The 55,857-nt window shown below is 62.6% G+C and carries 58 protein-coding genes and 1 tRNA gene (1 of these 59 running past the window's edge); 35 read left to right on the top strand and 24 right to left on the bottom strand.

What is annotated here, in order from left to right:
* The first annotated feature begins 93 nt into the window (after positions 1-93).
* From rnk to FN060_RS04150, 8 genes are all read left to right on the top strand, one after another.
* Positions 94-546 (top strand): nucleoside diphosphate kinase regulator, encoded by a 453-nt coding sequence (gene rnk, locus FN060_RS04115; RefSeq protein ID WP_142586978.1) that lies wholly within the window; start codon positions 94-96, stop codon positions 544-546.
* A gap of 148 nt (positions 547-694) precedes the next feature.
* A complete protein-coding gene (locus FN060_RS04120) occupies positions 695-1,234 on the top strand; it encodes a GreA/GreB family elongation factor (RefSeq protein WP_142586979.1) in 540 nt (179 codons plus the stop codon).
* A gap of 66 nt (positions 1,235-1,300) precedes the next feature.
* The gene (locus tag FN060_RS04125; RefSeq protein WP_210310724.1) at positions 1,301-2,197 is read left to right on the top strand and encodes a DMT family transporter; all 897 of its coding nucleotides are present in this window, start codon (positions 1,301-1,303) and stop codon (positions 2,195-2,197) included.
* A 192-nt stretch (positions 2,198-2,389) separates the two neighbouring features.
* A complete protein-coding gene (locus tag FN060_RS04130; RefSeq protein ID WP_142586980.1) occupies positions 2,390-2,740 on the top strand; it encodes a DUF2200 domain-containing protein in 351 nt (116 codons plus the stop codon).
* Between the two features lie 170 nt (positions 2,741-2,910).
* Entirely contained in the window at positions 2,911-3,366 is a 456-nt protein-coding gene (gene ribH, locus FN060_RS04135; protein WP_142586981.1) for a 6,7-dimethyl-8-ribityllumazine synthase, read from the top strand.
* 4 nt (positions 3,367-3,370) lie between these two features.
* Entirely contained in the window at positions 3,371-3,850 is a 480-nt protein-coding gene (nusB, locus tag FN060_RS04140) for a transcription antitermination factor NusB (RefSeq protein WP_142586982.1), read from the top strand.
* Between the two features lie 22 nt (positions 3,851-3,872).
* Positions 3,873-5,096, top strand: a complete 1,224-nt coding sequence (locus FN060_RS04145; protein WP_142586983.1) for an MFS transporter — start codon at positions 3,873-3,875, stop codon at positions 5,094-5,096.
* 147 nt (positions 5,097-5,243) lie between these two features.
* The gene (locus tag FN060_RS04150) at positions 5,244-7,382 is read left to right on the top strand and encodes a sodium-translocating pyrophosphatase (protein ID WP_142586984.1); all 2,139 of its coding nucleotides are present in this window, start codon (positions 5,244-5,246) and stop codon (positions 7,380-7,382) included.
* An 80-nt stretch (positions 7,383-7,462) separates the two neighbouring features.
* On the opposite strand, the gene FN060_RS04155 is transcribed toward FN060_RS04150, so the two are convergent.
* Positions 7,463-7,924 carry an outer membrane protein assembly factor BamE gene (locus tag FN060_RS04155; RefSeq protein WP_244665686.1) on the bottom strand — a complete coding sequence of 154 codons (462 nt, stop codon included), beginning with the start codon at positions 7,922-7,924 and terminating at the stop codon, positions 7,463-7,465.
* A gap of 262 nt (positions 7,925-8,186) precedes the next feature.
* On the opposite strand from FN060_RS04155, the gene FN060_RS04160 reads away from it, so the two are divergent.
* The 11 genes from FN060_RS04160 (at position 8,187) to nadE (ending at position 15,903) form a co-directional block, all read left to right on the top strand.
* Positions 8,187-8,723 carry a ubiquinol-cytochrome C chaperone family protein gene (locus FN060_RS04160; protein WP_142586986.1) on the top strand — a complete coding sequence of 179 codons (537 nt, stop codon included), beginning with the start codon at positions 8,187-8,189 and terminating at the stop codon, positions 8,721-8,723.
* 7 nt (positions 8,724-8,730) lie between these two features.
* Positions 8,731-9,300, top strand: coding sequence for a YceD family protein (locus tag FN060_RS04165; protein WP_142586987.1), 570 nt, complete (start codon positions 8,731-8,733; stop codon positions 9,298-9,300).
* 94 nt (positions 9,301-9,394) lie between these two features.
* Positions 9,395-10,441: a phosphate acyltransferase PlsX gene (gene plsX, locus FN060_RS04170; RefSeq protein WP_142586988.1), complete on the top strand. Its 1,047-nt coding sequence runs from the start codon at positions 9,395-9,397 to the stop codon at positions 10,439-10,441.
* A gap of 18 nt (positions 10,442-10,459) precedes the next feature.
* Positions 10,460-11,431, top strand: coding sequence for a beta-ketoacyl-ACP synthase III (locus FN060_RS04175; RefSeq protein ID WP_142586989.1), 972 nt, complete (start codon positions 10,460-10,462; stop codon positions 11,429-11,431).
* Between the two features lie 128 nt (positions 11,432-11,559).
* Positions 11,560-11,898 carry an integration host factor subunit alpha gene (locus FN060_RS04180; RefSeq protein ID WP_077547891.1) on the top strand — a complete coding sequence of 113 codons (339 nt, stop codon included), beginning with the start codon at positions 11,560-11,562 and terminating at the stop codon, positions 11,896-11,898.
* Between the two features lie 141 nt (positions 11,899-12,039).
* Positions 12,040-12,576 carry a MerR family transcriptional regulator gene (locus tag FN060_RS04185; RefSeq protein ID WP_142586990.1) on the top strand — a complete coding sequence of 179 codons (537 nt, stop codon included), beginning with the start codon at positions 12,040-12,042 and terminating at the stop codon, positions 12,574-12,576.
* A 121-nt stretch (positions 12,577-12,697) separates the two neighbouring features.
* On the top strand, positions 12,698-13,111 hold the full coding sequence (locus FN060_RS04190; RefSeq protein ID WP_142586991.1) for a BA14K family protein: 414 nt from the start codon (positions 12,698-12,700) through the stop codon (positions 13,109-13,111).
* A 150-nt stretch (positions 13,112-13,261) separates the two neighbouring features.
* Complete coding sequence (locus tag FN060_RS04195) at positions 13,262-13,456, top strand: hypothetical protein (RefSeq protein ID WP_142586992.1); 195 nt, start codon at positions 13,262-13,264, stop codon at positions 13,454-13,456.
* A 93-nt stretch (positions 13,457-13,549) separates the two neighbouring features.
* Positions 13,550-13,623, top strand: a tRNA-Pro gene (locus FN060_RS04200).
* Positions 13,624-13,852: 229 nt separating this feature from the next.
* Positions 13,853-14,947: a YeeE/YedE family protein gene (locus FN060_RS04205; protein WP_142586993.1), complete on the top strand. Its 1,095-nt coding sequence runs from the start codon at positions 13,853-13,855 to the stop codon at positions 14,945-14,947.
* Positions 14,948-15,054: 107 nt separating this feature from the next.
* The gene (gene nadE / locus FN060_RS04210; protein WP_425312137.1) at positions 15,055-15,903 is read left to right on the top strand and encodes an ammonia-dependent NAD(+) synthetase; all 849 of its coding nucleotides are present in this window, start codon (positions 15,055-15,057) and stop codon (positions 15,901-15,903) included.
* 23 nt (positions 15,904-15,926) lie between these two features.
* On the opposite strand, the gene FN060_RS04215 is transcribed toward nadE, so the two are convergent.
* Positions 15,927-16,421, bottom strand: a complete 495-nt coding sequence (locus FN060_RS04215) for a glycine zipper domain-containing protein (protein WP_142586994.1) — start codon at positions 16,419-16,421, stop codon at positions 15,927-15,929.
* Between the two features lie 258 nt (positions 16,422-16,679).
* On the opposite strand from FN060_RS04215, the gene FN060_RS04220 reads away from it, so the two are divergent.
* The 6 genes from FN060_RS04220 to phoB all read left to right on the top strand — a co-directional run bounded on the left by FN060_RS04220 (position 16,680) and on the right by phoB (position 22,863).
* Entirely contained in the window at positions 16,680-17,711 is a 1,032-nt protein-coding gene (locus FN060_RS04220) for a substrate-binding domain-containing protein (RefSeq protein ID WP_142586995.1), read from the top strand.
* Positions 17,712-17,776: 65 nt separating this feature from the next.
* On the top strand, positions 17,777-19,237 hold the full coding sequence (pstC, locus tag FN060_RS04225) for a phosphate ABC transporter permease subunit PstC (RefSeq protein ID WP_142586996.1): 1,461 nt from the start codon (positions 17,777-17,779) through the stop codon (positions 19,235-19,237).
* The gene (gene pstA / locus FN060_RS04230; protein ID WP_142586997.1) at positions 19,234-20,568 is read left to right on the top strand and encodes a phosphate ABC transporter permease PstA; all 1,335 of its coding nucleotides are present in this window, start codon (positions 19,234-19,236) and stop codon (positions 20,566-20,568) included. The genes pstC and pstA overlap by 4 nt, the downstream gene beginning before the upstream one ends.
* Before the next feature lie 14 nt (positions 20,569-20,582).
* Positions 20,583-21,398, top strand: coding sequence for a phosphate ABC transporter ATP-binding protein PstB (gene pstB, locus FN060_RS04235; protein WP_052637867.1), 816 nt, complete (start codon positions 20,583-20,585; stop codon positions 21,396-21,398).
* Between the two features lie 44 nt (positions 21,399-21,442).
* Positions 21,443-22,162: a phosphate signaling complex protein PhoU gene (gene phoU / locus FN060_RS04240; RefSeq protein WP_052637868.1), complete on the top strand. Its 720-nt coding sequence runs from the start codon at positions 21,443-21,445 to the stop codon at positions 22,160-22,162.
* Between the two features lie 17 nt (positions 22,163-22,179).
* Entirely contained in the window at positions 22,180-22,863 is a 684-nt protein-coding gene (gene phoB, locus FN060_RS04245) for a phosphate regulon transcriptional regulator PhoB (RefSeq protein WP_142586998.1), read from the top strand.
* 219 nt (positions 22,864-23,082) lie between these two features.
* On the opposite strand, the gene phnE (FN060_RS04250) is transcribed toward phoB, so the two are convergent.
* The 11 genes from phnE (FN060_RS04250) to FN060_RS04300 form a co-directional block, all read right to left on the bottom strand.
* Positions 23,083-24,582 carry a phosphonate ABC transporter, permease protein PhnE gene (phnE, locus tag FN060_RS04250; RefSeq protein WP_142586999.1) on the bottom strand — a complete coding sequence of 500 codons (1,500 nt, stop codon included), beginning with the start codon at positions 24,580-24,582 and terminating at the stop codon, positions 23,083-23,085.
* 11 nt (positions 24,583-24,593) lie between these two features.
* The gene (phnE, locus tag FN060_RS04255; protein ID WP_142587000.1) at positions 24,594-25,553 is read right to left on the bottom strand and encodes a phosphonate ABC transporter, permease protein PhnE; all 960 of its coding nucleotides are present in this window, start codon (positions 25,551-25,553) and stop codon (positions 24,594-24,596) included.
* Between the two features lie 77 nt (positions 25,554-25,630).
* Positions 25,631-26,539: a phosphonate ABC transporter substrate-binding protein gene (phnD, locus tag FN060_RS04260; protein ID WP_142587001.1), complete on the bottom strand. Its 909-nt coding sequence runs from the start codon at positions 26,537-26,539 to the stop codon at positions 25,631-25,633.
* An 80-nt stretch (positions 26,540-26,619) separates the two neighbouring features.
* Entirely contained in the window at positions 26,620-27,477 is an 858-nt protein-coding gene (gene phnC / locus FN060_RS04265) for a phosphonate ABC transporter ATP-binding protein (RefSeq protein ID WP_142587002.1), read from the bottom strand.
* 164 nt (positions 27,478-27,641) lie between these two features.
* Positions 27,642-27,977: a hypothetical protein gene (locus FN060_RS04270; RefSeq protein WP_077547142.1), complete on the bottom strand. Its 336-nt coding sequence runs from the start codon at positions 27,975-27,977 to the stop codon at positions 27,642-27,644.
* A gap of 134 nt (positions 27,978-28,111) precedes the next feature.
* Entirely contained in the window at positions 28,112-28,300 is a 189-nt protein-coding gene (locus tag FN060_RS04275) for a hypothetical protein (protein WP_052637875.1), read from the bottom strand.
* Positions 28,301-28,396: 96 nt separating this feature from the next.
* Positions 28,397-28,687 carry a helix-turn-helix domain-containing protein gene (locus FN060_RS04280; protein WP_077547143.1) on the bottom strand — a complete coding sequence of 97 codons (291 nt, stop codon included), beginning with the start codon at positions 28,685-28,687 and terminating at the stop codon, positions 28,397-28,399.
* Positions 28,688-28,718: 31 nt separating this feature from the next.
* Positions 28,719-29,969, bottom strand: coding sequence for an O-antigen ligase family protein (locus FN060_RS04285; protein WP_142587003.1), 1,251 nt, complete (start codon positions 29,967-29,969; stop codon positions 28,719-28,721).
* Positions 29,966-31,519 carry an undecaprenyl-phosphate glucose phosphotransferase gene (locus FN060_RS04290; RefSeq protein WP_142587004.1) on the bottom strand — a complete coding sequence of 518 codons (1,554 nt, stop codon included), beginning with the start codon at positions 31,517-31,519 and terminating at the stop codon, positions 29,966-29,968. The genes FN060_RS04285 and FN060_RS04290 overlap by 4 nt, the downstream gene beginning before the upstream one ends.
* Before the next feature lie 90 nt (positions 31,520-31,609).
* Entirely contained in the window at positions 31,610-32,770 is a 1,161-nt protein-coding gene (locus FN060_RS04295) for a glycosyltransferase family 4 protein (RefSeq protein WP_142587005.1), read from the bottom strand.
* Between the two features lie 6 nt (positions 32,771-32,776).
* Positions 32,777-33,352 (bottom strand): polysaccharide biosynthesis/export family protein, encoded by a 576-nt coding sequence (locus FN060_RS04300; protein WP_142587006.1) that lies wholly within the window; start codon positions 33,350-33,352, stop codon positions 32,777-32,779.
* Positions 33,353-33,514: 162 nt separating this feature from the next.
* Here FN060_RS04300 and FN060_RS04305 point away from each other — a divergent pair, with 162 nt between their 5' ends.
* Positions 33,515-35,686 carry a GumC family protein gene (locus tag FN060_RS04305; RefSeq protein ID WP_142587007.1) on the top strand — a complete coding sequence of 724 codons (2,172 nt, stop codon included), beginning with the start codon at positions 33,515-33,517 and terminating at the stop codon, positions 35,684-35,686.
* Between the two features lie 12 nt (positions 35,687-35,698).
* Here the strand turns inward: FN060_RS04305 and FN060_RS04310 are convergent, their stop codons facing one another.
* Complete coding sequence (locus FN060_RS04310; RefSeq protein ID WP_183949835.1) at positions 35,699-36,823, bottom strand: GNAT family N-acetyltransferase; 1,125 nt, start codon at positions 36,821-36,823, stop codon at positions 35,699-35,701.
* A gap of 194 nt (positions 36,824-37,017) precedes the next feature.
* Positions 37,018-37,233, bottom strand: coding sequence for a DUF2842 domain-containing protein (locus FN060_RS04315; protein ID WP_142587009.1), 216 nt, complete (start codon positions 37,231-37,233; stop codon positions 37,018-37,020).
* A gap of 141 nt (positions 37,234-37,374) precedes the next feature.
* Here FN060_RS04315 and FN060_RS04320 point away from each other — a divergent pair, with 141 nt between their 5' ends.
* The gene (locus FN060_RS04320; RefSeq protein ID WP_183949837.1) at positions 37,375-38,475 is read left to right on the top strand and encodes a COX15/CtaA family protein; all 1,101 of its coding nucleotides are present in this window, start codon (positions 37,375-37,377) and stop codon (positions 38,473-38,475) included.
* Between the two features lie 50 nt (positions 38,476-38,525).
* Here the strand turns inward: FN060_RS04320 and argC are convergent, their stop codons facing one another.
* The 5 genes from argC to FN060_RS04345 form a co-directional block, all read right to left on the bottom strand.
* Positions 38,526-39,455 carry an N-acetyl-gamma-glutamyl-phosphate reductase gene (gene argC / locus FN060_RS04325; protein WP_142587011.1) on the bottom strand — a complete coding sequence of 310 codons (930 nt, stop codon included), beginning with the start codon at positions 39,453-39,455 and terminating at the stop codon, positions 38,526-38,528.
* 64 nt (positions 39,456-39,519) lie between these two features.
* Positions 39,520-40,473 (bottom strand): agmatinase, encoded by a 954-nt coding sequence (speB, locus tag FN060_RS04330; RefSeq protein ID WP_142587012.1) that lies wholly within the window; start codon positions 40,471-40,473, stop codon positions 39,520-39,522.
* 110 nt (positions 40,474-40,583) lie between these two features.
* Positions 40,584-41,051 carry a 30S ribosomal protein S9 gene (gene rpsI / locus FN060_RS04335; protein ID WP_052637887.1) on the bottom strand — a complete coding sequence of 156 codons (468 nt, stop codon included), beginning with the start codon at positions 41,049-41,051 and terminating at the stop codon, positions 40,584-40,586.
* A 2-nt stretch (positions 41,052-41,053) separates the two neighbouring features.
* The gene (gene rplM / locus FN060_RS04340) at positions 41,054-41,518 is read right to left on the bottom strand and encodes a 50S ribosomal protein L13 (RefSeq protein WP_142587013.1); all 465 of its coding nucleotides are present in this window, start codon (positions 41,516-41,518) and stop codon (positions 41,054-41,056) included.
* Positions 41,519-41,740: 222 nt separating this feature from the next.
* On the bottom strand, positions 41,741-42,166 hold the full coding sequence (locus FN060_RS04345) for a PaaI family thioesterase (protein WP_142587014.1): 426 nt from the start codon (positions 42,164-42,166) through the stop codon (positions 41,741-41,743).
* A gap of 157 nt (positions 42,167-42,323) precedes the next feature.
* Here FN060_RS04345 and FN060_RS04350 point away from each other — a divergent pair, with 157 nt between their 5' ends.
* A complete protein-coding gene (locus FN060_RS04350) occupies positions 42,324-42,752 on the top strand; it encodes a CoA-binding protein (RefSeq protein ID WP_142587015.1) in 429 nt (142 codons plus the stop codon).
* A 4-nt stretch (positions 42,753-42,756) separates the two neighbouring features.
* Here the strand turns inward: FN060_RS04350 and FN060_RS04355 are convergent, their stop codons facing one another.
* On the bottom strand, positions 42,757-43,182 hold the full coding sequence (locus FN060_RS04355; RefSeq protein ID WP_142587016.1) for a DUF6455 family protein: 426 nt from the start codon (positions 43,180-43,182) through the stop codon (positions 42,757-42,759).
* Between the two features lie 114 nt (positions 43,183-43,296).
* Here FN060_RS04355 and FN060_RS04360 point away from each other — a divergent pair, with 114 nt between their 5' ends.
* Both FN060_RS04360 and FN060_RS04365 read left to right on the top strand, forming a co-directional pair.
* Complete coding sequence (locus tag FN060_RS04360; protein ID WP_142587017.1) at positions 43,297-44,580, top strand: O-acetylhomoserine aminocarboxypropyltransferase; 1,284 nt, start codon at positions 43,297-43,299, stop codon at positions 44,578-44,580.
* A gap of 3 nt (positions 44,581-44,583) precedes the next feature.
* Entirely contained in the window at positions 44,584-44,928 is a 345-nt protein-coding gene (locus FN060_RS04365; protein ID WP_077547157.1) for a cupin domain-containing protein, read from the top strand.
* Here FN060_RS04365 and FN060_RS04370 read toward each other — a convergent pair whose 3' ends face one another.
* The 3 genes from FN060_RS04370 to FN060_RS04380 form a co-directional block, all read right to left on the bottom strand.
* The gene (locus FN060_RS04370) at positions 44,929-46,176 is read right to left on the bottom strand and encodes a cytochrome P450 (protein ID WP_142587018.1); all 1,248 of its coding nucleotides are present in this window, start codon (positions 46,174-46,176) and stop codon (positions 44,929-44,931) included.
* A gap of 46 nt (positions 46,177-46,222) precedes the next feature.
* Positions 46,223-47,980: a gamma-glutamyltransferase gene (gene ggt, locus FN060_RS04375; protein ID WP_142587019.1), complete on the bottom strand. Its 1,758-nt coding sequence runs from the start codon at positions 47,978-47,980 to the stop codon at positions 46,223-46,225.
* Positions 47,981-48,081: 101 nt separating this feature from the next.
* Complete coding sequence (locus tag FN060_RS04380) at positions 48,082-49,335, bottom strand: GGDEF domain-containing protein (RefSeq protein WP_142587020.1); 1,254 nt, start codon at positions 49,333-49,335, stop codon at positions 48,082-48,084.
* 320 nt (positions 49,336-49,655) lie between these two features.
* Between FN060_RS04380 and clpP the strand changes: the two genes are divergently transcribed.
* From clpP to FN060_RS04405, 5 genes are all read left to right on the top strand, one after another.
* A complete protein-coding gene (gene clpP, locus FN060_RS04385) occupies positions 49,656-50,288 on the top strand; it encodes an ATP-dependent Clp endopeptidase proteolytic subunit ClpP (protein ID WP_077547161.1) in 633 nt (210 codons plus the stop codon).
* 273 nt (positions 50,289-50,561) lie between these two features.
* Positions 50,562-51,839 carry an ATP-dependent Clp protease ATP-binding subunit ClpX gene (gene clpX, locus FN060_RS04390; protein ID WP_142587021.1) on the top strand — a complete coding sequence of 426 codons (1,278 nt, stop codon included), beginning with the start codon at positions 50,562-50,564 and terminating at the stop codon, positions 51,837-51,839.
* Positions 51,840-52,194: 355 nt separating this feature from the next.
* Positions 52,195-54,615, top strand: a complete 2,421-nt coding sequence (gene lon, locus FN060_RS04395; RefSeq protein WP_142587022.1) for an endopeptidase La — start codon at positions 52,195-52,197, stop codon at positions 54,613-54,615.
* Positions 54,616-54,802: 187 nt separating this feature from the next.
* Positions 54,803-55,081 (top strand): DNA-binding protein HupB, encoded by a 279-nt coding sequence (hupB, locus tag FN060_RS04400; protein ID WP_052637900.1) that lies wholly within the window; start codon positions 54,803-54,805, stop codon positions 55,079-55,081.
* 158 nt (positions 55,082-55,239) lie between these two features.
* A protein-coding gene (locus FN060_RS04405; RefSeq protein ID WP_142587023.1) for an esterase-like activity of phytase family protein crosses the window boundary here: on the top strand, positions 55,240-55,857 show its start. It continues 1,572 nt past the right edge of the window; the window shows 618 of its 2,190 coding nt (coding positions 1-618); its start codon is at positions 55,240-55,242; its stop codon lies off the right edge, out of view.

Raw genomic sequence — 55,857 nt, forward strand, 5'->3', positions numbered from 1 at the left:
CGAAGCCTGCCCTCGGGGGCGACAGTCAATTTTCCACATCAACAGTCACCGCAGCGCAATTTTGCCTGCGTACAAGTCAGCGAGGATCCAGCGATGGCTCCCAACAAGAACACACACCGCAAGCCGGCCATCATCGTCACCCAGTCGGATCACGAGCGGCTGTCGCGTCTCGCCGAGGCGCATGCCGATCGCAATCCCGACGTCTCCGAAGAGCTTCTGGCCGAACTGGACCGCGCGCGCGTCGTGCAGGACGGCAAGATCGGCACAGATGTCGTTCGCATGGGCTCGACCTTGCGCTTCACCAGCGACCTCGGCGAGGACCGCACCGTCACGCTCGTCTTTCCGGGCGAAGCCGATATCGCGGCCGGCAAGATTTCCATACTCACCCCTATCGGTGCGGCCCTGATCGGGCTGTCGGCGGGCCAGTCGATCGACTGGACGGCGCGAGACGGCCGCGTCCACCGCCTCGCCGTCGAGACGGTTCAGGCCCCCGCCGACCATCTGGCGGCGCCTGCCGCCCCAGCGGAGCTGCGGACGGCATCATGACCCGCGTTCTGCCGCCTTGCCGCCTCTCGCTCTACGGAGGCTGCCTCATCGCAGGATAGTTGCCCCTGCACCGCGGCTCGCGCGGGCAGGGGATCTCCCGTCCATGATCAAATGTGCGCGCTCCCCCGGAGCAAAGGAGAACTGCGATATGTCCAAGGACAACATCATCCTCACCACGAAGGATTTCACCATACTGGAAGCCATGTGCGACAACCCGCGCGTCAGGCCGGACCTGCTCGTCCCGCATATCCGCCGCAAGCTCGATGCTGCGATCGTCGTCTTCCGCCAGGACCTGCCGGAAGGGGTGGCGAGCGTCAACAGCCGCGTCACCTTCCGCGTCGATGGCGGTGCGATCGATACGCGGGTTCTCTCGACCGGCCAGGTCGAGGCGCCGGTCGGCATGTTCCTGCCGATCACTACGCCGCGAGGCCTGGCATTGCTGGGTCTTTCCGAAGGCCAGGAGGCGGTTGTGGACAATACCGACGGACGCGCGGAACGGATCGTACTCGAGAAGGTGGAATATCAGCCCGAGGCGGCACGGCGAGAGCGCATGGCTGCAAAGAGCGAGCCCGCTTCTACGCAGCACAAGCCGTTGCTTCGCGTGGTGTCCGGCGGCATGAAGGACGTGCGCCGCCCCGTCCCAGTTATGTCGGACGGTTTTGACGATCCGGGCCCGTCGGCCGCTTGAGCCGCGCCAGCCTGGGATGACGCGGGCCGGGAAGGCCCGCGTTTCCATGAGAGAAGAAGGAACAGCATGTCTACCAACCTCACCCCGGCGCAAGGCACGCGCTCCACCGACTTCGCGCAGGGGCTCGTCTGGATGGGACTCAGCATGGCCTCCTTCATCGGCATGTCGGTTGGCTCCCGCGAACTGGCGGCGACCCTCTCCATCCAGCAGGTGCTCTTCTTCCGCGCACTCGTTGGCCTCTTCGTCATCCTCGCCCTCGGCCGGGCGCTGCTGCCGGAATTGCGGGGGCTGAAGATGGTCCGGCTGCATGTCCTGCGCAATGTCGTGCACTTCTTCGCCCAGTATCTCTGGACGATCGGCATCGTGCTGCTGCCGCTCGCCTCGGTCTTCGCGCTCGAATTCACCATGCCGATCTGGGTCGCCTTCTTCGCCTTCCTGTTCCTGAAGGAAAGGCTGACGACGCCGCGTATCCTCGCCACCATCGGCGGCTTCATCGGCGTTCTCGTGATTGTCCGCCCCGGCCTCGGAATGGTCGATCCCGCCGCCGGACTGGTGCTGATCGCCGCCGCCGGCTACGGACTGTCGCTGATCCTCGTGAAGCAGCTGACGCGCGAGGTATCGCCCGGCGCCATCGTCGTCTGGATGATCCTCATCCAGCTGCCGCTCGGCTTCCTCGTCTCGCTCACCGACTGGCGCCCCGTCAGCTTCGCCGACATCCCCTGGATGCTGGTCGCCGGCATAGGTGCGCTCGCCGCCCATTACTGCCAGGCTCAGGCCCTGAAGCGTCTCGACGCCTCCGTCGTCATGCCGATCGATTTCCTGCGCGTGCCCATGGCCGCCGTCGTCGGCTACTACGCCTATGCCGAAGCCATCGACCTCTGGGTCTTCCTCGGCGGCGGCATCATCTTGTTCTCGAACTACCGCGCCGTCATGGCCGAGCGCCGGGCTGCGATGGCCGGATAACGGGCTGCTTTCAGGCTGCATTCCTGGAGGGCCGGCTTTACCGGTGGTCTCAGAGTGAGGCGCGAGGAACGTCCTTTACGCCCCGCCCGTCGTCATCCTCGGCTTGATCCGAGGACATGGACGTCCGTTTCGGCTAATCTCGCGATTTCAGTCGCCTATGCGTTGAAAGACCACTCTTTCCTGGAGGGCAGCATGAGCGGACACAAGGTTTACGGCGTCAGCGTCGCGAGCGTCTATCCGCTTTACGTGGCCAAGGCAGAACGAAAGGGGCGAACCGCCGCGCAGGTCGACGAGATCATCTGCTGGCTGACCGGCCATGACCGCGACAGCCTGAAAGCCGAACTGGAGGCAGGTACCTCTTTCGAGAACTTCTTCGCCAGGGCGCCAGCCATGAACCCGTCGCGCAGCTTGATCAGGGGCGTCGTCTGCGGTGTCCGCGTCGAGGATATCGAGGAGCCGACCATGCGCGAGATACGCTATCTCGACAAGCTGGTCGATGAGCTCGCCAAGGGGAAGGCGATGGAGAAGATCCTGCGGCGCTAGCGCTCAGAGCTTCGCGGATGCCGGCGCTAAGAAGTCCCGGTCTTCATCCTCGCCCAGGCGCAGCGCGATCCGGGGAGCAGCCATGCGGGAAAAGTGCTTGCCTTCCTGCCACCGCCGTGGTTTGACCCGCGCCATCCCGATTTGCACGCCCTTTCCGCCAAGGTAGCCTGATGTCCGACACGTCCAAGCCCCATCTCCTGATCGTCGAGGCCCGTTTCTATGACGACATGTCCGACGCGCTGCTCGACGGGGCGGCCTCGGCGCTGAAGGATGCCGGCGCCACCTGGGATGTGGTCACCGTGCCCGGCGCGCTCGAGATCCCGCCGGCCGTCGCCATGGCGCTCGACGCGGCCGAAAACGATGGCACCCATTACGACGGCTTCGTCGCGCTCGGCATGGTCATTCGCGGCGAGACATACCATTTCGATATCGTGGCCAACGAATCCTCCCGCGCCCTGATGGATCTTGCCGTCTCGGAATCGCTGGCGATCGGCAACGGCATAATGACGGTCGAGAACGAGGAGCAGGCCTGGGCGCGCGTGCGCCGCTCCGACAAGGACAAGGGCGGCTTTGCCGCACGTGCGGCGCTGACGATGATCGCGCTGCGCGAAAAGCTGAATGGTTGATCCGATGACGAACGACGAAAAACCGGCGGTGAAGCCCGCCAACCAGCGGGGCGCCGCGCGCCTCGCCGCCGTGCAGGCGCTCTACCAAATGGACGTCGGCGGCGCCGGCGTGCTGGAAGTGGTCGCAGAATACGAGGCCCATCGCCTCGGCCAGGAACTCGACGGCGATACCTACCTGAAGGCAGATGCCTCCTGGTTCCGCTCGATCGTCTCCGGCGTCGTGCGCGATCAGGTGAAGATCGACCCGGTTGTGCGCTCGGCCCTGCAGAACGACTGGCCGCTGTCGCGGCTGGATTCCACGCTCCGAGCCATCCTGCGCGCCGGTACTTTTGAAATCCTCGAGCGCAAGGATGTGCCGATCCCGGTGATCGTCACCGAATACGTCGAGATCGCCCAGGCCTTCTTCGAGGGCGAGGAGCCGAAGATCGTCAATGCGGTGCTTGACCGGATCGCCAAGCAGGTTCGCGGCCCGGCGGCAAAATAGCACGACAGGAAAGGCGGCGGAGATGGAAGGCAGCGTGGAGGGACTTCAGGGACAGCTCAAGGCCGCCAAGCGCAACGTCTTCCTGCTGTCGACGGTTCAGGCGCTGCTCGGCGCCGCACCGCCGCTCACCTTCGCCCTTGGTGGCCTTGCCACCTATCAGATGCTGGGCGAGGACAAGTCGCTCGCCACAGCTCCATTGACCGGGTTCAATGTCGGCGTGGCCTTGGGCGCCGTCGCTGTCGCGATTGCCTCCCGCTTCCTCGGCCGCCAGGCGGGCTTCATGCTCGGCGCGTTGATGGGGGCCGTCGGGGCAGGGGTCGCCGCCGTCGCACTCTTCCGCAGCGATTTCTGGCTCTTTGCCATCGGCCTGATGATGATCGGCGTCTCAGGCGGCTTCACCCAGAAGATCCGTTTCGCCGCCGCCGATGTCTCGCCGAGCTTCTATAAGCCGAAGGCGATCTCCTGGATCCTCGCCGCCGGCATCGTCTCCGCCATTCTCGGGCCACAGCTGGCGATCTGGTTCAAGGACCTCTTCGAGCCCGTCGGCTTTGCCGGCGCCTTCGTGGCGCTCATCCCGCTCAGCCTCGTCGCGATCCTGATCCTTGCGGCGCTGAGGCTGCCGGAGGCGGGGGTGAGGACCGCGGAGGATGCGCCGGTACGCCCGCTCCGGGAGATCGTACTGACGCAGCGCTTCATCACCGGCATGGTCTGCGGGATCGGCTCCTATGCGCTGATGACCTTCATGATGACCGGCGCGCCGCTCGCCATGGTGATCGGCTGCGGCTTCTCCACCGAACTCGCGACGCTCGGCATCCAGTGGCACGTGCTCGCCATGTTCGCGCCGAGCTTCTTCACCGGCATGCTGATCACCCGCTTGGGCACGGAGAAGGTGGTCGCAGCCGGCCTCGTCATCCTCATGGCCTGCGCCGTCGTCGCCCATATGGGCATCGAGCTCTGGAACTTCTGGGGGGCTCTGGTGCTGCTCGGCGTCGGTTGGAACTTCGGCTTCATCGGCTCCACCGCCATCGTCGCCTCCAGCTACCGTCCGCATGAGGCCGACAAGGTCCAGGGCTTCCACGATATCATCCTCTTCGGAACCGTGGCGCTCTCCTCCTTCTCGTCGGGCAAGGTCTTCACCGCCTGGGGCTGGGAGGCGATGAACCTCGTCATCTGGCCCGTCACCATCCTCTGCCTCGCGCTCATCTTCCTTCTGATGCGCCGGACTGCCGCGACGAAAGCGGCATAAGCCTCTTGCTTTTCTAGGGCTTGACGCAACCTCATCTCCGCCGCAATCTCCCTCCCGCATGGCAACCCTTGGTTTCCTTGGGAGGGGAGGTGGTTGCCGGTTCATGCTGCGAGGGGACTCGTCGGCAAAAGGGAGAGGAAGAAGCGAATGACCGTAATTTTCGGTGTGATCCTGTGCGGCCTGCTGTCCGTCGCGTATGCCGTCTGGGCAACGCAGAGCGTGCTGGCCGCTGATCAGGGCAATGCCCGCATGCAGGAAATAGCAGGCTATATCCGGGAAGGGGCGCAGGCCTATCTCACTCGGCAATACATGACCATCGCCATCGTCGGCGCGGTCGTCACCGTGCTTACATGGCTGCTCCTCTCCGGAACGGCCGCCATCGGCTTCGTCATCGGCGCAGTGCTCTCCGGGGCGGCCGGCTTCATCGGCATGCATGTCTCCGTCCGCGCCAATGTCCGCACCGCCCAGGCTGCCTCGCAGAGCCTGTCGGCGGGCCTCGACATCGCCTTCAAGTCCGGCGCCATCACCGGAATGCTGGTCGCCGGTCTCGCGCTTCTCGGCGTATCCATCTACTACTGGATACTGGTCTCGGCGCTCGGCCATGAAAGCGGCTCGCGCGAAGTCATCGACGCGCTGGTGGCGCTCGGCTTCGGCGCCTCGCTCATCTCGATCTTCGCCCGCCTCGGCGGCGGCATCTTCACCAAGGGTGCGGATGTCGGCGGCGACTTGGTTGGCAAGGTGGAAGCCGGCATTCCCGAGGACGATCCGCGCAACCCGGCAACGATCGCCGACAACGTCGGCGACAATGTCGGCGACTGCGCCGGCATGGCCGCCGACCTCTTCGAGACCTATGCCGTCTCCGTCGTCGCCACCATGGTGCTCGCCGCGATCTTCTTCGCCGGTGCGCCGGTGCTCGGAAGCGCGATGGTCTATCCGCTCGCCATCTGCGCCGCCTGCATCGTCACGTCGATCATCGGCACATTCTTCGTCAAGCTCGGCACGAACGGGTCGATCATGGGCGCCCTCTACAAGGGCTTGATCGTCACCGGCCTGCTGTCGATCATCGGACTAGGAGCAGCGACTTCGTTCACCATCGGCTGGGGTTCGATCGGCACCGTCGCTGGCCAAGAGATTACCGGGATGAACCTCTTCATCTGCGGCATCCTCGGCTTGGTCGTCACGGCGCTGATCGTGGTGATCACAGAATACTACACCGGCACCAACAAGCGGCCGGTCAATTCCATCGCACAGGCCTCGGTCACCGGCCACGGCACCAATGTTATCCAGGGCTTGGCTGTGTCGCTGGAATCGACGGCGCTGCCGGCGATCGTCATCGTCGCCGGCATCATCTCGACCTACCAGCTTGGCGGGCTGTTCGGCACCGGCATCGCGGTCACCGCCATGCTCGGTCTTGCCGGCATGATCGTCGCGCTCGACGCCTTCGGCCCGGTCACCGACAATGCCGGTGGTATCGCGGAAATGTCCGGCCTGCCGTCAGACGTGCGCAAGTCGACGGATGCGCTTGATGCGGTAGGCAACACCACCAAGGCCGTCACCAAGGGTTACGCAATCGGCTCGGCCGGCCTCGGTGCGCTGGTGCTCTTTGCCGCCTATTCTAACGACCTTGCCTACTTCGCCGCCAATGGCGACCGTTACCCGTATTTCGCAGATATGGGCGACATCTCGTTCAGCCTGTCCAACCCCTATGTGGTGGCTGGTCTGATCTTCGGCGGTCTCATCCCCTACCTGTTCGGCGGTATCGCCATGACCGCGGTTGGCCGGGCTGCCGGCTCCATCGTCGAGGAAGTGCGCAAGCAGTTCCGCGACAATGCAGGCATCATGCAGGGAACGGTGAAGCCGGATTATGGCCGTGCCGTGGACATCCTCACGAAGGCAGCGATTCGCGAGATGATCATACCGTCGCTGCTGCCGGTGCTGGCGCCGATTGTCGTCTATTTTGGCGTGCTGCTGATTTCCGGCTCCAAGGCCTCGGCGTTTGCCGCACTCGGTGCCTCGCTCCTCGGCGTCATCGTCAACGGCCTGTTCGTGGCGATATCCATGACGTCCGGTGGCGGCGCCTGGGACAATGCCAAGAAGAGCTTCGAGGACGGCTACGTCGACAAGGATGGCACGCGCCACATGAAGGGCTCGGAGGCGCACAAGGCCTCTGTGACCGGCGACACCGTCGGCGATCCCTACAAGGATACCGCGGGTCCTGCCGTGAACCCGGCTATCAAGATTACCAACATCGTGGCGCTGCTGCTTCTGGCGGTCCTCGCCGGCTGATGTGCCGACCTTGAACAAACAAAGGGCCCGCGGATCGCTCCGCGGGCCCTTTGTTTGTGGATCCTGTGACCCCCGGGTGGTTAGCGGCCGAGATCCTGGAAAATGCTCCGCGCCGCATTCGCGTTCCCGGCCCCGCCGGCGCCGGAAAGCAGCTGCTGCAGGAATGTCAGGTCGCGGCCGCCTGTCGGCGTCGTGCGCGAGATCGTGTCGAAGACCTTGCCGTCCTGCAGCGTGTAGTTCGCCTTGTTGGCGACGACGCCGTCCTTGTCGAAGTAGATGGCGAGCACGGTCTGCTCCACGAGGCGCGGCTTCATGAATGCCACCGGCCGCTCCCGCTTCTGCGAGATGTAGTAGAAGACTTCGCTGTCGAAGGTGGCGGTCGTGGAAGGCGTGCCCATTGTCAGCAGAACCTGCTCGCGGCTCGATCCGACCGGAATGAGTGCCAGCGACTCCTGGTCGATGACATAGCCATTGTACATCGTCTGGCCGATATCCATGGACGTGCAGCCGGTGACTGCGGTCGATGCGATGATGGCCGCCATTGCGGTTCTGCTCAACAACTTCATTTCAGACCTTAACACCCGCCTTGAGAGGCTTCCCCAAACTTCGCCTTGCGGCCTTCGCCGTCGTCTGCTGGCCATATCATTGTGGCTATTCCGGGGACATGGGTCGGAACCAGGTTCCGGCCTGATGCGGAAGTGACCGCTGCGGACGACATGCGTAACGGCGTTGCAATTCGTGCATGCTTCGGTAAACCAGCTTTCGTTTCCATGCAACAGATGGAGACCAAACACGAGAGTTCTCATGATCTTCGGCCTGTTCCGCAAGAAAAAACAAAACCAGCCGATCGTCGATCGCCAGTACGCCTCCTTGACATCGACTGCACGCGATCCCTTCTTCTATACGGACCTCGGCGTGCCGGACACGGTCATGGGCCGGTTCGAGATGCTGTCGATCGCGATGATCCTGTTTTTCCGACGCACGGCAAGTTCTGCAGTGAGCGGGCAGGAACTGGCGCAGGAGATCATCGATGCCTTCTTTCAGGACCTCGATCATTCGATCCGGGAGTTGGGCATTGGCGATCCGGGGGTTCCGAAGAGGATGAAGAAGCTCGCCGGCATGTTCTACGGACGGCTGGAAAGCTACGCTGCAGCCCTGGACGCCACCGATCGAGACGCACTGGCCGCGGCACTGGCGAGAAACATCCATCCGCAGTCTGCAGAGCATCCGCCGATGGAGGACCTGGCGGGCTGGATGATCGCTGCAGAGAAGGCGCTTGTCGCCGTTTCGGAAGAAGAGATCGCCCGGGGTGGGGCAGTGCTATTGCCGCCGGGCAAGTGAGGACGTCATGACGCAAGAACACGGTCGAGGCGAAAGGCCTCCATTCTCCTATCCCGTGCGGGTCGGCCACATATCCGGCAATGCGGTGTCCGTTCACATCGAGGCTGCGCCTCGCGAACTCGCGGCATTGGCAAAGCTCTGGAACGTGCTGGACGTGAAGTCGCTGAAGGCGGATCTGCAGATCGCGCGCTGGAAGAAGGATGGCGTCCGTATCAAGGGGCGCGTCGAGGCGGCGATCGAGCAGGCCTGCGTCGTTACGCTTGAGCCGGTGGTTTCGCAGATCGACGAGACCTTCGAGCAGGTTTTCGTGCCGGAAGGGTCGAAGCTTGCCCGCCTCGTGCTCAGCGACACGACCGAGATGGTGCTTGACCCGGAGGGTCCCGACCTGCCCGAGACCTTCACCGGCGACACGATCGATGCCGGCGAAGTTGTTGCCGAAGTGGTGGCATTGGCCATCGATCCCTATCCCCGCAAGGCCAGTGTCGAGTTCAGCGCGCATATCGAAAGCGACGCATCGACGGATGAACGCAAGCCATCCCCCTTCGCCGTCCTCAAGGACTGGAAAAAGCAGGACTAGGATGGAAATCGCCTTGATTGGGTTGTAAGCACCGCCAGAACAATTATTTTGGCCTCGATTTTCGCCGGGTGGCGAGCAAAGGGATCAGCGAAGAGTGATCAGAATATCTCTTGATGTCATGGGAGGCGATTTCGGCCCCGAAGTCGTCATCGCCGGTGCAGCCAAGGCATTGGAGCGGCATCCCGACGTCACGTTCGTCCTCTTCGGGCTCAAGGAGGATTGCGAGCCCCATCTCCAGAAATACCCCAAGCTGCGCGAACGCTCGGTCTTCCACGAGTGCGAACTCGCGGTCGGCATGGACGAGAAGCCGAGCCAGGCCCTGCGCCGCGGCCGCTATGTCTCGACCATGTGGCGGGCGATCGAGGCGGTGAAGCGTGACGAGGCGGACGTTGCTGTCTCCGCCGGCAATACCGGTGCGCTGATGGCGATGGCGAAATTCTGTCTCCGGACCATGGCACATGTCGAGCGCCCGGCAATCGCCGGCATCTGGCCGACGCTTAAGGGCGAGAGCATCGTTCTGGATATCGGCGCGACGATCGGCGCGGATGCCCAGCAGTTGATGGATTTCGCGCTGATGGGCGGCGCCATGGCGCGCGCGCTTTTTGAAACGGATCGGCCGACCGTCGGTCTCCTCAATGTCGGCGTCGAGGAAGTCAAAGGTCTCGAGGAAGTCAAGGAAGCGGGCCGGCTGATCCGCGAGGCGAACCTTCCCACCATCGCCTATCACGGTTTCGTCGAGGGAGACGACATCGGCAAGGGAACGGTGGATGTCGTCGTGACCGAGGGCTTTACCGGAAATATCGCCCTGAAGACAGCCGAAGGAACGGCCCGTCAGATATCGCAGCTGCTTCGCGACGCGATGTCCCGGACGTTCCTCGCCAAGATGGGATACCTGCTGGCAAAGAGCGCATTCGACCTGCTGCGCGAGAAGATGGATCCTCGCAAGGTCAACGGCGGCGTGTTTCTGGGCCTCAACGGCATCGTCATCAAGAGCCATGGCAGCACCGACGCCGAAGGTTTCGCAGCAGCGATCGATGTCGGCTACGACATGGCCCGCAACCGGCTGACCGAGAAGATCGCCGAGGATTTGAGAATTTATCACGCCCGCCACCAGCCGCCGGCTGGTCCCGAGGCTGCCTGACGACAGGATGACAACAGCATGATCCGTTCAGTGGTTCGCGGCTATGGTGCCGCACTGCCCAAGCGCGCGGTAGCAAATCGTGAACTGGAAGGTGTCGTCGAGACATCCGATGAATGGATCGTCCAGCGGACGGGTATTCGCCAGCGCTACATCGCGGGAGAAGGGGAGACGACGGCGTCGCTGGGTGAGGCGGCTGCGCGTGCTGCTCTCGATAAGGCCGCCCTGACACCGGCCGATATCGACCTGATCATCGTCGCCACGTCGACGCCCGACAACACGTTTCCGGCAACGGCAGTCAATATCCAGAACCGTCTGGGCATGACGCACGGCTTCGCCTTCGACATGCAGGCCGTCTGCTCGGGCTTCGTCTACGCCATGGCGACGGCGGACATGTACATCCGGGGAGGCATGGCGAAGCGTGTCCTCGTGATCGGCGCCGAAACCTTCTCGCGAATTCTCGACTGGAAGGACCGCACCACCTGCGTCCTCTTCGGTGACGGCGCCGGCGCGCTGGTCCTCGAGGCGGCGGAAGGCGAGGGCACAATAGCCGACCGGGGGGTGCTGACGTCCCACCTGCGATCCGACGGCACCCACAAGGAGAAGCTCTACGTGGATGGCGGCCCTTCGACGACGGGCACGGTCGGGCATCTCCGAATGGAAGGCCGCGAGGTCTTCAAGCACGCGGTCGGCATGATCACCGACGTCATCGAGGCCGCCTTCGAGGCGACGGGGACCACTGCCGAAGACCTGGACTGGCTTGTGCCGCATCAGGCGAACCGGCGCATCATCGACGGCTCCGCGAAGAAGCTCGGAATTCCCTCCGAGAAGGTCGTGGTAACTGTCGATCTGCATGGCAACACGTCGGCCGCGTCCATACCGCTGGCGCTCTCTGTCGCGCTCGATGACGGCCGCATCAAGCAGGGCGATCTGGTCATGCTGGAAGCCATGGGCGGCGGCTTCACCTGGGGCGCCGTGCTCGTTCGTTGGTAGCCTCCGGCGGCCCTGTCTCCTTTCAGGACATTTGCCGAAGCTGCTGATTTTACAGTAGTGCTTGACCCTGCGGCCTAAGCAAAATACTCTCGCACGGCTTTCAGACGACAGTGGACTGGGCGGGGATCATGGCCGGAAAAACAGTGACACGGGCGGATCTGGCGGAATCGGTTTTCCGCAAGGTGGGTCTTTCACGAACTGAGTCCGCCGAACTGGTGGAAACCATCATCGACGAGATCTGCAACGCCATCGTCCGCGGCGAGACGGTGAAGCTCTCCTCCTTCGCTACCTTCCAGGTCCGGTCGAAGAACGAGCGGATCGGCCGCAATCCGAAGACGGGCGAGGAAGTTCCGATCTCTCCGCGCCGGGTGATGACCTTCAAGGCCTCCAATGTCCTCAAGCAGCGTATCCTGCGCGCCCATAACATGCGAAAGCTGAAGCAGAAGCCGCCGGTGCCGGCCGCCTGAGCGATTCAGCTGTTCAAATCCTCCACGCCTGCTTGAATTCCGCCCCATAGAGGGCTGAAATGTCGACGATTCGTGACTTGGTCATTCGACGACACGTCGCGGGTTCTGCGCGGGCATCATGCTCGCTTGTGGGAGATTGACGTGGACAAAAGCCCGGACGCTTTCCGCACCATCAGCGAGGTTGCCGAGGATCTCGACCTGCCACAGCATGTGCTGAGGTTCTGGGAGACGCGCTTCCCGCAGATCAAGCCGATGAAGAGAGGAGGCGGGCGTCGCTATTACCGGCCGGAAGATGTTGACCTGCTGAAGGGTATCCGCCATCTGCTCTATGATCACGGCTATACCATCAAGGGCGTCCAGAAGCTCCTGAAGACCAATGGCAACAAGTTCGTTTCCGCCATCGCCTCCGGTGATCTTGCGGCGATGGATGCGATCGTGGCCGCCAGCAACGACAAGCATGTCGAGCCCAAGGTTGGCAATGCCGAAGAGGATCAGCTTGTCGGCCGTCCGAAGGCCAAGCCGAGCGGCCGTTTCTTCGGCTTCGGAGCGGCCGGTGAGGGCGACATGCCCGAGGTTGCGATCGGCAAGGCAAGCATTGGCAAGGAAGACCGGGCGCTGTTGCAGGAGGCGCTTTTCGACCTCCTGGAATGCAAGCGCCTGCTCGACCAGGTCCGCTGAAGGTCCCAGTCCTCCGGTGCGTCTTCGCTTCCGACGCACGAAAATATGTTCGTTCACCTCTGGTTCAGGCACTTTGCCGGACCATTTCCTCTGGAAGGGACAAGAAAAGAGGTGAGGAAACATGAAAAAGCTCGCAGTCATTCTCGTTTCGCTGGTAACGGCAGTGTCCGGCATCACGCCTGCGCAGGCATTTCCCTCGGCCCCCACCGTCAAGGTTGAGGTAGCCAAGGACGTTCAGCAGGTCAGGCATCGCGGTCACCGTTACAGACACTGGCGGGGAGATCGGTACTATGGTCCCCGCTACTACGGCCACAGGCACTACCGTCACCGTCACGGCAATGCCGGTGCGATCATAGGTGGCCTTGCGGCAGGCGCCATCATCGGCGGCGCACTGGCGGCCCAGCAGCCGCGCTACTACCGCGGCGGCAATGCGCATGTGCAGTGGTGCCACGCGCGCTATCGCTCCTACAGGGCCTATGACAACACCTTCCAGCCCTACAACGGCCCGCGCCGGCAGTGCCGCTCGCCCTATTGACGACGCGGTAAAATGGCCAAGAAAGGCCTGAAAATCGGCGGCCGGGCATCCTGCCCCGCCGCCGATGTAAATCTTCGTAAACAAAGTCTTCCTAGACTGGGAACTGGTGGGGTCGATGCGCCGTTGTGGCGACTGAGACGGAGGGAAGACATGATCTGGAAGATTTTCACGGAAGTGCTGTCGGGCGATAATCAGCCGGCCACGGGGACCTATGCGGACGGCTTCTATCACGTGCTGGCCAAGAGAGATCTCGTCCACGAACGCGACCGCAATTTCCGCGAGTCCTACGGCCGCGATTATTCGATCGGCCGCAAGCTCGACACGGCTCCACAGCTCCTTGCTTGACATCGGCGTCTACTGAGCGATGAGCAGGCTGCGATTTTTCGCTTGCGCCCGTCCTGCCGAATGACTAGGGAAATCCTGCTCGAAAGAGCGTGACGGAATGTAGCGCAGCCAGGTAGCGCACTTGACTGGGGGTCAAGGGGTCGTGGGTTCGAATCCCGCCATTCCGAGATTTTCGACAGGTAGTCCGCAAGGCAATCCCTATCTCTGAACGCCAGCTCCGACTGCGAGCTGGCGTTTTTGATTCTGAGGTTCACAGCCGCGGGAGACTGTCCCATCACCCCAGAGCGCCAGAAAAAGCCGGCGGGGTTTGATCCAGATTAAGCAAATACATTCAAATAACCCTATCCTTCCCTGATCGGTCGATGCCCTTTGGCCGCGAAATTGGAGAACTGGATAGTGATAGAGACGCTGATAGACCGGATAGGCACGTCGGATCTTTTGCTCCTGGGAGGAATCTCGGTGGGCTTCCTGTTCGGCGCTTTCGCGCAGCAGAGCCGTTTCTGCCTGCGCTCGGCCGTCACCGAGTTTCGTCGCCGCGAGCCGGGTAACAAGCTTGCCGTCTGGCTATTCGCCTTCTCGGTGGCTCTTGCCGGCGTCCAGGTGGCGATCATGGCCGGATGGCTGGATGTCTCCCAATCGCGGATGATCGCCGCGACGGGCAGCATGTCGGGAGCGGCGATCGGCGGCATCCTGTTCGGGATCGGCATGATCTGCGCGCGTGGTTGCGCCACGCGGCTTCTGGTGCTGTCGGCGACCGGCAACCTGCGCGCGCTGCTGGCGGGGCTGGTCTTCGCTGTGGCGGCACAATCGGCCTATAATGGGCTGCTGGCGCCGCTGCGGGCGGAAATCTCGGGGTGGTGGTTGGTCGAGGGCGGCTCCAATCGCGAAATCCTGTCCCTGCTCGGTGGCGGCAATCGCCTCGGCCTCGTGATTGGGCTCGCCTGGCTCGGTGCGGGCCTGGCCGTGGCTCTCTACAGCAAGGTGAGCCGGAGCGTCCTGTTCGCGGCGGTCGGCGCCGGGCTCGCCATCCCGGCTGGCTGGATCTTCACCTATGCAGTCTCCCAGGCATCGTTCGACCTTGTCTCGGTGGAATCGCTTACTTTCTCCGGACCCTCGGCCGAGCTCCTGATGTTGACCGTCGCGCCTTACGACAAGGCCCTCGACTTCGGGATCGGCATCATGCCCGGCGTGTTCCTCGGCTCATTCACGGCCGCCTTCCTGACGGGCGAACTGAAGATCCAGGGTTTCGACAGCGGCCACACGATGCCGCGCTACATCATCGGTGCGGTTCTCATGGGGTTCGGCGCGATGCTCGCCGGGGGATGCGCGGTTGGTGCCGGCGTCACCGGCGGGTCGATCCTGGCCGTCACCGCATGGACGACGCTGATCGGGATGTGGATCGGCGCCATGGTCACCGACTGGGCCTTCGTCCGTTTCTGGGAAGAGCCCGAAGGATCGGTCTCCAGCATGGAACTGCGGCCGTCCTCCTGACGCCTCTCTGGCCTACGGGAACATATCTCTCCTGCCGCCTGTTGTTTCCTGTCATGGAGTGCCCATGGCGGCACGCGTCACGAGACGGATGATGAAAGGAGACCAGCGTGGAGAGGCGACAGGAGATCGGGCATCAGGACCTTCTTGAGCGGCAGGCTCAGATTGCAGAGACACTGGGGGTCTCCAGGGATTTCGACGCTGCGGCCGAAGCTGAACGCCGCATTGCCTTTCTCGCGGATTATCTAAAGCAATATGCGCTCCGCACGCTCGTATTGGGGATCAGCGGAGGCGTGGACTCCCTTGCTGCGGGCTTGCTTGCTCAACGGGCGGTCGAGCGGCTGCGAAAGGGTGGATCGGAAGCCGAGTTTATTGCTGTCCGACTCCCTTACGGGACCCAGGCGGATGAAGCGGATGCCCGGAAGTGTCTGGAGGTCATTGGCCCCGACCGCGTGGTATCGATCGACATCCGGCCGGCGACCGACGCGATGATGGAGGAGGTCATGCGCGACGCGGCTGATCTGCTGGAGGGGGAGCGGTTTCACTTCCATCTCGGCAATATCAAGGCTCGCCAGCGAATGATCGCGCAATACGCGCTCGCCGGCGCCTCGCGCGGCATCGTCATCGGCACGGATCATGCTGCCGAGGCGCTCATGGGGTTCTACACGAAGTTCGGTGATGGCGCCGCCGACATCCTGCCGCTCGCAGGCCTCAACAAGCGGCGCGTTCGCGCTGTCGCGAGGCATCTCGGCGCTCCCGACGATCTCGTTGAGAAGGTACCGACCGCCGATCTCGAATCAGATGCGCCCTTGAAGCCGGACGAGGCGGTCTATGGCGTAACCTATGAGGAGATCGATGACTTTCTTGTGGGCAAGCCGATCCCGGACGAATCGCTGCGGAAGATCCTCACCAGCCACCAGGTCTCTGCCCACAAGCGGGAACTGCCGGTGGTCCCGTGACCGCCGGCAGCAGGTAGCGGGTTCTATTTCCGCAGGCCGAAGAAGAATCCAAGGACGGCAGCAATGCCGACTGCCTTCCAGGGGCGCTCCCGGATGCGAAGCTCGACGTCATCCAGAGCATCCTGGGCGCGCGCCTTGGCGACGCGCGTCGTGCCGGATGCCAGTGTCGTCACCGTTTCCCGCAGTCGTGCAACTTCCGCCTTCAACGCATGGAGCTCGCCGGGATAAACCTGCGTGTCCGCCTCGTCCGCCTGCTCACGCGTGGCCTGCAAGGCTTCGTCCACGAGCGGGAACTCGTCGTTCAAAGCAGCGGAACGCGCCGACTGCCTGTTGCCGGATGCCTTCCTTGCAGTTCCGCCACTACCGGCAATGGCCGTGTCGGTGGCTGCGACGGGATCCGAGGCTGGGAAGGTATCCTCCAGTCCCTCGTCAAGCTCGCTCTTTCCTTCGCTCGTACGCTGCTGGGCCCGCTCCTTCTTGATCGAGCGCACTGCGGGAGATTCGTCGTCCTGTGCCATGTCTGTTCCTTCCGTTTTCCGTGAAGCAAATTCCCAAGCCCTCCCGAAGTTCCACGGTCCGCGACGGAGGAGCCTTCCGCTGCGGCGGTGGGCCCTAGGCCCATGCAGGTTGCCTTTGGCGCTTCGCCCGGGGGCGCGGAGGAGCAGGTGCAGAGTCCCGGGCCGAACTGCTATATAACTGTCACAAAACTGTAATGGGGCACCTATAGAGGGGAGCCGACGCCGAAGCGTCAATCCGAATTCTTAGGGAGAATTTCCATGAAGAAGTACCTTGGAAGCTGCGCGGTCGTCGCACTCATGCTGGCTACCACGGGCGCTGCTGCTGCACGCGATCAGATCCAGATCGCCGGCTCCTCGACCGTCCTGCCCTATGCCTCGATCGTTGCCGAAGCCTTCGGCGAAAACTTCGACCATCCGACCCCCGTCGTCGAATCCGGTGGCTCCGGCGCCGGCCGCAAGAAGCTCTGCGAAGGCGTGGGCGAGAACACCATCGACATCGCGAACTCCTCTTCGCGCATCAAGCAGTCGGACATCGACCTGTGCGCCCAGAACGGCGTGACCGAAATCCAGGAAGTCCGCATCGGCTACGACGGTATCGTCTTCGCTTCCGACATCAACGGTGCGGAATATGCCTTCACCCCGGCCGACTGGCACAATGCCCTGGCTGCCAAGGTCCTGAAGGACGGCCAGCTGGTCGATAACCCCTACAAGAACTGGAACGAGATCCGCGCCGACCTGCCGGCACAGCCGATCCTCGCCTTCATCCCGGGCACCAAGCACGGCACCCGTGAAGTCTTCGACGAAAAGGTCCTCGTCGACGGCTGCAAGGAGAACGGTGCCGAGGAAGCCCACAAGGCTGCCGGTGCTGAAGATGCGGCCAAGGCTTGTATGCAGCTCCGCACCGACGGTGTCTCCGTCGATATCGACGGCGACTACACCGAGACCCTGTCGCGCATCGATGCCAACAAGAACGGCATCGGCGTGTTCGGCCTGTCCTTCTACCAGAACAACACCGACAAGCTTCGCGTCGCGACCATGAGCGGTATCGAGCCGTCGGTCGAGACCATCGCTTCCGGCGAGTATCCGGTATCGCGTCCGCTGTTCTTCTACGTGAAGAATGCCCACCTCGATGTCATTCCCGGCCTTCAGGAATATGTCGAGTTCTTCGTATCGGACGACATGGCCGGCCCGAATGGTCCGCTGGCACAGTACGGTCTCGTCTCTGATCCGGAGCTTGCCAAGACCCAGGAAGCGGTTAAGAACCGCACCCCGATGGCTGCGCTGAACTAATCAGCGCCTTCTGGCGGCGCAATGAATGCGCCGCCAGTGCTCCTTCGATCGAGGATCTCGGCTAGATGAACGTTGGTAGCATTATCCTTGTCGTCCTCGTGCTGGCGGCAATCGGCTATGTCCTCGGCAGGCGCCGTGCGCTGGCCACATCAACGACAAGTGGTGTCCGGCTACACTCGCTTCCCGGCTACTACGGCCAGACGGTTGCTCTCTTCGTTGCCGTGCCCGCCCTTGTTGTTCTGGCTGCCTGGCTGTTCGTCCAGCCGATCGTGATCGAAAGCCGCGTCGACGGCATGATCCCCGACAGCGTGATCCCACAGGGTGGCGCGCGCAGCCTGGTCATGGCGGATGTGCGGCAGATCGCCGGTGGCCTCGACGCGGTTCTCCAGCGCAATGCGCTGAACGAGGAAGCGCTCGTCAACGGCGAGGTCGACTTTTCCAATATCCGCGCACGGCTCGCAGAGGTCGGTGTCGCAATCGGCAGCGATGCTCCACGGGAGGTGTTCGAGGCGGCCGTGAGCTATCGGCAGAGCGCCGGGTACGGCAATATCGCCATGACCCTTGTGGTGCTTGGGCTGGCTCTTGGGCTGGGAGCCTGGTCGATGTTGCGCATCCGGCCGAAGATGCGGGCGCGCAATGTCAGCGAGAACTTCGTTCTCACCCTACTGATCGGCTCTTCGATGATCGCCATCCTGACGACGGCGGGCATCGTCTTTTCGCTGGTGTTCGAGACCATCAACTTCTTCAAGATGTACCCGGCATCGGAGTTCTTCTTCTCCACCGTCTGGAACCCGCAATTCCGGGGAGGGTCAGAACTCGGCATCCTGCCGCTGCTCTGGGGAACGCTCTATATCTCGCTGGTGGCGCTCCTCGTCGCCGTGCCGATCGGGCTGATGATAGCGATCTACCTTGCCGATTACGCCGGATCGAAGCTGCGAAGCTTCGCCAAGCCGGCGATCGAGATCCTTGCCGGCATCCCGACCATCGTCTACGGCCTCTTTGCGCTTATTACGGTTGGACCGTTCCTTCGCGACTGGATTGCCCAGCCCCTGGGACTCGGAAACTCCTCGTCGTCCGTCCTGACTGCCGGCCTGGTCATGGGCGTCATGATCATCCCGTTCGTGAGCTCGCTTTCTGACGACATCATCAATGCCGTACCCCAGGCGATGCGCGACGGTTCCTACGCCCTGGGTGCGACCCAGTCGGAGACCATCAAGCAGGTGATTCTTCCCGCCGCACTTCCGGGCATCGTCGGCGCCATTCTCCTGGCCGCCAGCCGGGCGATCGGCGAGACGATGATCGTGGTGCTCGGCGCCGGTGCCGCGGCGAGGCTCGATCTCAATCCCTTCGAGGCGATGACGACCGTCACCGTCAAGATCGTCAGCCAGCTGACCGGCGACACCGAGTTTGCGAGCCCGGAAACCCTGGTCGCCTTCGCGCTCGGCCTTACCCTTTTCGTGATCACACTCGGGCTCAACGTGCTGGCCCTCTATGTCGTGCGCAAATATCGGGAGCAGTACGAATGACCGACGCTATCGCCGCGACGACCGGCCAGGTCAAACCCGCAGTCAGCGCCAGGACGCGCCGCCGCAAGGCAGCGGAGAACCGGTTTCGGCGCCTTGGCCTGCTTGCCGTCATCCTCGGGGTTCTGGCGCTCGTCGGTCTGCTGGCCTCCATCCTGACAAACGGATTGTCGTCCTTCCGGCAGACCTACATCACGATGGAGATTTACCTGGACCCGGGCATTCTCGACAAGCAGGGAAATCGCGACCCTGCCGAGATCGCCAAGGTCACCACCTTCGGCTATGCTCCGCTGATCAAGGCCTCGCTCGCAAAGGCGATGGTTGACAAGGGCTTTGACAGCACGATGGAGGCGGATGCGGCCGCCGAGCTGATCTCGAAGGAGGCGCCTGCGATCCTGCGGCGTTATGTGCTCGCGGATCCTTCCCGGATCGGCGAGACGGTCGAGTTCGACATGCTCGCATCCGGACGCATCGACGGCTACTACAAGGGCCGGGTAACGATGGCGAGCGCTGAGCTCGACCGCAACACATCCCCGGAGCAATTGCGCCTGGCCGACGAGTTGAAGCAGGCCGGGATCCTAACGACCCGCTTCAACTGGGACTTCTTCACGGCACCAGACGCGTCGGACACCCGGCCCGAGGCCGCCGGCCTTGGAGTCGCGATACTCGGCTCGGCTTACATGATGCTGATCGTCCTCGTCCTTTCACTGCCGATCGGCGTGGCGGCTTCGATCTATCTTGAAGAATTTGCGCCGAAAAACCGCTTCACCGATCTGATCGAGGTAAACATTGCCAATCTTGCGGCCGTACCCTCGATCGTCTTTGGTATTCTGGGGCTTGCCGCCTTCATCAACTTCGTCGGGCTGCCGCAGTCGGCGCCGATCGTCGGCGGGCTGGTGCTGACGCTGATGACGCTGCCGACCATCATCATCGCCACCCGGGCTGCCCTGAAGGCAGTCCCTCCGTCGATACGCGATGCAGCGCTGGGCGTCGGTGCATCCAAGATGCAGTCTGTATTCCACCACGTCCTGCCGCTGGCCATGCCCGGTATCCTCACCGGCACGATCATTGGACTTGCCCAGGCGCTCGGTGAGACGGCACCGCTGCTTTTGATCGGCATGGTCGCCTTCGTGCGCGAATATCCCGCGGCACCTCCGGAAGGATTTTTCGATCCCGCTTCGGCTCTGCCTGTCCAAGTCTACAACTGGACGCAGCGCGGCGACCCTGCTTTTGTGGAGCGCGCATCCGGTGCGATCATCGTCCTGCTGGTATTCCTGCTCGTCATGAACCTTGTCGCAGTCATACTGCGTCGCCGCTTCGAGCGCCGGTGGTAATGGAGAACAGAGCGATGAACATCCTGTCGGAAGCCGCCACTGAAGAAGCCTTGGTAAAGAAGATGAACGAGATCGACTACAAGATGATTGGCCAGGACGTCTCCGTCTACTACGGTGACAAGCGGGCGCTGTTCGACGTCAACCTCGGCGTGCGCAAGAACACCGTCACCGCCCTGATCGGACCCTCCGGCTGCGGCAAGTCGACCTTCCTGCGCTGCCTAAACCGCATGAACGACACGATCGCGAATGCCCGTGTGACCGGCAAGATCACGCTGGACGGCCAGGACATTCAGGACCCGGACATTGATGTCGTGGAACTGCGTGCGCGCGTCGGCATGGTCTTCCAAAAGCCCAACCCGTTTCCGAAGTCCATTTTCGAGAACGTTGCCTACGGTCCCCGCATCCATGGCCTCGCTCGCTCCAAGGCCGATCTCGATCAGATCGTCGAAAGCAGCCTGCAGAAGGCAGGCCTCTGGAACGAGGTGAAGGATCGCCTTCACGAGGCCGGGACGGGTCTTTCGGGCGGGCAGCAGCAGCGCCTGTGCATCGCCCGCGCAGTTGCTGTGTCGCCGGAAGTCATCCTCATGGACGAGCCCTGTTCGGCACTTGACCCGATCGCCACCGCAAGGGTGGAGGAACTGATCCACGAATTGCGGGCGAACTACTCGATCGTCATCGTTACCCATTCCATGCAGCAGGCTGCCCGCGTGTCGCAGCGCACCGCAATGTTCCATCTTGGCCACCTCGTCGAAGAGGATGACACGGACAAGATGTTCACCAACCCGAACGACCAGCGCACACAGGACTACATCATGGGTCGCTTCGGCTGATCCGCGGTGGACCGCGCGCTACCAAGACACTGAGGAACTGGATCATGCCATCATCCCACATCACGTCGGCTTTCGACGAGGAGTTGAAATACCTGGCCCGCCGGATTTCCGAGATGGGCGGCCTTGCCGAGCAGATGTGCGGCGACGCGGTTCGCGCCTTGGTCAATTCCGATACCGCACTTGCCCAGAAGGTGATTTCCGACGATGTGATCCTGGATCACGCGGAACGCGAGATCGGCGAGAAGGCCATCGTGACGATCGCCAAGCGCCAGCCCATGGCGGCCGACCTCCGCGAGGTAATCGGCTCGCTTCGCATCGCGGCTGACCTGGAGCGGGTAGGGGACCTCGGCAAGAATACTGCCAAGCGGGTGATCGCGGTCCAGGAAACGGGCATCCCGCGCAACCTTGCACGTGGCATCGAGCATCTGTCGGAACTGGCGCTGGTCCAGCTCAAGGAAGTGCTCGACGTCTATGTCACGCGCTCGGCTGAGAAGGCGGAAGCCATCCGCGAGCGCGACGAGGAAATCGACGCCATGTACACCTCGCTGTTCCGCGAGCTCCTCACCTACATGATGGAGGATCCGCGCAACATCACGAGCTGCACCCATCTGCTCTTCTGCGCCAAGAACATCGAGCGCATCGGCGACCATGCCACGAACATCGCAGAGACGATCTACTACATGGCGACCGGCTCGCAGCCGGAGGGTGAGCGGCCAAAGGATGACCGGTCCAACACGCTGAGCGCCGTCCTGAGCGACGACTAGGATCGCGGAGCCTTTTCATGCAGCCAAAGATCACCGTCGTAGAGGACGAGGAGGCCCTCAGCGTCCTTCTCCGCTACAACCTCGAGGCCGAAGGCTACGAGGTTGAAACCATCGTCAAGGGGGACGAGGCCGAACTGCGCCTCCAGGAGCGCGTTCCGGACCTCCTCATTCTTGACTGGATGCTGCCCGGCGTATCCGGGATCGAGCTTTGCCGTCGCCTGCGCCAGCGCCGCGAGACCGAGCGCCTGCCGATCATCATGCTGACGGCGCGCGGTGAGGAGAGCGAGCGGGTTCGCGGCCTGGCGACCGGCGCCGACGACTATGTGGTCAAACCGTTCTCGACGCCCGAACTGATGGCTCGCGTCAGGGCGATGCTCCGGCGTGCCAAGCCCGAGGTATTATCAACCGTGCTCCGTTGCGGCGATATCGAGCTCGACCGTGAAACCCATCGCGTTCACCGCAAGAGCCGGGAGGTGCGGTTGGGTCCGACCGAATTCCGCTTGCTGGAATTCCTGATGTCGGCACCGGGACGCGTCTACTCTCGGGCGCAGCTGCTCGATGGCGTCTGGGGCCATGACATCTATGTCGACGAGCGTACGGTGGACGTCCATGTCGGCCGGCTGCGCAAGGCCCTCAACTTCTCCAACATGCCCGACGTAATCCGCACGGTCCGCGGCGCCGGCTACTCCCTAGAGGGCTAGGCGCCCGGCATCCCGGAACGCGATCCGAAGACCTCAGAGCAGCGGCCCGCAGTGCGGCTGCTCTTCTCGTTTTGGGGGGCGCCAGCATTTCGAGGGGAGGGTGATAACCGAGGACAGGAGTGGCAGGAAAAGAGCCGCGACCGTTCCCGGCGCGGTTCTGGAGTTTTCATAAACCGAAGCCGGTCGGAAGCTCGGATTGCTCGGTCGTAAAGGCCTCCGTCACCTCTCCCTGCCGATCAGCCGGGAGCGCAATGCGTTCGAGATCCCGTCGAAGAGGAAGATGACGATGAGAATGAGCAGCACCATGTAGGCGACGTTCTCCCAGTCGGAATTGGTGCGCATCGCCTCCCACAGCTTGAGGCCGATGCCGCCGGCTCCCACCGCACCGATGATCGTCGCGGATCGGGTATTGGACTCCCAGAAGTAGAGCGCCTGGGAGGCAAAGACCGGCATGACCTGCGGCAGGACGCCGTAGCGCTGGACGGTGACCGGCGGTGCGCCTACCGAGCGGACGCCTTCGCGCTGCTTGTCGTCAATGTTCTCCAGCGCCTCGGCATAGAGCTTGCCGAGCGTTCCGGTGTCGGTGAAGAAGATGGCAGAGATGCCGGCGAGCGGCCCCGGGCCGAAGGCACGTGTGAAGAACAGCGCCCAGATCAGCATGTCGACCGAACGGAGGAAGTCGAACAGGCGCTTCGTCAGCTGGTTCGCCGGCCGGTTGCGGAAGATGTTGCGGGCGGCGATGAAGGAGAGGGGAAAGGCGACGATCATGGCGAACAACGTGCCGATGAAGGCCATGACGATGGTCTGCAGGAGCTTCGTCCAGACGTCGAGATGCTGCCAGGACGGGTTGTAGAGGATGTCGCTCCAGGCGAGCGACAGGTTGGACCTAGCCGGGTCGATCCGCTCGCCGGTAAAGATCAGCGAGACAATCTCGCCCGACGACTTGCCGAAGAAGGCGGAATTTGTATCGAAGAGGAAGTTCTCCCAGCCGAGGAAGCGCTTGCGGATGCGAACGCGGTCGTCGCTGACGTCAACCCATCCGGAGAAGCCGAAAAACGCCGTCACCCGCCCCCCAATCGATCGCTGTTCCACCCATTCCGGAAGCGGGCCCTGGACGTGGACTTCCTCTGCGTCCCGATCGAGCAGCAGCGTCACCGTTTCGCCGCCGCGCGTGAGGACGACACGGTCCGGCTGGACATCAATGGTGTGGGAGGAGCCCATGCGGACGACGGCTTCGGTCACGATCTCCTCGGTTCGTGTCTCGACAGTAGGCGCCGCCGGTGCGGCCGGCTGCTGGGCGGGTGCGGGCGCCATGAAGCTGAAGCTCGATGTGGCCTGGCCCGATTGGGAGGGAGCGGCCGCCGGCATCTCGACCCTGCGCGTTACCGTCTCGCGTTTCGCCTCGAGCCAGTCCGGATTGGGGTTCGGGCCAATCGGATCGAAGCGCGGATAGGTGATCTGCATGGATCCGTCGGAGGCGATGTCGATGTCGGGCCGGATTTCGTAGGAGACCCAGTCGGCGAGGTAGTTTCCTGCAAGGCCCCAGTTCGCGCCGCCGACCACCTTGCCGACAGCGAAGAACCACCAGGCGAAGATGAAGTAGAGAATGGCCGCCGATGCGATGATCGGGATGCGGAAGCGCTGCCAGATAGAGCGGTGCAGGAGCTCGGGATGGCGCGCCGCCAACGCGTCCATTTCGGCTGTGTTGAGAACGGTCATGGCAGCCTCGCTCAGATTGTCTGAAATGCCTGGTCGCCGACCAGCCTGCGACGCAGCCATGCGGAAAACTGGTCTACGGCGATGATGGTCAGGAGAAGGAGCAGGACGATCGCCAGGGTCTTGGCTTCATGCCCCTGGCCGATGGAAAGGCGCAGCAGCTCACCGATTCCGCCGCCACCGACCGCACCGATGATTGTGGAGGCCCGCACGTTGATCTCCAGGCGCAGCAGGAAATAGCTCATGAAGTTCGGCATGACCTGCGGGACCATCCCGAACCAGGACCGCTCCAGCCAATTGGCGCCGACGGCCTTCAGACCCTCGTCCGGCTTCATGTCGGCGTTCTCGATCACCTCGAAGAACATTTTTCCGAGGGCGCCGATCGTGTGGATGGAGACAGCGATAAGTGCCGGAACTGGCCCGAGCGAGAAAATGGCCAGAAAGAAGCCCGCAATGACGACTTCCGGGAAAGCTCGAAGCAGCTCCATCAGTCGACGAATTGGCCCTCGTATCCACGCGTTTGGCGTCATGTTCTTTGCCGCAAGGAAGGACAGCATGAAGCCGAAGATCAAGCCGATGCCTGTGGCTGCAATCGCGATGTTCAGTGTCACGAGCATCTGATGAACGTATTCCGGCAGGTAGATGCTCTCCGTCAGGTAGAGCCGGCCCTCGGGATAGTTGTACTTCAGGCTTCCGTCTTCATAAGGAGAGGGCAGGTCGAACAGGGCGCGCCAGATCTCCCAGCCGTCCCTCGGGATGAGGTCGCCGATGAAGTCGAAGAGATGTGGCAGGCGATCGAAGAACTTGCCGGCATTGGTCTCGTTGGCGAACCATAGCGAGCCGGATACGGCGAGGAGCAGCAGTGTGCCGGATGTGACGGTATAGAAACGGCGCTGCCCTGCGAGTTGCTGCCAGTGGCGCTCGACGAGAACCCCGCTGTCGCTGAGTGTCGGCTTCATGACGGAAGTCGGCATCATGCTTTCCTGACTGTTGTGGGGTAGGGAAAAGGCCGCCGAACGCAAAGTTCAGCGACCTCGGTATGATCTGCGGATCAGCCGCCGATGGTCGCCCTGCGGGCATCGATGATCGGCTTGTAGAAGTCGACGTTGACCTCTGCGAAGCCCGTGAAATCGCCGCCCTGGATGGCGGAGAAGCAGGCAGGATCGCTCTTCGGCAGAGCCAGCATGAAGTCCTTGAACTTCGCCTTCATGTCCTCGTTCATTGAGGTGCGGACGACAACCGGGCCGTTCGGGATCAGCGGCGACTTCCACAGTTCGACGAGGTCGTCCATGTTGAGGATGCCCTTGTCGACCATCTTGCGCAGGTTGCCGGACGTGTAGCCATCCTTGAAGTCGCCGACACCCGAGCCGAAGGTCGTGCCGGCATCGAAAGTGCCCTTCAGCACTTCGAGGACGAGATTTTCGTGGCCGCCGCCGAACCCCGTCTCGGCAACCACTTCCTTTACCGGCTTTCCGCCAAGGGCTTCGGGCAGGGTAACGGTGGGAATCAGGAACCCGGAGGTGGAGTCCGGATCCGCAAAACCAAGCTTCTTGCCCTGGATGTCCTCGACCTTGGTCATGCCGGAATCCTTCCGTGCGACCATGATCGAGTGATAGCCCATCGAGCCGTCGGTCTGCACCGTCGTGAGGATCGGCTCGACGGCTTCCGGGTTCTCCAGGTAGATCTTCGCGTAGCCCGAGGCCCCGAGTTCTGCGTAGTCGAGCGTGCCGCCGAGAAGGCCCTGGATCGTGCCGTCATAGTCTGCGGCGGGGAACAGCGATACCTTTTCGACACCGATGGCGGCAGGCAGCTTGTCGACCATGCACTGGAAGTTGCGCAGGCGGTCGGCCTCGTTTTCACCGCCGATGATGCCGATGCGGAATTCCTTCAGGTCCTCGGCCATGGCATGGCCGCTGAGAGCGGCGACGGCCGCGGTGGTGAGCAGAATTTTCTTCAGCATGGAATTTCTCCTGTCTTGTCCGGTCCCCCGGAGCGTCGTTGCATGAAGTGCCCTTGACGCGGGCGTTACGATCGGGCGGGTCAGGCGCTGGCGGCAGCCAGGGCACCGATGCCTTCGGATGGTCGGGCGGCGGCTGCGGCGGCTGCGGCGGCCGCAGGAATGTTGATGCTGGTGGACGTCATCGTCTCGTCGATGCCGGCACCATGCGGGTCGGAACCGTAGATTTCCTGGACAGCGTCCGCCGTCAGTTCGTGCGGAGCGCCGTCGAAGACTACGCGTCCGCCGGCCATTCCGATAATGCGCTCGCAGTAGGCGCGGGCCGTATCGAGCGTGTGGAGGTTGGTGATGACGGTGATGCCCTCGCGCTCGTTGATGTCGCGCAGCGCGTCCATGACGATCTTCGCGTTGAGCGGGTCGAGCGAGGCAATGGGTTCGTCGGCGAGGACCAGCCGTGGGGCTTGCATCAGCGCGCGGGCGATCGCGACGCGTTGTTGCTGGCCGCCGGACAGTGTGCCGGCCCGCTGCAGCGCAGTCTGTTCGATCCCAAGCCGTTCCAGGGCGGCGATTGCCATGATGCGCTCTTCGCGGGTGAAGAGGTTGAGCACACTCATGGCCGTGGAGCGGTGGTTGAGCCGTCCGAGCAGGACATTGGTCAGGACGTCGAGCCGCGGCACGAGATTGAACTGTTGGAAGATCATCGCGCAGTCGCGCTGCCAGCGGCGAAGCTCGGCTCCCCGGAGGGCAGAGATTTCCAGGTCTCCGAAGTGGATTGTACCGGATGAAGCGTCGGTGAGCCTGTTCATCATCCGCAGCAGGGTCGACTTGCCGGCACCCGAGCGGCCGATGATCCCGACCATCTGGCCCTGCGGGATGTCCAGGGTGACGGCGTCAACGGCTGTGCGGGTCCCAAATATCCGAGTAAGGTTCGTCAGTCGCATCCTGTGCCCCCTGTTCTAGCTGAGGGGTCACTAGCCGCGCTTCATGAAGTGCTCATGTCACGTTGATGTAGGTTTTGTGAAAAGGCTAAAGAGGCCGCGGCTGTCCCGGCGGGACGTCCGCGGCCTCTGGCGTTGTGAATAGGTCGAGTCGAAGTATGTGGCTCTCAGAGCTCCGGGCAGCCGCGCTCGTTGGCGAAGACCATCCGCTCGGGACCGCGACGCGTCATTCCCTGGACCGTAACCGTGCGCCGGGTGATCCTGGTCACTTCGGCACGGCGCAAGCCGGCATCGCGAGCGATGGAGAGGGCGAGGCGGGGGCTGCATTCGTCGCGGCGCCGGTCGCGATCCCGATCCCGATCGCGGTCCCGGATGACGGGCCGGACACCGTCAGGTCCGATCCGCAATTCCAGATCCTGTGCAGAGGCAATCTGCGCGGTTGTGGTGACGGCACCGAATGTCAGAGCGAGGGCAACGCCCATATTGGCAAGGGTCTTAAGCATTTGTTTCTCCGCTGGCGAGGGGCCGCCGTTGATGACGCCACCAACGCGATTGTGAACGATAGGTTCCGTGCATCTGCAAGGGTAATTGTGAGGAATGGCTATGGCAGGCGAAGGGATGCGTTCCATCCCCTTTTTCAGCGAAACCGGGGCGTCCGCGAAGCGTTCATGAGCAGTTCCTGCTCCGAAGCGAAGGGACCGAGGAGCTTCAGCAGACGTGCTTCCTCTGTCCGGTCAAGACGGTAGCGTTTCGCAAATTCGCTCACACTCCAGACCTTGCGGAGACCCTTCTGTTCGAACTGCTCCAAGTCGATCCGCTCACTCATCTCAACCCCCAGAACGCGACATTTCGCCTGTAACGCAGGACCGGGCAGGAAGTTCCGGAGGAAGATGAAGAAAAAGACGCGGCCTGCGGACTAGCGCTAGCCGTCGTTGGCGGAACTCAGGTTCTGGGGACGGATGCCCTCGTCTGTCGCGCGCTGGCGCAACCGGACCCCCGGTCCGGCGCCGGGATTGTCCTCGCCGGCCGCAAGGAAGACGACGCCCTTGGCCTCAAGGGTGAGGCGAAGTCGTTCGACGACCGCCGGGTCGACCGCCGTCGATGTCTCTGCCTCGTTGAGCGCCTCCATGGAAAGTCCGGTTGCGGCGGCCAGTTCTTCTATGGAGAGGCCGGCGATGGCGCGACCGGCGCGAATTTGTGTTCCTGTCAGCATGGCTGGAAATCTGGCGCGGTAACTGGGCAAGTCAAGCGCCCCGCAAGGGGTTGGTCGAGGGGAGGCGTCGTAGATGGCGTTGCTCGAGAGCAATGCAGCCCCAGACGATGCCGAGAAGGAGGTAGAAGTGTCGCCAGTGATCGGTGTCGATGACATTGCCGATCAGGGTATGTCCCAGGATCATAACCCAGCCAATCATCAGATAGGGCTGCCAGGGACGGTCGCGCAGGAGATACCGGAAACCAGCCGCAAGCGTCCAGCAGATGAGGGTGAAATAGGAAACGAAGCCCAGCCACCCGTGGGTCGTCAGCGACTTGAGCCAAATATTATGCTCGTCCTCTCCGAACATCCGACCAAGCTCCATCGGTCCCAGGCCCAAAGGCCGCTCCATTGCGAGGAGGAAGCCGATCTTGTGGCGCTCGAAGCGGCCGAGGCGGGCGCCGTCATATTCCTGCACGAGACGGGCGCGGTTGCTGAAAAGGTCGGAAACCCGGTCGAACTGCAGGGCGATGATGACGGCGACCGCCAGCAGGACGATCGCCGCGATGCTGAGCGCGAGGATCTTCAGCCGGAATGCTCCCGTGCGTTCCTTGAGCAGCATGAGGAAGACGAGCATGAGGCTGGAAAAGACCAGTAATCCCCAGGCTGCACGGGAGAAGGAGAGGAAGACGCCCATGACCAGCACCAGCAGTCCGGCGATGAGGAGGGGGGCCTGCACCAGTCTGCCGGTCAGGAGACGGTGCAGGAGGTAGAGGATCGGGGCGACGAGGTAGGGGCCAAAGACGTTAGGGTCTTCGAAGGCGCCCATGGCGCGATCATAACGGGTAAAAATGCCGGCGCCGGAAAAGGCATGGAAGTAACCCAGGATCCCGAGCGTGCCGGTGATAAGGGCAGCTGCTACCCAGGCCTTGAAGATGATCTGGAGCCGTTGCGGACGTTGCTCGATTACCGCGGCATAGAGGACGGTGGTGAGCGCGAGAAATGTGGAAACGGCGATATAGATCGGTCCACCGGCCATGTCCGGCATGACAAGCAGCGACAGCATTCCGCCGACGTTGAAGACGAGGAGCAGGGCGAGCGGGATTGCGACGGTTCTGGAGATGGTCAGCCCAAGCAGGAACCAGACGATGATCTGCCCGGCCATGAGCAGTTCGTAAGGCGCCGGCTCCGACATCACGAAGCCGGAGAGGAAGACACCGACGGCGATGGCGGCCGATCCTGCAAGGGCTGCAATTGCCCGCCCCGGTGCCGCGACGCGGCTATCGGCCGGTACCGCGCTCAATAGGCATTCTCCGCCTTTAGGAGCCGGATCGGCGTCAGGAAGAGGATCTTCAGGTCGAGCAGCAGCGACCAGTTCTCGATGTAGTGCAGATCATAGGAGGTCCGCATCCGGATCTTCTCGTCGCTGTCGAGTTCGCCGCGCAGGCCATTGATCTGCGCCCAGCCGGTGACGCCCGGCTTCACCCTGTGGCGGGCGAAGTAGCTCTCGACGACATCCACGTAGCGGCGCTCCCCGGTCTGTGCGTAGACCGAATGGGGCCGCGGCCCGACCAGCGACAGGTCTCCGCGCAGGACGTTGTACAACTGCGGCAGTTCGTCGATCGACGACTTTCGCAGGAAGCGCCCAACGGGCGTCACCCGCGGGTCGTCCTTGGTGACCGCCCACTTGGCCGTCGGGTCCGCCTGCTCCGTGTACATGGAGCGGAACTTGAGCACGTCGATGACCTCGTTGTTGAAGCCATGGCGCTTCTGCACGAAGAGGATAGGTCCCTTCGACGTCGCCTTCACGGCGATTGCTGCGCCGAGCATGATGGGCCAGGCGAGCGCAAGCGCAAGCAGGGCAAAGACGATGTCGAATGCCCGCTTGGCCACGGAGTCCCAGTCCCGGATGGGCTTGTCGAGTATGTCGAACATCGGCACCACACCCACATGGGAGTAGGAGCGGGGCCTGAAACGCAGCTGATTGGCATGTGCCGCCAGCCGGATGTCGACGGGCAGGACCCAGAGCTTGCGGAGGAGCTGCAGGATGCGCGCCTCGGCGGTGGCGGGCAGCGCGATGATCAGCATGTCGACATGGGCGAGCCGGGCGAACTCCACCAGTTCCGCAAAGGTGCCGAGCTTGGGATAGCCTGCAATGACGGCCGGTGAGCGTACTGATCCGCGATCGTCGAAGACGCCGCAGATACGGATGTCGTTGTCGGATTGCTGCTCGAGCGCCCGTACGAGCTGCTTGGCGGGCTCGCCGCCTCCGACGATGACGGCGCGCCGTTCCATGATGCCGTTGCGTGCCCAGTGCTGGATGCCGAACGCGATGAGTTGGCGCTCGACCAGAAGAAACAGGGTTCCCGCGGCAAGCCAGAGGAGGTAATCGCCGGCCACGAGACTCTGTCTTTCGACCAGATAAAGGCCTCCCGCGGAGGCGAGGATGCCGAGGGCGGCGGCCGCAGCCACCCGACCGCGACTGCGCCGTGCGCTTCGCAGCATCGGGATATGGTAAGTGTCGGCCAACTGGAGCAGCAGCACCGTCAATGCGGAGCCGAGTGACAGGACCGCGATCCGCCCCAGTGGAGCAGCGGCGGACAGGAGCATAGCCGCCGCCAGCAGGTTGATGGCCAAGAGAGACGCCAATTCGAGAAGTCGGATTTGGCCGATCAGAAGGGTCGGAGAGTAATTCTCGTCGCGGTACTGGCGGGCAATCTGCCGGGCGAGCGGATTGAGCACCGACGGCTGGTCGCTTTCGTCGGTTGCAGAAGTGGCATCCGTTTCGGGTTCGGCGATCCTGCGGCGCAGGGATGCGGCGTCGAAACGCTCCTTTCCGCCCAGTTCGTTCATGGCACTGGTTCTCCTGCAACGCATGCGCATGCGCGCGCGGCCCCTGGTTCCGTCATCGTCCGGACTAGCAGAAAGTTGCTAAGAAACGCTTTAGGATGTGGTGGCGGAGCGCGGAGGGGCTGCGAGTTCCCGGTAGAGGCGCAGCATCTGGCTCGCCATCGCGGATGTCGAGAAGGCGGAGCGAAAGGCCTCGGGTCTCGGCATCACCCGATCTCGCCAAGCTCCGTCGGACATGGCGTCGGCCATGATACTTGACAGATCGGCGGGGTCACCGGGCACTGCCAGCGCCTCGCTGCCGCTACCGAGGATTTCCGGTATGCCACCCACTCGCGACGCGATCACCGGCTTGCCGGCCGCCAGCGCCTCGATGACGACATACGGCATGGCTTCGGCGCGCGAGGGAACGACGACGAGATGAGCCATGGCGAAGGCCTCGCGGGCAGGCATGGCAGGCAGCATCCGCAGCCGCCGCGAAAGCCCGCGTTCGGCGATCAGGGTCATGTAGCGATCATGATCAGGACCATCCCCGACGACCAAGCCTGACAAGGGGCGTCCGATGAGGCGTTCCGTGCGTGCGAAGGCGTCGATGAAGACATCCGGCCCCTTCAGGTCGCGGAGCATGCCGATGTAGAGGAAGTCGGCTGCATCGGTCTCCGGCGCAACGGGCTCGAATTCGCAGTCCCTGACGCCGTTGAGGATTACCCGGAACGGCACGCGCGGCGCGCCGATCTTGTCCTGATACGTCCTTCGCTCGTAGTCGCAGACGAAGACAAGGGCGTCCGTGAAGTGCTCCTGCAGTCGCTCCAACCGGGTGACGATTTTTCCGGAGAGCCGGCCGGGATCGAAATGGAGGCTACCTCCATGCGGCGAGTAGAGCCGTGTCACCGGGAGCTGGTTGAGCTTCAGGGCGGAGCCGATCAGACGGGCCATTGCGCCGCCCTTGGCTCCGTGGCCGTGCAGGATGTCGGGCTGCAGGCTCCGGATGTGCCGGTAGGCGCGATAGAGCGCCGGAATGTCGGAGGGCGATATCGCCCGGCGCATGGGGATGCGGGTCAGGCCAAGCGCGAGATGCGGCTTGACCGCATCGAACATGCGCTCCTCATGGGCGCCGCCCGTCGAGCTGTCGCAGAGAATACCCACCGCATGCCCCGCAGCGTGGTGCTCCTCCACGAGATCGCGAACATGGCGGAAGATGCCGCCGACCGGAGACCGGAAGCAGTGCAGAATCCGCAATGACCGCGATTGTTCCATGCCGGCTCAGAAGAGCCGCTCGCGGACGTGGATTGTGTCACCGGCGAGCACCGGGCTCGACACCTCGGTTCGACCGGTAAATACGCGTCCGTTGATCTTGCGCGTCACGTCCACGTCCCGCTGGTTTCCGCGCGGGGTGAAGCCGCCAGCAATGGCGATGGCATTCTGCGCCGTCATGCCCGGCACGTAGGAATACTGGCCGGGACGGCCGACTTCGCCCATCACGAATACGGGGCGATAGCGATCCACTTCGATCGTGACGTCCGGGTCGCGCAGGTAGCCCTGTTTCAGCCGAGCCGCGATGGCTCCCTCAAGGGCCGGAAGCGTCTCGCCGCGCGCCGCGACCTGGCCGATCAGCGGGAAGGCGATGTAGCCGGCCTGGTCGACGGTGTAGGTGTTGGAGAGGCCGGGCTGTTCGAAGACGGTGATCCGTAGCCGGTCGCCACTGTCGAGGCGGTAGGGCTGCACCGCTGCCTGGTCGAACGACTTCGGCGCAGGCTGGGAAGTAGAGCAGGCCGCAAGCGCCGTGGCAATCGAGGCCAGGGCGAGTGTCGTAAGGCTTTTTCGACTGGCGAATGACATTCGCGGCATGCTCCGGCTGTGCAGATGGATGCCCTTTTATCGGTCGAACATGGTTAACGCCCGGTAAAGGCAGATGTGGTTGCCCTTGTCCCGCCGTCCATTAACCCTCGCGTTACCATGGTGGTTTACCATTACGCCCGTTGATGAGGTTGGAGCTTCGATATGTCCGGCGTGATGGGCAACGATCAGGATGCAGATATCGACCTGGGACGGCTCTTCTCTGCCGTGTGGCAGCGCAGGGGCCGGTTGCTTGCCGCCACGGCACTGGCGGCAGGACTCGCATTCGTTGCAACGACGATCATGGCGCCGAGCTTCCGCGGCGAGGCGCGGATCCTGATCGAATCCCGATCTCCGAACCTCAGCGCCGGCCAGGCGCCCGCGTCCGGCAATGACCCGGTCCTCGATACACTCAACATCACGAGCCAGGCGGAGGTCCTGCAGTCGAGCGACCTGATCAAGCAGGTTGCGCGGGATCTGCGCCTGCACGAGATCGCCGAATTCGATCCGGATGGACACTCGCTGTTCCCCGGTCCTTTCGTCCTGCTCGGGCTGGCGCTGGACCCCTTATCGGTCGCTCCCGAGGAACGCGTCGTCCGCGAGTTCCGGGAGAAGCTGAAGGTCTATCCGATCGAGAACTCGCGCATCATCGCGATCGAGTTCTCATCGCATGATCCGAAACTGGCCGCAGCCATTCCCAACAAGATGGCGCAAGTCTACCTGGCGCTCGAAAGCGGTGCCAAGCTGGACACGCAGTCCGACACAGCCAAATGGCTCGAGCCGGAAATCGCGGCGCTGACGGAGAAGGTACGCGAAGCCGAGCGCAAGGTCGCCGACTACCGATCCGAAGCCGGCCTGTTCCAGACTGCCCAGAGCGGCAGTTTCGCGGCTCAGCAACTCAATGACATTTCGAACGAACTCGCGCGGGTGCGGGGAGAGCGGGCCAACGCCGAGGCACGGGCGCAGAACGTGCGTGCGGCGCTGGAGGCCGGTCGTGCTTCGGACACGCTGACGGATGTCGTGGGATCCCAGGTGATCCAGCGATTGAAGGAGACCGAAGCGAACCTCCAGGCACAGATATCCGATCAGTCGACCGTGCTGCTGGAAAACCACCCCCGTCTCAAGGGGCTGCGGGCGCAGCTTCAGGGAATCCGCCGACAGATCGAGGCGGAGACGCAGAAGATCCTGGCCAGCCTGGATAACGAGGCAGAGGTGTCCCGCTTGCGTGAGACACAGCTTATCCAGCAGCTGAACACCATCAAGGCAGACTCTGCCCGCACCGGCGAGGACGAGGTGGGGCTTCGCGCGTTGGAACGGGAGGCGGCGGCGCAGCGGCAACTACTGGAGACCTACCTTGCCCGCTACCGCGAGGCCGCGTCGCGGCAGGAACCCGGCGCGGCGCCCGCCGATGCGCGCATCGTTTCCACCGCCATCGAACCTCAGGAGCCCTACTTCCCCAAGGTCGTGCCGATCGTGATCGTCGTATCATTCGCGACGCTCGTGCTGGGCGCCATCGCCGTCATGCTCGGCGAACTGTTCTCGGGCAGGGCGCTGAAGCCCTCGCAGGCTTCTGCGGGCATCGAACCAGAGATGCGGGACGAGGGTGACGAACATCTCGTCCATCGGATGCAGGCGGATGCCGCCGCGGAGTTCGACCAAATCCATGCGAGGTTGCAGGACGAGCAGCCTACGCCGGCAGAAGAGCCGACCGAAGTCGATCCAGCCGTGCCTGGGCCGGATGCTGAGGATGCGGACGAAGTCTTCAATATCGAGACGGTGGCGAACTACCTGACCCGCTACGACGTCTCGGTAGCACTTGCCGTGTCACCGCAAGGCGACAAAGGGTCCACCGCCACGGTGATGCTGGCACGGGACATTTCCGATCGTGGCAAGACCGTGGTGCTGATCGACATGACGGGCTCGGCTTGCCCGAGCCGGCTGATGGGAGCCGGAACATTGCCCGGGGTCACTGACCTATTGTGCGGGGAAGCAGCGTTCGGCGAGGCCATTCATGGCGACCGCCTTTCTGACGCACATATCGTGCCACAGGGCAATGCCGATGCCGTGGCTGCCATGCGCGGCATCGACCGCCTGTCGATGATCATCGACGCGCTTGCCGATGCCTATGACCATGTGCTGGTCGAATGCGGGGCAGCCGATGTCGAGGGGGTCTCGCGCCTCAGCCGTGGGCGCGACGCCGAGATCATCTTCTCCATCGCCGATGCCCACAGTGAAGGCTTTTCCGCAACGCTGGACGGCTACCGGAATGCCGGTTTCGACAATCTCCTCGTCATGGCGTCCGATGCTACCGTCCCAAGTGGACGTCGGGCGGCGTGAAGTAGAGCGGTCCTATCGAACCAGCCGGGAGCGCAGGCGTTGCGCCCACGAGTAGAGGACGGCATTCCTCTTGATCGCCCTTTTCAGGCCGCCGATGGCTGCAAGGGTTGGCCGCATCAGGTGACCCTTCCATGACAGCGGCAGGAGAACATCGTACAGGATCGTGTCCTGCGTGCACCAACTGCGCTTGTATGGCTGGTCTCCCAGGCCGAAGTCGAACACTGCCGCACCTTCCCCGCAGGCCTGCTCAATCATCAGCCAGAAGAGAAGCTCACCCGGACTTGCGTCCGGGCAAAGCTTGTCGTCGATTGAACCGAACTGGCAAAGGACGTGGTCTCCCTTGCGGGACAATCCGCTGATGGCGACGATGCTACGCTCCTCGTCTGCCAGCCGCAGTGCGTGCAGTTTTAGGGGATAGTCGCGGGCTCCGACGGACCTGTCGATCAGCTCATGGAAGAAGCGACGGACCTGTGGCGGACGAAAGACGTCAGGCAGGCCGGCGGCCGCCAGCCGTTCCGACTTCTGATCGAAGAAGAGATCGAGCAGGGCGTGCTGTTCACTCGCCTCGTCGGGGCAGTAGTGCTGGAAACCGCCGAGGGCTTCGAGCCGCCGGCACTGTTGCCTGTACCGTTTGCGTCGGGTTTTCGCGTTCAACTGCGCGATCGTTTCGTCCATGCTTGCCTTGAGGGGGAGCTGGAAGGAACGGTCTGGGTGTTCGGATGTCATCCAAGCGTGAAACGGACTTTTTGCCCCCGCAAGTGAAAGGGGCATGGTATCGAGAACGAGGAGATCGGCCTGCGGCGCCAGAGCCTTGCGCAGAGCCTCGACCAGCCGGCTCGAAGCCTTGGGATCGAGCGGCAGGAAATCTGCGCTGGTCAGGCTGCTGTTGACATTGTTGAACCTCTCGCCCGGAAACCGACCAATGCGCAGTCCGTAGTCGGTTGTCAGTTCGAGCGGCAGCAGCATGACAGTTCGCCCTTCGGCGCGACCACGAACAATCAGCGGCGTCCGCTGCTCCGCCTGCCACCACGTACAACACCAGTCGAACCCCTGGTGGAGTGAATTATGCGGCAGACGTGCAAGCTCCCGCCATTCGGCTTCCACCAGTTCCGGTGCATCCAGGATATCGAATGCCATTGAACACACGTCGAATGGCGCAGGCGACCAATCGACCGGCGGCTTCTGAACATGGCCCTGGAGGTCCTGACGCAACATTTCGCCACTCGGTTATGACGGATGCGATGATAGTCAGCCTTACTTTCAGCGGAGTATACAAAGCCTTCCAGCCTGGGAAACTTACGGAGCTTGGTTAACTCCCACCAAATGAGCGCTCAATCGTTCTTCCTGACCCGGCCTGCCATCCATTTGATGATGAGCATCGCCGGCAGGATCCACAACAGGCCGGAAAACAGGAAGTAGAGCAGGTGGACCCACCAGGGGTAGTTGGCGAGCGTCAAGGTAGCGATCGTTGTCGCAACGAGGGCATAGATGATCACCAGGAAGATGATCAGGATCGTTCCGATGAAACTCCGCAGCCTTGGCGGCATGATCTTCTCCTGAGGTCGGCGCATGGCACGCCCGCGACGGCATGCCGCAAAGCGCCGGGGCTTGTTTTGCATGGGTGCATGGGGCAAATCAACGGCTTTGATCGAGGCATTTCGACTGCCTTGCCATTCCCTGGAGCGATGATGTCAGCGGCCGACGTAACAGCAGTGGAAATCCATGGACGCACGCAGAAGCGCGACCGCGACCGCAAGATGGTGCGCATCTGGCTCGGCGTCGTGATCTTCACGCTGCTCTGTCTCGTCATCGTCGGCGGCGCGACGCGGCTGACTGGTTCCGGCCTCTCGATTACCGAATGGAAGCCGATCCATGGGGTGGTCCCGCCGCTATCTGTTGAGGAGTGGCAGGAGGAATTCGAACTCTACAAGCGCATTCCGCAATACCAGAAAATCAACAAGGGGATGTCGCTCGAAGAGTTCAAGACGATATTCTGGTGGGAATGGGCGCACCGGTTCCTTGCGCGCGGGATCGGCCTGATCTTCGCCCTGCCGCTTGCCTTCTTCTGGCTGACGGGGCGGATTGAGCCTCGTATTCGTCGGCCGCTGGTGGGGCTTCTGGCGCTTGGGGGCTTCCAGGGCTTCATCGGCTGGTGGATGGTGTCGTCGGGACTGAGCAAGCTCACAAGCGTTTCGCAGTACCGGCTGGCGGTCCATCTTACCATCGCCTGCCTGATCTTCGCCGCCTGCGTCTGGATCATGAGAGGACTGGCGCCCCACAGCGACGTTCGCGCGCCCGCTGGGCGCGGCAGGGCCGGAGCCATAGCGGTTGCCGTGCTCTGCATCATCCAGATCTATCTCGGCGCTCTGGTGGCTGGACTGGATGCCGGACTTACCTACAACACCTGGCCTCTGATGGATGGCGCTCTCGTCCCGGGCGGGCTGTTCATCCAGGAGCCCTGGTGGATCAATCTGTTCGAAAATCCCAAGACCGTGCAGTTCGTCCATCGTGTGGGCGCCTACACGCTGCTTCTGGTCGCTGTCTGGCACATGGTGACGATGCTGGCGGATGCGCCCCGATCGACCCACGCGCGTCGTTCCGTGGTACTACTCGGCCTGATCCTGCTCCAGGCGGGTGTCGGCATCATGACCCTGCTGACGCAGGTCCACCTCCATACGGCGCTGCTGCACCAGGGCATGGCGTTCATCGTGCTTGGCTTTGCGGTCGCCCACTGGCGGGGCTTCCTTGGAGAGTATCCGCGCGAGGTGAGGGTGGAAGTGCGGAACTGAAGCTAAAAAGGCCGCGGAAGCGGCCTTTTTCGAATTCCGTTCCGCAGGCGTCACGCGGAGAGCATGATGTCCATGTTCTGGACCGCCGCGCCCGAGGCGCCCTTGCCGAGGTTGTCCAGCACGGCCACAAGGTTGACGTGATCGCCACCGGTGCTGCCGAACACGAAGAGCTTCATCGTATCCTGGCCGGCCAGTTCCTCGGCGTCGATGCGGGAGATCGACTTCATCTCCTCCAGCCCCACCACCTCGACAACGTCCTGGCCGGAATAGTGGGCGACCAGAGCCTTGTGGACGCTCTCCCGCGTGAAGCCGTTCTTGAGATCCTCCAGGAAGAGGGGGACCTGGACGATCATTCCCTGCGGGAAACGTCCGACGGATGGCGAGAACACAGGTGCCCGGTCGAGCATGCCGTGCACAGTCATTTCCGGCACATGCTTGTGCTTCAGGTTGAGGCCGTAGAGGAAGTGGTTAGCGGTGATGGCATCCTCGCGGCTTGCATCCTCCATCTGGGCGATCATCTGCTTGCCGCCGCCGGTATAACCGGACACCGCATTGACAGTGACCGGGTAGCCGTCGGGGATGATGCCGGAGGCCCGCAGCGGCCGGATCAACCCGATAGCGCCGGTAGGGTAGCAGCCCGGATTGGCGACGAAGCGTGCATCGCGGATCTTCGCCGCCTGAGCCTTGTCCATTTCGGCGAAACCATAGGCCCAGGCGGGATCCACCCGATAGGCGGTCGAGGTGTCGATCACCCGCACATGATTGTTGCCGGAGAGCATGCCGATCGCTTCGCGCGAAGCATCATCGGGCAGGCAGAGGATAGCGATGTCGGCGCTGTTCAGCAGGTCCTCGCGCATCGCCGCATTGCGCCGCTCAGCCTCCGGAATCGATAGAAGCTCCACGTCGCGGCGGGCTGCCAGGCGCGTGCGGATCTGCAGGCCTGTTGTGCCATGTTCGCCGTCGATGAAGATCTTCGCCATCTTGTCAGTCCTGTCTGTTCAGTCGCCCTGCGGCCAAATACTGTGCGCGCTTCCGCCGGCTGTTTCAACGCCCTTCGGCAAGCCGCTCGGCCCGAAGCCCGAGCATATACATGGCGACCGTTGCCCCAGCAATGGCGGTGACATCGGCGTGGTCATAGGCGGGTGCGACTTCCACGACGTCGGCTCCGCGGAGATCGAGCCCCTGCAACCTGCGCAGCACCGACAGCACCTTCGCGCTTGACGGCCCGCCTGCGACCGGCGTCCCGGTCCCGGGAGCGAAAGCCGGATCGAGGCAGTCGATATCAAAGGTGAGATAGGCCGGGGCGGCCTGGGTATGCCCCAGGATGGTCTCGGCGATCTCGCCTGCCGTCATGTCTTCCACCTCATGACCGTAGACGATGCGGATACCGCAATCTTCCGGCGCATGGGTGCGTATGCCGATCTGGATCGAGCGGCTGGTATCGATCAGGCCTTCCCGGGCGGCTCGGGCGACGAAGGAGCCGTGGTCTATACGGCGGTTGTCGTCGAACCAGGTGTCCTGGTGGGCGTCGAACTGGACGAGTGCCAGCGGCCCATGCCGCGCGACATGCGCCTTCAGGAGCGGCCAGGTGATGTAGTGGTCGCCCCCGAGCGTCAGCAGGAAGGCGCCGCCGGCAATCAGGCGCGCAGCCTCGCGCTCGATGGTCGCGGGTGTGTCCTGATGGTTGCCGTAGTCGAGCAGGCAATCCCCATAATCCACCACCGCCATCTCTGCGAAGAGGTCGCGGTCGAAAGGATACTGCGGGTCGTTGTCGAAGATCGCGGAGGCGCGCCGGATCGCCTGCGGTCCGAAGCGGGCGCCGGGTCGGTTTGATGTGGCGGCGTCGAAGGGGATGCCCCAAACGACCACATCTGGGCCGCTCGTATCCTTGCTGAACCGCCGGCGCATGAAGGAGAGGGCGCCGGCATAGGTCGGATCGGTCGCGGCGGACGTCGGGCCCGTGGCGGTGAAGGCGTGGTCGATGGTCTTTCCGGGCATGACGCGCGAACCTGTTTGAGCGAGTTGGAGCGGGATCTTGAACGACAGATGCCAAAAGAAAAGGCGGAGCCGAAGCCCCGCCTTGTCTGTATTCCAAAATCCGGCTGCGATTAACGCTTGGAGAACTGGAACGAACGACGGGCCTTGGCCTTGCCGTACTTCTTGCGCTCGACGACGCGGCTGTCGCGGGTCAGGAAGCCACCCTTCTTGAGGACCGAGCGAAGGCCCGGCTCAAAGTAGGTCAGCGCCTTGGAGACACCGTGACGGACTGCGCCGGCCTGGCCGGAAAGCCCACCGCCGGCAACCGTTGCGATGATGTCGAACTGGCCCGTGCGGGCAGCAGCAACGAGCGGCTGCTGCAGGATCATCTGCAGGACCGGACGCGCGAAGTAAGCGGAGTAGTCCTTGCCGTTGATGACGATCTTGCCGGAGCCAGCCTTCACCCAGACGCGGGCGACCGCGTTCTTGCGCTTGCCGGTCGCATAGGAGCGGCCCTGCGCGTCGACCTTGCGGACGTGAACCGGAGCCTGGCTTTCGGCCGCCGGAGCGAGATCCTTCAGAGAGGAGAGATCGGCCATTATCAGGCGCTCCTTACGTTCTTCTTGTTCAGCGATGCCACGTCGAGAGCGACAGGCTGCTGTGCTTCGTGGGGATGGTTGGAACCGGCATAGACGCGCAGGTTCTTCATCTGGCGACGGCCGAGCGGGCCGCGCGGGACCATGCGCTCGACAGCCTTCTCGACGACGCGCTCCGGGAAGCGGCCTTCGATAATGGCGCGTGCAGTGCGCTCCTTGATGCCGCCGGGATAGCCGGTGTGCCAGTAGTACTTCTTGTCGGTGTACTTCTTGCCGGTCAGGACGACCTTCTCGGCATTGATGATGATGACGTTGTCGCCGTCGTCAACATGGGGGGTGTACGTGGCCTTGTGCTTGCCGCGCAGGCGGTTGGCGACGATGGTGGCGAGGCGACCGACGACGAGCCCTTCGGCGTCGATGATCACCCACTTCTTCTCCACCTCTGCAGGCTTCTGAACGAAAGTAGACATTGTGTATCTTTCCGCTGGATCCCCATGCTCGAAAGCGGGGACGTTTCTTGTTGCTTGAATTCGGCGGCGAGGCGCCAAAAAGAATGCCGACCGGTGAGGGTCAGCAATCTGCAGTGCTTATACCGGTGGCCGTTTTTACCGTCAAGAATGCATGGTCGGACAGCGCAAAAAATTAAGAAGAAAAATCAAGCTGTTATCTATGTGGTTTTTGGATACCACAATCTATCGAGGCGGGATGGAGTAGGTGGCGGTCGCCTGGCAGACCGGCTCTTCCGCTTTTCCTTGCGTCACTACGGTATCGATGACCGCCAGCCGCTTACCGAGCTTTAGCACGCGGCAGTCGCAAAAGAGCGGGGCCAGCTTCGGCTTGCGCAGGAAGTTGATGTTGAGGCTGGTGGTGACCGCGAGGGCCACAGGACCCACATGTGCAAGGATTGCCGCGTAGGCGGCAACATCCGCCAGCATGAACATGGCGGGCCCGGAAATTGTCGCGCCCGGTCGCAGATGACGGTCCGCCGGATCGAAGCGCATGGTCAGGCCCGCGGGACGGACGTCCGTGATCTCGAGCACGCGGCCATCCATGTGAATCTGTGGAAACTCCCGGTCCAGAAAATCGTGAATCTCGTCCAATGTCATGACCGGCTGCATGCATTACCCCGCCTGTTCGTGGTTCAAGGCACTTCTAGCAGTGATTGCCGAACTGGCCAGCCTCTCGTTTCGAACATAGGCGATTTCCGTGGAGGGGATGTATCGGGCGATATCGACCCTAAATCTAGATCGAGATGAACGAGCCCTGGAGGAACCGATGAACCACGACAATTATGATCCGGCCTACATCACCGATATCCTCAAGACGACGAAGACGGTCGCGCTGCTCGGCGCGTCACCCAACCCCGACCGGCCGAGCAACAGCGTCATGCGGTTCCTGCTGTCGAAGGGCTACCGCGTGTTTCCCGTCAATCCCGGGCAGGCCGGCAAGGAGATCCACGGGCAGAAGGTCTATGGCAAGCTTGCCGACATTCCGGAACCCGTCGATATGGTGGATGTCTTCCGCGCCGCCGAATACCTGGACGGCGTCGTCGAGGAGGCGCTCGCCCTGCCGCAGAAGCCCAGTGTGATCTGGGGGCAGTTGAGCGTGCGGGACGATGCCGCCGCAGCCAAGGCGGAGGCCGCCGGCGTGAAGGTCGTCATGGATCGATGCCCGGCGATCGAGTATCCGCGGCTGGTGGGCTGACGCCTCAAGCGATCAGCAGCTCTGGTTCCGCGCGCATGCCGTTCAGGTGTTCGGCGTTACCGCAATAGTGGACATATTCCTGATCGGCAGCGTGACGAGCCAGGTCCCTTCGGCAGCGGTCCTTGGACGTGCAGGCGGAACAGGTGATCTGCATGTCGCGGAACTGGAAGGCATGCGCATGGGCTGCCTCGTCGGGGTCGATGTTGAGCGCCGTCATCAGTGCGATCATCTCATCGGCCGCGTGTGGTCCCGCCTTTGCCAGTTGCAGCAACTGGTCTGGCGTCACGCAGCAATCGCGGGCGATTTCTCGCAGGGCCTGGTCATCCAGGCTGCCGATGACGTCTCCCTCGACTGTGGCCTCCCAAGCCTTTGCGCACCAGTTCAGCAGGCGCGAGGCAAGCGTCCCGGATGAATGTGCTACCGTTTGCATGACTGACTCCTCTCTTCTTTTTTCAAGGCTAGCGCCAAGGGATGGAATTTCCTTGATCGGGATCAACCAAAACGCTTTGTTGTGGCCCGATGAATTCCGCAGGAGGAGGACGACATGACCAAGCAAAATCCCGGCTTCGCAACGCTGGCCGTTCACGCGGGCGCCCAGCCCGACCCGACCACCGGGGCCAGGGCGACGCCCATCTACCAGACGACCTCCTTCGTCTTTAATGATGCGGATCATGCGGCGGCTCTCTTCGGTCTGCAGCAGTTCGGCAATATCTACACCCGCATCATGAATCCGACGCAGGCGGTCCTGGAGGAGCGTGTTGCGGCACTGGAAGGCGGTACGGCCGCACTGGCCGTGGCGTCCGGACACGCAGCGCAGATGCTCGTCTTCCACACGATCATGAAGCCCGGCGACAACTTCATCGCTGCCCGCAAGCTCTATGGCGGCTCGATCAACCAGTTCGGCCATGCATTCAAGAATTTTGGATGGGAGGTGCGCTGGGCCGATCCTGCTGATCCGGAGAGCTTTGCGAGCCTGGTCGACGAGCGCACCAAGGGCGTCTTCATCGAAAGCCTCGCCAATCCGGGCGGTACCTTCGTCGATATTGCGGCCATCGCCGATGTCGCGCACCGCCACGGCTTGCCGCTGATAGTCGATAACACGATGGCCAGCCCCTATCTCCTTCGTCCGCTGGAGCACGGCGCGGATCTCGTCATCCACTCGCTCACCAAATTCCTTGGCGGCCACGGCAATTCAATGGGCGGCATCATAGTCGACGGCGGCACCTTCGACTGGTCGGCATCCGGCAAGTATCCGATGCTCTCGGAACCGCGGCCGGAATATGCCGGCGTCGTGCTGCACCAGACCTTTGGCAATATCGCCTTCGCGATCGCCTGCCGGGTGCTGGGCCTTCGCGACCTCGGCGCGGCCATTTCGCCCTTCAACGCCTTCATGATCCTGACCGGTATAGAGACGCTTCCGCTGCGCATGCAGCGCCATTGCGACAATGCTTTGGCGGTCGCCAAATGGCTGAAGGGACACGACAAGGTCGCGTGGGTGAACTATGCCGGTCTGGACGACGATCCCAACAACGCCCTTCAGCGTCGCTATTCGCCAAAGGGTGCGGGTGCCGTGTTCACGTTCGGGCTGAAGGGGGGCTACGACGCGGGCAAGGCCTTCGTGGAGGGCCTGCAGATGTTCTCGCATCTCGCCAACATCGGAGACACCCGCTCGCTCGTCATCCATCCGGCCTCGACCACGCACCGCCAGCTTTCGGAAGAACAGCAAGTCGCCGCAGGTGCCGGCCCGGACGTGGTGCGCCTGTCGATCGGCATCGAGGACCAGTCGGACATCATCGCCGACCTCGAGCAGTCTCTCGCGAAGATCTGAGCCATGTCCGCCGCGCTCCGCTTCGACCTGTCTTCGATCAAGCCGGAGGAGGGCGCGCCGGCGCCCGACCGGCTGATCTCGGGTGATCCGAGGTTCCGGACCTGGAATCTTGAGGAGGCGGAGGGCGGCCTTTATGCCGGCGTCTGGGAATCGACGCCGGGCAAGTGGCGGATCACCTACGAGGAGTGGGAGTATTTCCACATCCTCGAGGGATATTCGATCGTTACGGAGGAAGGAGGGGAAGCCTTCCACCTCCGGGCGGGCGATCGCCTCGTTCTCAGACCCGGCTTCAAGGGAAGCTGGGAAGTCGTTGAAACGACTCGCAAGGACTATGTGATCAGGCTCTGATCACCACGCCAGATCAAGCCGATCCAGGCCGTGGAAGTGATAGACATCCTTTACGCGCGGCGTCTCGACCGTCCTGAGGCCGGGAAGGCGGCGGAAGAGGATCGGCAGCACCGTATTGAGCTCCAGCCGGGCGAGCGGCGCACCGATGCAGAAATGGATGCCGGCGCCGAAGGAGAGGTTGGGAGCCTCCTGCCGCTCCGGGTTGAAGACCAGCGGCTCGGCGAACTTGTTCGGATCGAGATTGGCGGCGGCGAGAATGAGGCTCACCTTGTCCCCGCGCTTGAGGAAAACGCCGTCCACCTCGACGTCCTCCAGAGCCCAGCGCTGGAAGATGTGGACGGGAGCGCAGATACGCAGCGTTTCCTCGACCGTCCGCTCCGTCGCCGCCTCATCACGAAACATCTCCGCAGGTGGAAGGCCGCTCTCCAGGATGACGCGCACGGAATTCCCGATCTGGTGGACGGTTGCCTCGTGGCCGGCATTGAGGAGCACGATCGTCGTGGAGACCAGTTCGTCCTCGCTCAGATATTGCCCCTTGTGCTCCGTATGGATCATGTGGCTCAGCAGATCGTCGCGCGGGGCGTTCCGGCGCGCTGCAATCAGCGTGTTCACGTAGTCGGCGAACTCCCGCGCCGAGCGGTCGGCAGCAAGCTCGTCCTCGCGGGTCCGCTTGAACATGTACATGCCGACATAGTCGTGGCTCCATTTGAGGAGCTGCGGACCCATCTCGACGGGAATGCCGATCATCCGCGCGATCATCGTCACGGGAATGATGTCGGCAAAGGAGGAAAGCAGTTCAGTCTTTCCGTCCTTCTCGAACCCGTCGATCAGTTGCTCCGCCAGCGCGGCGATCTCCGGCCGTAGCCGCTCGATGTGACGCGACACGAAGGCCCGGTTCACCAGCGTCCGGAGCCGCGTATGCTCCGGCGGCTCGATCTCGAGCAGCGAATGGCGCTCGGCAAGGTCGAAGTTCGCCAGATGCGGCTGCGGTTCCGGCAGCCCCAGTTCCTCGCGGCTGGCAATGTGGAGTATCTGCCGTCCGAACCGACGGTCGCGGAGCAGTGCGTTGACGTGGTCATAGCCGGTAAAGAACCACTGCCTCTGCTCCTCCCAATAGAAGGTCGGGCAGTGCTCGTGAAGTGCGGCATAGACACGGTTCGGGTCGCCGTAGAAAGTTGGGTTCCGCCCATTGAGCGAGACGCGGCGGGTGGTGGGATCGATGTGGAGGAAGGAGGACATATCGGTCATGGCCAGAGGCCTACCGCAATCTAGCAACCTCCGAAAGAGCCTCCGACTACTCCCCGAGTGCCACGCCCTCGCGCCTTGGGTCGGCACTGCCGGCAAGGCCGCCCGGCGTCAGCTCGATCACGTGGAGACCGGAGGTCATGTCGCCGAGCTTCACCTCGTAGCCCAGTGTCTTGAGCGGTTCGGCCATCTCTTCCGCCCAGGTGCCGGCCTCCAGGTCGTAGGTACCGAAGCGGTTGACGAGATGCGGCATGGCGACGATCTCCTCGACCGGCATCTGCCAGTCTATGTAGGCAATGAGAGCCTGGGCCACATAGCCGATGATCTGGCTGCCGCCGGGCGAGCCGATGGCGAGAAGCGGCTTGCCGTCCTTCATCACGATCGTCGGCGACATGGACGAGCGCGGCCGTTTCCCAGGCTCCACACGGTTGGCGACCGGTACTCCGGCATTGTGGGTCCTGAAGGAGAAGTCGGTCAGCTCATTGTTGAGCAGGAAGCCATTGGTCATCAGCCGCGAGCCGAAGCCATTCTCGATCGTGGTCGTCATGGAGACGACGTTGCCGTCCGCGTCGACGATGGAAAAATGGCTGGTCGAAGGCAGTTCGATCGCGTCCCCATCGCTAAAGAGAAGCGCGTGATCCCATTCCGGCTCCCCGGCCTTGACGGCATCTGAAGCAAGCGCCCTGTCGGCGTCCAGCAGGGACGCTCGTTCCGCCAGATACTCCTTCGAAAGCAGGCCCTTGATCGGCGCCGGCACGAAATCGGTATCGGCGAGGTAACGCTCGCGATCGGCGAAGGAGAGCCGCTGTGCGTCGCCGATCAGCCGCCAGCTTTCCGGGTTGCGCGGGCCAAGGTTGCGGAGGTCGAAGTTCTCCAGAACACCCAGCATCTGCCCTACGGCGATGCCGCCCGAGGAGGGCGGTCCCATGCCGCAGATGTCGAGCGCTCTGTAGGTGATGCAGACGGCTTCGCGCTCCTTGATACGATAGTTTGCCAGATCCGAGAGCGAGAGGACGCCCGGGTTGCCCGTCGCCTCCCTTACCGTCTTGACGATTGCTTCGGCAATGGCGCCCTCGTAGAACGCTTCTGCGCCGCCGGCGGCGATCGCCCTCAATGTCTCGGCGTAGGGCTCGTTCTTCAGGACACTGCCGACCTTCAGCGGTGCGCCGGCCTCGTCGAAGAAGTAGCTCGTGGTGCTCTCATGGGTCTTCAGCTTGTCGCCTTCGGCTGCGACGAGCGAGGCCAGGCGGGGGGAGACCTCGAACCCCTCGGAGGCCAGTTTGATGGCCGGGTCGAGCAGCCCGGACCACTCGGAGGTGCCAAGCCGCGAATGAACCTCGTGCATCAGCTTGACTGTGCCCGGTGTGCCTACGGACCGTCCCCCGACCACGGCATCCATGAATTTCAGCGGCTGTCCTTGATCGTCCAGGAAGAGCTCCGGTGTCGCCTCCATCGGGGCCGTCTCTCGCCCGTCGAACGTGGTGATCTTGCCGGATGATGCGTCGTAGTAGACGAGGAAGGCACCGCCACCGAGGCCGGAGCTCTGCGGCTCCACAAGGCCCAGCACCGTCTGCACGGCGACCATGGCGTCAATTGCGTTTCCGCCATCAGCCAGTACGTCTCGCCCGGCTTCTGCAGCGAGAGGGTTGGCGGCGGCGACCATGAACCGCTTTGCCTCCGCCCGTTCGGCTGTCGCCGTTCGCGTAGCCGCCTCTGGTGCAAGGGCGTCGGACGCCTGTTGCGCGGAAGGTGAACTGGTTGTGAGGAGAAGGCTCAGAATGATGCCTGATAGGCGAAGTGACTGCATGTCGTGCTCCCGCCGTTGGCCATCGATGGCGATCGCTGGCTACCCGCATGTCCTGGGAGGATGTGGGGCCTGAACCGATGACGGCAAGAGGTGACGTGCTATCAGGATGTCGCCACCGCACTCAGTCGCCTGAGCGTCGCGACCTGTTCGCTCGCGTGGATCTCGAGCGCCATCTCATGCCTGGTAAGCATTGCCGCCGAGGGAATGATCGTTGCCGCGTTGCCTTGCTCCACCGCCGTGCAGTTTCTGCCCGCCGCTTTTGCAGCGTAGAGAGCGCGATCTGCTGCGCTGAGAAGGTGGTCGAGATCTGCCTCGGCTGCCGGCTTCAGTGCGATGCCCACGCTGACCGTGACGCCGAAGCGATGCTCGCCTGCAGAGAGTGTCTGAAGCCCAAGCGTCATCCGAAGCCCTTCGGCAATGCTGGCTGCCTCCACCATGTCGGCCACCCGCAACACCGAGGCGAATTCTTCACCGCCCATGCGCCCGAAAGCGCCGCGGGGAGAAAGTGAAATCGAGGCAAGGCGGGAGAAGGCGACCAGAACGCCGTCGCCTGCCTGATGGCCGTAGCGGTCGTTGATCTGTTTGAAATTGTCGATATCGAAATGCAGGAGGGCGACAAGGGGCTTGTCCGGGACGACGGCCGAACACCGCGTCTGGAACTCGTCGATCAGGCCCCGTCGATTGAGGATGCCGGTCAGCGGATCTGTCGACGCAAGCGCCTTCAGCCGTTCTTCGGATCGCTCGGTCATCATCTGTGCTCCTGTCAGCACTGCGGCGACGAAGCAGAAAGCGCCGGGAAGCAGCACAAAGGCAGGCGAGGGCATGGTCGAGAAGGACGTCGCGACCGACAGTGCGGCCATGGCCGCATTCGTAAGGCTGGAGGCGATGTGGATGCCGAGAACGCCAGCCAGCAGCCGTCTCGCCCAGGTGCGCCCGCTACGGATGTGCAGGACGATGGCGATGAACATGGCAAAGCCGATGCTGGCAGCGACGTTGTAGAGGATGACCCTGGCGCTGAAGTCTTCGCGGATGAAGGGAAGAAGCATCCCACCGACCCAGATCAGGGCAGGAACGGCGATATAGGGGTCTATCCGTTTCCCATCGAACTGTTGCATGCCGCCGATCAGCAGCCCGATCGACGCGAGCAGCATTGTGTTGGCGATCTCGACCGACAGGAATGTCGCGATCTGTCCGCGCAGGCCCACCAGCAACAGTCCGCCGGCGAGGAGGGCAAAGGCGAAGCTCCAGCTCAACTTGAACATCTGGCTGCGGTCACGCATCCACCATACGAAGAGAAGGAGGCTCAGCGTCGTTGCCTGCGCTGCCCAAACGACCAGACCGGTCAAGATGTCCATCTCCAGATCCCTCTTCAGCCTCTGTGCTGCCAGCTATAGCCGCCACTGTTTAAGGACGTGTTGCCGAAGCCTCGATCGGGCACATTGTGCGTTCAGGTTCAGTTTACCACGTTCCGGGACAAAGCTGTGGTAGGCGCTCGCCGCGTGCCGTCGGACCGCCATCGAGCCGCAAGATCGGTTACAAGGCACACAGCCCGGATGGTTAAGGATAACGCCGCCGCCGTCTTGAAGTGCCCGGTGTTGACACTCTATGTAGGGGTTGACCTATTCCATCTGATTCTGGGGCTTCCCCCTCCGGAAAAGCGTGACAAAGGACTGACATGAGAAATCCCGTCGATACTGCCATGGCTCTGGTGCCGATGGTCGTCGAGCAGACCAATCGCGGCGAGCGGTCGTACGACATCTACTCGCGGCTCCTGAAGGAACGCATCATCTTCCTGACGGGGCCGGTGGAAGATCACATGGCGTCCCTGGTTTGTGCCCAGCTTCTCTTTCTCGAGGCGGAGAACCCCAAGAAGGAGATCGCCCTCTATATCAACTCGCCGGGTGGCGTCGTGACTGCCGGCATGGCGATCTACGACACCATGCAATTCATCAGACCCGCCGTCTCGACCCTGTGCATCGGTCAGGCTGCGTCCATGGGCTCGCTGCTGCTTGCAGCCGGTGAGAAAGGCATGCGGTTTGCGACTCCGAACTCCCGTATCATGGTCCACCAGCCTTCGGGTGGCTTCCAGGGGCAGGCATCGGACATCGAACGCCATGCTCGTGACATATTGAAAATGAAGAGACGCCTCAACGAGGTCTACGAGAAGCATACCGGGCGGACCTACGAGGAAGTCGAAAAGACGCTCGATCGCGACCACTTCATGGATGCTGATGAGGCCAAGGAGTGGGGCGTGATCGACAAGATCCTTACCTCGCGCCAGGAACTCGAAGGCGGTTCCGCGGATTGAGGTAATGCCGGCTTACCGGCGCTGTCACCCCTATGTTACAAAGGCAGGGGTTCCGCGGGCATCGGAAAGCGGTATTAGTACTTGTTAATGCTGTGTAGAGCTTTGCTGCATAGCATTCGTTGATGGGGCTTCGTTGCCGCCGAGAAGGAGATGCCTCCGGAACGGTAGAGTACCCCGGGCAAAGCCGGCACATCATACCGGGTGGTTCCGGTGCCGGCCAATGAGTGGACCGCTCCCGGCAACGGGAAGGCGGAGTGCTGGAAGGAAAGTGATATGAGCAAAGTCAGCGGCAGCAACGGCGGCGACTCCAAGAATACTCTGTATTGTTCGTTCTGCGGCAAGAGCCAGCACGAAGTCCGCAAGCTGATCGCCGGTCCGACGGTGTTCATCTGCGATGAGTGCGTCGAGCTCTGCATGGACATTATCCGGGAAGAGAACAAGTCTTCCATGGTGAAGTCGCGCGACGGCGTGCCGACACCGCAGGACATCATCAAGGTTCTCGACGAATACGTGATCGGCCAGCAGCAGGCGAAGCGCATCCTCTCGGTGGCGGTGCACAACCACTACAAGCGGTTGGCCCATGCCTCGAAGGGCGGTGAAGTCGAGCTCGCGAAATCAAACATCATGCTGGTCGGCCCGACCGGCTGCGGCAAGACCTATCTTGCCCAGACGCTTGCCCGGATCATCGACGTTCCCTTCACGATGGCCGACGCCACGACCCTAACGGAAGCCGGTTACGTTGGTGAGGATGTCGAGAACATCATCCTGAAGCTCCTGCAGGCTGCCGACTACAATGTCGAGCGCGCCCAGCGAGGCATCGTCTACATCGACGAAGTCGACAAGATCTCCCGGAAGTCCGACAACCCCTCGATCACCCGCGACGTATCGGGCGAGGGCGTCCAGCAGGCGCTTCTGAAGATCATGGAAGGCACGGTCGCCTCCGTTCCGCCGCAGGGCGGTCGCAAGCATCCGCAGCAGGAATTCCTGCAGGTGGACACGACCAACATCCTGTTCATCTGCGGTGGGGCCTTCGCCGGTCTCGACAAGATCATCTCCGCCCGTGGCGAGAAGACCTCGATCGGCTTCGGCGCGACGGTCAAGGCGGAAGACGATCGCCGCGTCGGCGAAGTCCTGCGCGAACTGGAGCCGGAAGATCTGGTCAAGTTTGGCCTCATCCCGGAATTCATCGGCCGTTTGCCGGTTCTGGCAACGCTCGAGGACCTGGACGAGGATGCGCTGATTCAGATCCTGTCGGAGCCGAAGAACGCGCTGGTGAAGCAGTATCAGCGCCTGTTCGAGATGGAGGACGTGGAACTCACCTTCCACGAGGACGCTCTGCGCGAGATTGCCCGCAGGGCCATCACCCGCAAGACCGGCGCCCGCGGACTTCGTTCGATCATGGAGAAGATCTTGCTCGACACCATGTTTGAACTGCCGGCGCTGGAAGGCGTCCGTGAAGTCGTCATTTCCGACGATGTCGTGAAGGGCAGTGCCCGTCCTCTCTACATCTATGCCGAGCGGCAGGAGGAAAAGGCGAACGTGTCCGCCTGAGAAGGCAGCGATTGTTTCAGAAGAGGCCCCTCGCGGGCCTCTTTTTCGTTCTGTAGCCCGTTTCACAGCCAGCGCCTTTTTGATCCTGCGCATTGTGCTTCGCTTGGATCCGTTTAGTCGCTATGAATGAGGTTTAGGAATCGGGCGAACCTGCTTGCACATGCGCGAACAGCTCCCGCGTTTCCCGCGTCCGGCGTAACCCGCGTCTCCATTGTCCCGGTGCCTTGCCAGCAGGGGGCGAACGGTGAACGAGGCTTGAAATCAACAGTCTCACTCTCCACTTTGGGCTCAAGTGGACGGCCCGGATAACAGGTCTGGGGACGAATCCCGGCAACGGGATATGAAAGGAAGAAGAATGACGAATCCAACGTCTTTGGCTCCCGGTGGCGAAACCTTCCCGGTCTTGCCCCTGCGCGACATCGTGGTTTTCCCGCATATGATCGTACCGCTCTTCGTGGGTCGCGAAAAATCCATTCGCGCGCTGGAAGAAGTAATGGGGTCGGACAAGCAGATCATGCTCGTCACGCAGATTAATGCCGGCGACGATGATCCCGAGCCTTCGGCAATCTACAAGATCGGCACGGTTGCCAATGTCCTGCAACTGCTGAAGCTCCCCGATGGTACCGTAAAGGTGCTCGTCGAAGGACGCGCCCGCGCGAAGATCGACAGCTATACCGACCGCGAGGAATTCTATGAGGCGAAGGCCGACATCCTGGCCGAGCCGGAAGAAGATGCCGTCGAGGTCGAGGCGCTGTCGCGTTCCGTGGTTTCCGAATTCGAGAACTACGTGAAGCTCAACAAGAAGATTTCGCCGGAAGTCGTTGGCGCCGCAAGCCAGATCGAGGACTACTCGAAGCTCGCCGATACGGTCGCATCGCACCTGTCGATCAAGATCACCGAGAAGCAGGAGATGCTCGAGACGGTCAGCGTCAAGGGTCGTCTCGAAAAGGCGCTCGGCTTCATGGAAGGCGAGATTTCGGTCCTGCAGGTGGAAAAGCGCATCCGCTCGCGCGTCAAGCGCCAGATGGAGAAGACCCAGCGCGAGTACTACCTCAACGAACAGATGAAGGCGATACAGAAGGAACTCGGCGACGGCGAGGATGGCCGTGACGAGATGGCCGAACTGGAAGAGCGCATTGCCAAGACGAAGCTTTCGAAGGAGGCCCGCGAAAAGGCGGATGCCGAAATGAAGAAGCTTCGCCAGATGAGCCCGATGTCGGCGGAAGCCACCGTCGTGCGCAACTATCTCGACTGGCTGCTCTCGATCCCGTGGAGCAAGAAGTCGAAGATCAAGACCGACCTGAACAACGCCGAGAAGATCCTGGAGCAGGATCACTTCGGGCTGGAGAAGGTCAAGGAACGTATCGTCGAATACCTGGCGGTGCAGGCCCGGGCCACGAAGATCAAGGGCCCGATCCTCTGCCTCGTAGGCCCTCCCGGCGTCGGCAAGACCTCGCTTGCCCAGTCGATTGCCAAGGCGACCGGTCGCGAATACGTGCGCATGGCGCTCGGTGGCGTCCGTGACGAAGCCGAGATCCGCGGTCACCGGCGCACCTATATCGGCTCGATGCCCGGCAAGGTCATCCAGTCGATGAAGAAGGCTAAGAAGTCGAACCCGCTCTTCCTCCTCGACGAGATCGACAAGCTCGGCCAAGACTACCGCGGCGATCCGTCGTCCGCGCTGCTCGAGGTGCTGGATCCGGCGCAGAACTCGACGTTCATGGACCACTATCTGGAAGTCGAATACGACCTTTCGGACGTGATGTTCATCACGACGGCGAACACGCTGAACATCCCGGCGCCGCTGATGGACCGCATGGAGATCATCCGCATCGCCGGCTATACCGAGGAGGAAAAGCTGGAGATCGCCAAGCGTCACCTTCTGCCGAAGGCGATCAAGGAGCATGCGCTGCAGCCGAACGAATTCTCGGTCTCCGACGATGCGCTGATGGCTGTGATCCAGCAGTACACCCGTGAAGCGGGCGTGCGTAACTTCGAACGCGAACTGATGAAGCTCGCCCGCAAGGCGGTGACCGAGATCATCAAGGGCAAGACGAAGACCGTCGACGTCACAGCGGCCAACATCCACGATTACCTGGGTGTACCGCGCTTCCGCCACGGTGAAGCCGAACGTGAGGATCAGGTCGGTGTCGTGACAGGCTTGGCCTGGACCGAGGTCGGCGGCGAACTGCTGACGATCGAAGGCGTGATGATGCCTGGCAAGGGCCGCATGACGGTGACTGGCAACCTGCGTGACGTGATGAAGGAATCGATATCGGCTGCGGCATCCTATGTCCGCTCCCGCGCTGTCGATTTCGGCATCGAGCCGCCGCGCTTCGACAAGTCGGACATCCACGTGCACGTGCCGGAAGGCGCAACGCCCAAGGATGGTCCTTCTGCCGGTGTTGCCATGGCGACGGCGATCGTGTCGATCATGACTGGCATCCCGGTCGACAAGAACGTAGCCATGACGGGTGAGATTACCCTGCGCGGACGCGTCCTGCCGATCGGCGGCCTCAAGGAGAAGCTGCTTGCAGCCCTTCGTGGCGGCATCAAGAAGGTTCTGATCCCGGAAGAGAACGCCAAGGACCTGGCCGACATTCCGGACAACGTGAAGAACAACATGGAGATCATCCCGGTTTCCAGGATGGGCGAGGTGATCGAGCACGCGCTCCTTCGCAAGCCCGAGCCGATCGAATGGGATGGTTCCATCGAGACGCCGGTGATCGCAACCGTAGAGGGTGTCGACGACACCGGCACCTCGATCGCCCACTAGGCTTATGCCAAATTGGCACGCTTACTGAAAAAAGCCGGCTTCCAGCCGGCTTTTTTGGTGAAAATGAAGCGTTGCCCCTTGTTTTTCAGGCTATGGCGAGGCTTGTGGCTTGCGAAGGCCTGACGGGTATTTAATGTCGGGCCGGATAACTTGAGTCGTTTCAATACCATTTGAAAGGGGTGGAAACATGAACAAGACTGAGCTCGTTACGGCTGTTGCCGAAAAGGCTGGCCTCTCCAAGGCTGACGCAGCTTCGGCAGTTGACGCTGTATTTGACACCGTTCAGGCCGAACTGAAGAACGGCGGCGATATCCGTCTGGCCGGTTTCGGCAGCTTCTCCGTTTCTCGTCGCGAGGCCTCGAAGGGCCGTAACCCGTCGACGGGCGCCGAGGTGGACATCCCGGCCCGCAACGTGCCGAAGTTCTCAGCCGGCAAGGGCCTGAAGGACGCCGTCAACGGCAAGTAAGCTGCTGCGTCACGTGAATTCTCGAGGCCCGGCTTGCCGGGCCTTTTTTCGTTTGTCGAAGGCTCTCTTAGAAGCTCCTAAGGTGTTCCGCCTGTCATCTGCCTGTCATGCAGGTGCCGCAAAAGCGCCCTGTTCCATCATGGACAGGAGGGCTTCCCATGAAAACTACTGCGACCGCCGCGCTTGCAGCGGCCTTGCTCGCCTCCGCTGCTTTTCCAGTAGCGGCCGAGCCGGTCTTTAATCGCATCGCAACCTTCCCTGTCGCCAGCAATATGGGCGAAGGTGAAGAGAAGGCGACTTCCTCGGAGATCATCACCGCCACACCGGACGGCAACACGCTCATCTACTCCGATGCGCCGGGCGGCACGATCGGGTTCATCGACATCACCGATCCCAGGTCGCCGAAGGCCGGCGGCTCCATCGCGATCGACGGCGAGCCGAATTCGGTGGCGGCGGTTGGCGCGAAGGTACTGGTCACCATCGATCGCACCGAGGAAATGACGAAGCCTGCTGGCGAACTCGGCGTGGTCGATGTCGTTTCGAGAAAGCTGGAGAACACCTGCGATCTTGGCGGCCAGCCCGACTCGGTCGTCGTTTCTCCAGATGGAACCTTCGCCGCGATCGCGATCGAGAACCAGCGCGACGAGGAATTGAACGACGGAGCAATTCCGCAGCTGCCGGCTGGCGAATTGCTGATCCTCTCGCTGAACGACGGCACCCCCGCCTGCGACAGCATCAAGCGCGTCGATCTCACCGGATTGGCGACGGTCGCTCCG

Source organism: Pseudorhizobium halotolerans (genome assembly GCF_902153235.2).
Taxonomy (GTDB): domain Bacteria; phylum Pseudomonadota; class Alphaproteobacteria; order Rhizobiales; family Rhizobiaceae; genus Neorhizobium; species Neorhizobium flavum.

Coding starts and splice junctions, on each gene's coding strand:
- rnk (WP_142586978.1), top strand. CDS start 94: ATGGCTCCCAACAAGAACACACACCGCAAGCCGGCCATCATCGTCACC.
- FN060_RS04120 (WP_142586979.1), top strand. CDS start 695: ATGTCCAAGGACAACATCATCCTCACCACGAAGGATTTCACCATACTG.
- FN060_RS04125 (WP_210310724.1), top strand. CDS start 1,301: ATGTCTACCAACCTCACCCCGGCGCAAGGCACGCGCTCCACCGACTTC.
- FN060_RS04130 (WP_142586980.1), top strand. CDS start 2,390: ATGAGCGGACACAAGGTTTACGGCGTCAGCGTCGCGAGCGTCTATCCG.
- ribH (WP_142586981.1), top strand. CDS start 2,911: ATGTCCGACACGTCCAAGCCCCATCTCCTGATCGTCGAGGCCCGTTTC.
- nusB (WP_142586982.1), top strand. CDS start 3,371: ATGACGAACGACGAAAAACCGGCGGTGAAGCCCGCCAACCAGCGGGGC.
- FN060_RS04145 (WP_142586983.1), top strand. CDS start 3,873: ATGGAAGGCAGCGTGGAGGGACTTCAGGGACAGCTCAAGGCCGCCAAG.
- FN060_RS04150 (WP_142586984.1), top strand. CDS start 5,244: ATGACCGTAATTTTCGGTGTGATCCTGTGCGGCCTGCTGTCCGTCGCG.
- FN060_RS04155 (WP_244665686.1), bottom strand. CDS start 7,924: ATGGCGGCCATCATCGCATCGACCGCAGTCACCGGCTGCACGTCCATG.
- FN060_RS04160 (WP_142586986.1), top strand. CDS start 8,187: ATGATCTTCGGCCTGTTCCGCAAGAAAAAACAAAACCAGCCGATCGTC.
- FN060_RS04165 (WP_142586987.1), top strand. CDS start 8,731: ATGACGCAAGAACACGGTCGAGGCGAAAGGCCTCCATTCTCCTATCCC.
- FN060_RS04175 (WP_142586989.1), top strand. CDS start 10,460: ATGATCCGTTCAGTGGTTCGCGGCTATGGTGCCGCACTGCCCAAGCGC.
- FN060_RS04180 (WP_077547891.1), top strand. CDS start 11,560: ATGGCCGGAAAAACAGTGACACGGGCGGATCTGGCGGAATCGGTTTTC.
- FN060_RS04190 (WP_142586991.1), top strand. CDS start 12,698: ATGAAAAAGCTCGCAGTCATTCTCGTTTCGCTGGTAACGGCAGTGTCC.
- FN060_RS04195 (WP_142586992.1), top strand. CDS start 13,262: ATGATCTGGAAGATTTTCACGGAAGTGCTGTCGGGCGATAATCAGCCG.
- FN060_RS04215 (WP_142586994.1), bottom strand. CDS start 16,421: ATGGCACAGGACGACGAATCTCCCGCAGTGCGCTCGATCAAGAAGGAG.
- FN060_RS04220 (WP_142586995.1), top strand. CDS start 16,680: ATGAAGAAGTACCTTGGAAGCTGCGCGGTCGTCGCACTCATGCTGGCT.
- pstC (WP_142586996.1), top strand. CDS start 17,777: ATGAACGTTGGTAGCATTATCCTTGTCGTCCTCGTGCTGGCGGCAATC.
- pstA (WP_142586997.1), top strand. CDS start 19,234: ATGACCGACGCTATCGCCGCGACGACCGGCCAGGTCAAACCCGCAGTC.
- pstB (WP_052637867.1), top strand. CDS start 20,583: ATGAACATCCTGTCGGAAGCCGCCACTGAAGAAGCCTTGGTAAAGAAG.
- phoU (WP_052637868.1), top strand. CDS start 21,443: ATGCCATCATCCCACATCACGTCGGCTTTCGACGAGGAGTTGAAATAC.
- phoB (WP_142586998.1), top strand. CDS start 22,180: ATGCAGCCAAAGATCACCGTCGTAGAGGACGAGGAGGCCCTCAGCGTC.
- phnE (WP_142586999.1), bottom strand. CDS start 24,582: ATGACCGTTCTCAACACAGCCGAAATGGACGCGTTGGCGGCGCGCCAT.
- phnE (WP_142587000.1), bottom strand. CDS start 25,553: ATGCCGACTTCCGTCATGAAGCCGACACTCAGCGACAGCGGGGTTCTC.
- phnD (WP_142587001.1), bottom strand. CDS start 26,539: ATGCTGAAGAAAATTCTGCTCACCACCGCGGCCGTCGCCGCTCTCAGC.
- phnC (WP_142587002.1), bottom strand. CDS start 27,477: ATGCGACTGACGAACCTTACTCGGATATTTGGGACCCGCACAGCCGTT.
- FN060_RS04270 (WP_077547142.1), bottom strand. CDS start 27,977: ATGCTTAAGACCCTTGCCAATATGGGCGTTGCCCTCGCTCTGACATTC.
- FN060_RS04275 (WP_052637875.1), bottom strand. CDS start 28,300: ATGAGTGAGCGGATCGACTTGGAGCAGTTCGAACAGAAGGGTCTCCGC.
- FN060_RS04280 (WP_077547143.1), bottom strand. CDS start 28,687: ATGCTGACAGGAACACAAATTCGCGCCGGTCGCGCCATCGCCGGCCTC.
- FN060_RS04290 (WP_142587004.1), bottom strand. CDS start 31,519: ATGAACGAACTGGGCGGAAAGGAGCGTTTCGACGCCGCATCCCTGCGC.
- FN060_RS04295 (WP_142587005.1), bottom strand. CDS start 32,770: ATGGAACAATCGCGGTCATTGCGGATTCTGCACTGCTTCCGGTCTCCG.
- FN060_RS04300 (WP_142587006.1), bottom strand. CDS start 33,352: ATGTCATTCGCCAGTCGAAAAAGCCTTACGACACTCGCCCTGGCCTCG.
- FN060_RS04305 (WP_142587007.1), top strand. CDS start 33,515: ATGTCCGGCGTGATGGGCAACGATCAGGATGCAGATATCGACCTGGGA.
- FN060_RS04310 (WP_183949835.1), bottom strand. CDS start 36,823: ATGGCATTCGATATCCTGGATGCACCGGAACTGGTGGAAGCCGAATGG.
- FN060_RS04315 (WP_142587009.1), bottom strand. CDS start 37,233: ATGCCGCCAAGGCTGCGGAGTTTCATCGGAACGATCCTGATCATCTTC.
- FN060_RS04320 (WP_183949837.1), top strand. CDS start 37,375: ATGTCAGCGGCCGACGTAACAGCAGTGGAAATCCATGGACGCACGCAG.
- argC (WP_142587011.1), bottom strand. CDS start 39,455: ATGGCGAAGATCTTCATCGACGGCGAACATGGCACAACAGGCCTGCAG.
- speB (WP_142587012.1), bottom strand. CDS start 40,473: ATGCCCGGAAAGACCATCGACCACGCCTTCACCGCCACGGGCCCGACG.
- rpsI (WP_052637887.1), bottom strand. CDS start 41,051: ATGGCCGATCTCTCCTCTCTGAAGGATCTCGCTCCGGCGGCCGAAAGC.
- rplM (WP_142587013.1), bottom strand. CDS start 41,518: ATGTCTACTTTCGTTCAGAAGCCTGCAGAGGTGGAGAAGAAGTGGGTG.
- FN060_RS04345 (WP_142587014.1), bottom strand. CDS start 42,166: ATGCAGCCGGTCATGACATTGGACGAGATTCACGATTTTCTGGACCGG.
- FN060_RS04350 (WP_142587015.1), top strand. CDS start 42,324: ATGAACCACGACAATTATGATCCGGCCTACATCACCGATATCCTCAAG.
- FN060_RS04355 (WP_142587016.1), bottom strand. CDS start 43,182: ATGCAAACGGTAGCACATTCATCCGGGACGCTTGCCTCGCGCCTGCTG.
- FN060_RS04360 (WP_142587017.1), top strand. CDS start 43,297: ATGACCAAGCAAAATCCCGGCTTCGCAACGCTGGCCGTTCACGCGGGC.
- FN060_RS04365 (WP_077547157.1), top strand. CDS start 44,584: ATGTCCGCCGCGCTCCGCTTCGACCTGTCTTCGATCAAGCCGGAGGAG.
- FN060_RS04370 (WP_142587018.1), bottom strand. CDS start 46,176: ATGACCGATATGTCCTCCTTCCTCCACATCGATCCCACCACCCGCCGC.
- ggt (WP_142587019.1), bottom strand. CDS start 47,980: ATGCAGTCACTTCGCCTATCAGGCATCATTCTGAGCCTTCTCCTCACA.
- FN060_RS04380 (WP_142587020.1), bottom strand. CDS start 49,335: ATGGACATCTTGACCGGTCTGGTCGTTTGGGCAGCGCAGGCAACGACG.
- clpP (WP_077547161.1), top strand. CDS start 49,656: ATGAGAAATCCCGTCGATACTGCCATGGCTCTGGTGCCGATGGTCGTC.
- clpX (WP_142587021.1), top strand. CDS start 50,562: ATGAGCAAAGTCAGCGGCAGCAACGGCGGCGACTCCAAGAATACTCTG.
- lon (WP_142587022.1), top strand. CDS start 52,195: ATGACGAATCCAACGTCTTTGGCTCCCGGTGGCGAAACCTTCCCGGTC.
- hupB (WP_052637900.1), top strand. CDS start 54,803: ATGAACAAGACTGAGCTCGTTACGGCTGTTGCCGAAAAGGCTGGCCTC.